This window comes from Vibrio olivae (assembly GCF_042428525.1).
GTDB lineage: Bacteria > Pseudomonadota > Gammaproteobacteria > Enterobacterales > Vibrionaceae > Vibrio > Vibrio olivae.
In genome coordinates, this window is the sequence record NZ_JBHMEP010000011.1 from 1 (window position 1) to 57,671 (window position 57,671).

51 protein-coding genes, 7 tRNA genes, 1 pseudogene and 1 riboswitch are annotated in these 57,671 nt (G+C 44.9%); of the genes and pseudogenes, 44 read left to right on the plus strand and 15 right to left on the minus strand.

What is annotated here, in order from left to right:
* The first annotated feature begins 14 nt into the window (after window positions 1–14).
* The 10 genes from ACFFUV_RS20200 (at window position 15) to thiH (ending at window position 9,055) form a co-directional block, all read left to right on the plus strand.
* Window positions 15–91 (plus strand) — tRNA-Asp (locus ACFFUV_RS20200).
* Window positions 92–147: 56 nt separating this feature from the next.
* Window positions 148–224, plus strand: a tRNA-Trp gene (locus tag ACFFUV_RS20205).
* Window positions 225–844: 620 nt separating this feature from the next.
* Entirely contained in the window at window positions 845–2,227 is a 1,383-nt protein-coding gene (locus ACFFUV_RS20210; RefSeq protein ID WP_390196635.1) for a multicopper oxidase family protein, read from the plus strand.
* A gap of 115 nt (window positions 2,228–2,342) precedes the next feature.
* On the plus strand, window positions 2,343–2,726 hold the full coding sequence (crcB, locus tag ACFFUV_RS20215) for a fluoride efflux transporter CrcB (protein ID WP_390196638.1): 384 nt from the start codon (window positions 2,343–2,345) through the stop codon (window positions 2,724–2,726).
* A 47-nt stretch (window positions 2,727–2,773) separates the two neighbouring features.
* Window positions 2,774–2,872, plus strand: a riboswitch (TPP riboswitch).
* 122 nt (window positions 2,873–2,994) lie between these two features.
* Window positions 2,995–4,944, plus strand: a complete 1,950-nt coding sequence (gene thiC, locus ACFFUV_RS20220) for a phosphomethylpyrimidine synthase ThiC (RefSeq protein WP_390196640.1) — start codon at window positions 2,995–2,997, stop codon at window positions 4,942–4,944.
* Complete coding sequence (thiE, locus tag ACFFUV_RS20225) at window positions 4,941–6,143, plus strand: thiamine phosphate synthase (RefSeq protein WP_390196642.1); 1,203 nt, start codon at window positions 4,941–4,943, stop codon at window positions 6,141–6,143. The genes thiC and thiE overlap by 4 nt, the downstream gene beginning before the upstream one ends.
* Window positions 6,137–6,946: a HesA/MoeB/ThiF family protein gene (locus tag ACFFUV_RS20230; protein WP_390196644.1), complete on the plus strand. Its 810-nt coding sequence runs from the start codon at window positions 6,137–6,139 to the stop codon at window positions 6,944–6,946. The genes thiE and ACFFUV_RS20230 overlap by 7 nt, the downstream gene beginning before the upstream one ends.
* Window positions 6,943–7,161 carry a sulfur carrier protein ThiS gene (gene thiS / locus ACFFUV_RS20235; protein WP_390196646.1) on the plus strand — a complete coding sequence of 73 codons (219 nt, stop codon included), beginning with the start codon at window positions 6,943–6,945 and terminating at the stop codon, window positions 7,159–7,161. Before ACFFUV_RS20230 ends, thiS begins: the two co-directional genes overlap by 4 nt.
* A gap of 2 nt (window positions 7,162–7,163) precedes the next feature.
* A complete protein-coding gene (locus tag ACFFUV_RS20240; RefSeq protein ID WP_390196649.1) occupies window positions 7,164–7,946 on the plus strand; it encodes a thiazole synthase in 783 nt (260 codons plus the stop codon).
* Complete coding sequence (gene thiH, locus ACFFUV_RS20245; protein ID WP_390196651.1) at window positions 7,943–9,055, plus strand: 2-iminoacetate synthase ThiH; 1,113 nt, start codon at window positions 7,943–7,945, stop codon at window positions 9,053–9,055. Before ACFFUV_RS20240 ends, thiH begins: the two co-directional genes overlap by 4 nt.
* A gap of 107 nt (window positions 9,056–9,162) precedes the next feature.
* Here the strand turns inward: thiH and ACFFUV_RS20250 are convergent, their stop codons facing one another.
* Complete coding sequence (locus ACFFUV_RS20250; protein ID WP_390196654.1) at window positions 9,163–10,953, minus strand: aminopeptidase P family protein; 1,791 nt, start codon at window positions 10,951–10,953, stop codon at window positions 9,163–9,165.
* A 105-nt stretch (window positions 10,954–11,058) separates the two neighbouring features.
* Window positions 11,059–12,000 (minus strand): LysR family transcriptional regulator, encoded by a 942-nt coding sequence (locus tag ACFFUV_RS20255; RefSeq protein ID WP_390196658.1) that lies wholly within the window; start codon window positions 11,998–12,000, stop codon window positions 11,059–11,061.
* Window positions 12,001–12,105: 105 nt separating this feature from the next.
* Between ACFFUV_RS20255 and ACFFUV_RS20260 the strand changes: the two genes are divergently transcribed.
* Both ACFFUV_RS20260 and tsrA read left to right on the plus strand, forming a co-directional pair.
* Window positions 12,106–13,299, plus strand: coding sequence for a multidrug effflux MFS transporter (locus ACFFUV_RS20260; protein WP_446697918.1), 1,194 nt, complete (start codon window positions 12,106–12,108; stop codon window positions 13,297–13,299).
* An 87-nt stretch (window positions 13,300–13,386) separates the two neighbouring features.
* Window positions 13,387–13,671, plus strand: a complete 285-nt coding sequence (gene tsrA, locus ACFFUV_RS20265) for an H-NS-like global regulator TsrA (RefSeq protein WP_390196664.1) — start codon at window positions 13,387–13,389, stop codon at window positions 13,669–13,671.
* 52 nt (window positions 13,672–13,723) lie between these two features.
* Here tsrA and asnC read toward each other — a convergent pair whose 3' ends face one another.
* A complete protein-coding gene (gene asnC / locus ACFFUV_RS20270; RefSeq protein ID WP_390196667.1) occupies window positions 13,724–14,188 on the minus strand; it encodes a transcriptional regulator AsnC in 465 nt (154 codons plus the stop codon).
* A 218-nt stretch (window positions 14,189–14,406) separates the two neighbouring features.
* Between asnC and ACFFUV_RS20275 the strand changes: the two genes are divergently transcribed.
* The gene (locus tag ACFFUV_RS20275) at window positions 14,407–15,192 is read left to right on the plus strand and encodes a class I SAM-dependent methyltransferase (RefSeq protein ID WP_390196671.1); all 786 of its coding nucleotides are present in this window, start codon (window positions 14,407–14,409) and stop codon (window positions 15,190–15,192) included.
* Window positions 15,193–15,279: 87 nt separating this feature from the next.
* The gene (locus ACFFUV_RS20280; RefSeq protein ID WP_390196674.1) at window positions 15,280–15,702 is read left to right on the plus strand and encodes a hypothetical protein; all 423 of its coding nucleotides are present in this window, start codon (window positions 15,280–15,282) and stop codon (window positions 15,700–15,702) included.
* A 60-nt stretch (window positions 15,703–15,762) separates the two neighbouring features.
* Here the strand turns inward: ACFFUV_RS20280 and ACFFUV_RS20285 are convergent, their stop codons facing one another.
* Both ACFFUV_RS20285 and ACFFUV_RS20290 read right to left on the minus strand, forming a co-directional pair.
* On the minus strand, window positions 15,763–16,641 hold the full coding sequence (locus tag ACFFUV_RS20285; protein ID WP_390196677.1) for a carboxylate/amino acid/amine transporter: 879 nt from the start codon (window positions 16,639–16,641) through the stop codon (window positions 15,763–15,765).
* A gap of 66 nt (window positions 16,642–16,707) precedes the next feature.
* On the minus strand, window positions 16,708–17,133 hold the full coding sequence (locus ACFFUV_RS20290) for a universal stress protein (RefSeq protein ID WP_390196680.1): 426 nt from the start codon (window positions 17,131–17,133) through the stop codon (window positions 16,708–16,710).
* 157 nt (window positions 17,134–17,290) lie between these two features.
* Here ACFFUV_RS20290 and ftnA point away from each other — a divergent pair, with 157 nt between their 5' ends.
* The 3 genes from ftnA to ACFFUV_RS20305 all read left to right on the plus strand — a co-directional run bounded on the left by ftnA (window position 17,291) and on the right by ACFFUV_RS20305 (window position 19,499).
* Complete coding sequence (gene ftnA / locus ACFFUV_RS20295; protein WP_390196683.1) at window positions 17,291–17,818, plus strand: non-heme ferritin; 528 nt, start codon at window positions 17,291–17,293, stop codon at window positions 17,816–17,818.
* A 72-nt stretch (window positions 17,819–17,890) separates the two neighbouring features.
* Entirely contained in the window at window positions 17,891–18,214 is a 324-nt protein-coding gene (gene uspB, locus ACFFUV_RS20300; protein WP_390196688.1) for a universal stress protein UspB, read from the plus strand.
* Between the two features lie 97 nt (window positions 18,215–18,311).
* The gene (locus ACFFUV_RS20305) at window positions 18,312–19,499 is read left to right on the plus strand and encodes a BaiN/RdsA family NAD(P)/FAD-dependent oxidoreductase (protein ID WP_390196692.1); all 1,188 of its coding nucleotides are present in this window, start codon (window positions 18,312–18,314) and stop codon (window positions 19,497–19,499) included.
* A gap of 66 nt (window positions 19,500–19,565) precedes the next feature.
* Here ACFFUV_RS20305 and ACFFUV_RS20310 read toward each other — a convergent pair whose 3' ends face one another.
* On the minus strand, window positions 19,566–20,303 hold the full coding sequence (locus ACFFUV_RS20310) for a hypothetical protein (protein ID WP_390196695.1): 738 nt from the start codon (window positions 20,301–20,303) through the stop codon (window positions 19,566–19,568).
* Window positions 20,304–20,896: 593 nt separating this feature from the next.
* Between ACFFUV_RS20310 and ACFFUV_RS20315 the strand changes: the two genes are divergently transcribed.
* From ACFFUV_RS20315 to ACFFUV_RS20330, 4 genes are all read left to right on the plus strand, one after another.
* Entirely contained in the window at window positions 20,897–23,164 is a 2,268-nt protein-coding gene (locus ACFFUV_RS20315; RefSeq protein WP_390196698.1) for a T6SS phospholipase effector Tle1-like catalytic domain-containing protein, read from the plus strand.
* Window positions 23,165–23,167: 3 nt separating this feature from the next.
* Window positions 23,168–23,971 (plus strand): DUF2931 family protein, encoded by an 804-nt coding sequence (locus tag ACFFUV_RS20320; RefSeq protein ID WP_390196700.1) that lies wholly within the window; start codon window positions 23,168–23,170, stop codon window positions 23,969–23,971.
* Window positions 23,968–24,762 (plus strand): DUF2931 family protein, encoded by a 795-nt coding sequence (locus ACFFUV_RS20325; RefSeq protein WP_390196702.1) that lies wholly within the window; start codon window positions 23,968–23,970, stop codon window positions 24,760–24,762. Before ACFFUV_RS20320 ends, ACFFUV_RS20325 begins: the two co-directional genes overlap by 4 nt.
* 254 nt (window positions 24,763–25,016) lie before the next feature.
* Window positions 25,017–25,841 carry an HDOD domain-containing protein gene (locus ACFFUV_RS20330; RefSeq protein WP_390196705.1) on the plus strand — a complete coding sequence of 275 codons (825 nt, stop codon included), beginning with the start codon at window positions 25,017–25,019 and terminating at the stop codon, window positions 25,839–25,841.
* Here ACFFUV_RS20330 and ACFFUV_RS20335 read toward each other — a convergent pair.
* Window positions 25,829–26,731, minus strand: a complete 903-nt coding sequence (locus tag ACFFUV_RS20335; protein ID WP_390196708.1) for a DMT family transporter — start codon at window positions 26,729–26,731, stop codon at window positions 25,829–25,831. The two genes, ACFFUV_RS20330 and ACFFUV_RS20335, sit on opposite strands and share 13 nt — an antisense overlap.
* A gap of 146 nt (window positions 26,732–26,877) precedes the next feature.
* Here ACFFUV_RS20335 and rmuC point away from each other — a divergent pair, with 146 nt between their 5' ends.
* From rmuC to tatC, 7 genes and pseudogenes are all read left to right on the plus strand, one after another.
* Window positions 26,878–28,410 carry a DNA recombination protein RmuC gene (rmuC, locus tag ACFFUV_RS20340; protein WP_390196711.1) on the plus strand — a complete coding sequence of 511 codons (1,533 nt, stop codon included), beginning with the start codon at window positions 26,878–26,880 and terminating at the stop codon, window positions 28,408–28,410.
* Between the two features lie 61 nt (window positions 28,411–28,471).
* Complete coding sequence (gene ubiE / locus ACFFUV_RS20345; protein ID WP_390196714.1) at window positions 28,472–29,254, plus strand: bifunctional demethylmenaquinone methyltransferase/2-methoxy-6-polyprenyl-1,4-benzoquinol methylase UbiE; 783 nt, start codon at window positions 28,472–28,474, stop codon at window positions 29,252–29,254.
* Window positions 29,255–29,263: 9 nt separating this feature from the next.
* Window positions 29,264–29,869 (plus strand): ubiquinone biosynthesis accessory factor UbiJ, encoded by a 606-nt coding sequence (locus tag ACFFUV_RS20350; RefSeq protein WP_390196716.1) that lies wholly within the window; start codon window positions 29,264–29,266, stop codon window positions 29,867–29,869.
* Entirely contained in the window at window positions 29,866–31,503 is a 1,638-nt protein-coding gene (ubiB, locus tag ACFFUV_RS20355) for a ubiquinone biosynthesis regulatory protein kinase UbiB (RefSeq protein ID WP_390196719.1), read from the plus strand. Before ACFFUV_RS20350 ends, ubiB begins: the two co-directional genes overlap by 4 nt.
* A 46-nt stretch (window positions 31,504–31,549) precedes the next feature.
* A complete protein-coding gene (gene tatA / locus ACFFUV_RS20360) occupies window positions 31,550–31,795 on the plus strand; it encodes a Sec-independent protein translocase subunit TatA (protein ID WP_390196722.1) in 246 nt (81 codons plus the stop codon).
* A gap of 2 nt (window positions 31,796–31,797) precedes the next feature.
* Window positions 31,798–32,092: pseudogene (tatB, locus tag ACFFUV_RS20365) on the plus strand (Sec-independent protein translocase protein TatB); the annotation flags it as partial.
* Between the two features lie 147 nt (window positions 32,093–32,239).
* Window positions 32,240–32,995, plus strand: a complete 756-nt coding sequence (gene tatC, locus ACFFUV_RS20370) for a twin-arginine translocase subunit TatC (RefSeq protein WP_390196725.1) — start codon at window positions 32,240–32,242, stop codon at window positions 32,993–32,995.
* Between the two features lie 58 nt (window positions 32,996–33,053).
* On the opposite strand, the gene ACFFUV_RS20375 is transcribed toward tatC, so the two are convergent.
* Window positions 33,054–33,821, minus strand: coding sequence for a TatD family hydrolase (locus ACFFUV_RS20375; protein ID WP_390196728.1), 768 nt, complete (start codon window positions 33,819–33,821; stop codon window positions 33,054–33,056).
* A 172-nt stretch (window positions 33,822–33,993) separates the two neighbouring features.
* Here ACFFUV_RS20375 and hemB point away from each other — a divergent pair, with 172 nt between their 5' ends.
* From hemB to spfP, 4 genes are all read left to right on the plus strand, one after another.
* On the plus strand, window positions 33,994–35,043 hold the full coding sequence (gene hemB, locus ACFFUV_RS20380; RefSeq protein WP_390196731.1) for a porphobilinogen synthase: 1,050 nt from the start codon (window positions 33,994–33,996) through the stop codon (window positions 35,041–35,043).
* 78 nt (window positions 35,044–35,121) lie between these two features.
* A complete protein-coding gene (locus tag ACFFUV_RS20385; RefSeq protein WP_390196858.1) occupies window positions 35,122–35,550 on the plus strand; it encodes a GNAT family N-acetyltransferase in 429 nt (142 codons plus the stop codon).
* A 633-nt stretch (window positions 35,551–36,183) separates the two neighbouring features.
* Window positions 36,184–38,976, plus strand: a complete 2,793-nt coding sequence (gene polA, locus ACFFUV_RS20390) for a DNA polymerase I (protein ID WP_390196734.1) — start codon at window positions 36,184–36,186, stop codon at window positions 38,974–38,976.
* A gap of 193 nt (window positions 38,977–39,169) precedes the next feature.
* Window positions 39,170–39,217 carry a small protein SpfP gene (gene spfP, locus ACFFUV_RS24070; protein ID WP_438356636.1) on the plus strand — a complete coding sequence of 16 codons (48 nt, stop codon included), beginning with the start codon at window positions 39,170–39,172 and terminating at the stop codon, window positions 39,215–39,217.
* A gap of 496 nt (window positions 39,218–39,713) precedes the next feature.
* Here the strand turns inward: spfP and yihA are convergent, their stop codons facing one another.
* A complete protein-coding gene (yihA, locus tag ACFFUV_RS20395) occupies window positions 39,714–40,370 on the minus strand; it encodes a ribosome biogenesis GTP-binding protein YihA/YsxC (protein WP_390196737.1) in 657 nt (218 codons plus the stop codon).
* A 150-nt stretch (window positions 40,371–40,520) separates the two neighbouring features.
* Here yihA and ACFFUV_RS20400 point away from each other — a divergent pair, with 150 nt between their 5' ends.
* The 5 genes from ACFFUV_RS20400 to hemN all read left to right on the plus strand — a co-directional run bounded on the left by ACFFUV_RS20400 (window position 40,521) and on the right by hemN (window position 45,106).
* Window positions 40,521–41,138 carry a c-type cytochrome gene (locus ACFFUV_RS20400; protein WP_390196741.1) on the plus strand — a complete coding sequence of 206 codons (618 nt, stop codon included), beginning with the start codon at window positions 40,521–40,523 and terminating at the stop codon, window positions 41,136–41,138.
* Window positions 41,139–41,853: 715 nt separating this feature from the next.
* Window positions 41,854–42,492, plus strand: coding sequence for a class I SAM-dependent methyltransferase (locus tag ACFFUV_RS20405; protein WP_390196744.1), 639 nt, complete (start codon window positions 41,854–41,856; stop codon window positions 42,490–42,492).
* Window positions 42,492–43,064, plus strand: a complete 573-nt coding sequence (gene yihI / locus ACFFUV_RS20410; protein WP_390196746.1) for a Der GTPase-activating protein YihI — start codon at window positions 42,492–42,494, stop codon at window positions 43,062–43,064. Before ACFFUV_RS20405 ends, yihI begins: the two co-directional genes overlap by 1 nt.
* Before the next feature lie 9 nt (window positions 43,065–43,073).
* Window positions 43,074–43,562 (plus strand): DUF2489 domain-containing protein, encoded by a 489-nt coding sequence (locus tag ACFFUV_RS20415; RefSeq protein WP_390196860.1) that lies wholly within the window; start codon window positions 43,074–43,076, stop codon window positions 43,560–43,562.
* Window positions 43,563–43,717: 155 nt separating this feature from the next.
* Window positions 43,718–45,106 (plus strand): oxygen-independent coproporphyrinogen III oxidase, encoded by a 1,389-nt coding sequence (hemN, locus tag ACFFUV_RS20420; protein WP_390196749.1) that lies wholly within the window; start codon window positions 43,718–43,720, stop codon window positions 45,104–45,106.
* A gap of 61 nt (window positions 45,107–45,167) precedes the next feature.
* Here the strand turns inward: hemN and ilvY are convergent, their stop codons facing one another.
* Window positions 45,168–46,061 carry an HTH-type transcriptional activator IlvY gene (gene ilvY / locus ACFFUV_RS20425; protein WP_390196752.1) on the minus strand — a complete coding sequence of 298 codons (894 nt, stop codon included), beginning with the start codon at window positions 46,059–46,061 and terminating at the stop codon, window positions 45,168–45,170.
* A gap of 138 nt (window positions 46,062–46,199) precedes the next feature.
* Here ilvY and ilvC point away from each other — a divergent pair, with 138 nt between their 5' ends.
* Window positions 46,200–47,684, plus strand: coding sequence for a ketol-acid reductoisomerase (gene ilvC / locus ACFFUV_RS20430; RefSeq protein WP_390196755.1), 1,485 nt, complete (start codon window positions 46,200–46,202; stop codon window positions 47,682–47,684).
* A 167-nt stretch (window positions 47,685–47,851) separates the two neighbouring features.
* Here the strand turns inward: ilvC and ubiK are convergent, their stop codons facing one another.
* The 4 genes from ubiK to ACFFUV_RS20450 all read right to left on the minus strand — a co-directional run bounded on the left by ubiK (window position 47,852) and on the right by ACFFUV_RS20450 (window position 53,101).
* The gene (gene ubiK, locus ACFFUV_RS20435) at window positions 47,852–48,112 is read right to left on the minus strand and encodes a ubiquinone biosynthesis accessory factor UbiK (RefSeq protein ID WP_390196758.1); all 261 of its coding nucleotides are present in this window, start codon (window positions 48,110–48,112) and stop codon (window positions 47,852–47,854) included.
* 127 nt (window positions 48,113–48,239) lie between these two features.
* A complete protein-coding gene (locus ACFFUV_RS20440) occupies window positions 48,240–51,380 on the minus strand; it encodes a multidrug efflux RND transporter permease subunit (protein ID WP_390196761.1) in 3,141 nt (1,046 codons plus the stop codon).
* 11 nt (window positions 51,381–51,391) lie between these two features.
* Window positions 51,392–52,498 (minus strand): efflux RND transporter periplasmic adaptor subunit, encoded by a 1,107-nt coding sequence (locus ACFFUV_RS20445; protein ID WP_390196764.1) that lies wholly within the window; start codon window positions 52,496–52,498, stop codon window positions 51,392–51,394.
* A gap of 21 nt (window positions 52,499–52,519) precedes the next feature.
* Window positions 52,520–53,101, minus strand: coding sequence for a TetR/AcrR family transcriptional regulator (locus ACFFUV_RS20450; RefSeq protein WP_390196767.1), 582 nt, complete (start codon window positions 53,099–53,101; stop codon window positions 52,520–52,522).
* A gap of 162 nt (window positions 53,102–53,263) precedes the next feature.
* Between ACFFUV_RS20450 and rep the strand changes: the two genes are divergently transcribed.
* Window positions 53,264–55,282: a DNA helicase Rep gene (gene rep, locus ACFFUV_RS20455; RefSeq protein WP_390196770.1), complete on the plus strand. Its 2,019-nt coding sequence runs from the start codon at window positions 53,264–53,266 to the stop codon at window positions 55,280–55,282.
* Between the two features lie 66 nt (window positions 55,283–55,348).
* Here rep and ACFFUV_RS20460 read toward each other — a convergent pair whose 3' ends face one another.
* Entirely contained in the window at window positions 55,349–55,762 is a 414-nt protein-coding gene (locus ACFFUV_RS20460; RefSeq protein ID WP_390196773.1) for a c-type cytochrome, read from the minus strand.
* 292 nt (window positions 55,763–56,054) lie between these two features.
* On the opposite strand from ACFFUV_RS20460, the gene ACFFUV_RS20465 reads away from it, so the two are divergent.
* From ACFFUV_RS20465 to ACFFUV_RS20485, 5 genes are all read left to right on the plus strand, one after another.
* Window positions 56,055–56,131, plus strand: a tRNA-Arg gene (locus tag ACFFUV_RS20465).
* 37 nt (window positions 56,132–56,168) lie between these two features.
* Window positions 56,169–56,244: transfer RNA gene (locus tag ACFFUV_RS20470), tRNA-His, on the plus strand.
* Window positions 56,245–56,300: 56 nt separating this feature from the next.
* A tRNA-Pro gene (locus tag ACFFUV_RS20475) sits at window positions 56,301–56,377 on the plus strand.
* A 44-nt stretch (window positions 56,378–56,421) separates the two neighbouring features.
* A tRNA-His gene (locus tag ACFFUV_RS20480) sits at window positions 56,422–56,497 on the plus strand.
* Between the two features lie 51 nt (window positions 56,498–56,548).
* Window positions 56,549–56,625 (plus strand) — tRNA-Pro (locus ACFFUV_RS20485).
* Window positions 56,626–57,671 lie beyond the last annotated feature (1,046 nt).

Below are 57,671 nucleotides of genomic sequence, written 5' to 3' on the forward strand. Positions count from 1 at the left end.
AGGTATACCACTGCGGAGTGGTAGTTCAGTTGGTTAGAATACCGGCCTGTCACGCCGGGGGTCGCGGGTTCGAGTCCCGTCCACTCCGCCATTTATTTCGATAACCTCGCAACGCGAGGTTTTTTCGAATTTGCATGTAGAAAATTTAGGGGTGTAGCTCCAATTGGCAGAGCAGCGGATTCCAAATCCGCGTGTTGGGAGTTCGAATCTCTCCACCCCTGCCATATTTAAGAAGCCTCAGACTAGGCGTCCTCGCCGAAAGACTGGGGCTTTTTTACGTCTGTGATTTGGGTATTTGTGTTGTAGTTATAATTGGTAGAGCAGCGGATTCCGCTAATCCCTAACACCAGCGCGTGTGGGAGTTCGAATCTCCTCCACCCCTGCCATATTAAGAAGCCTCAGACTCGGCGTCCTCGCCGAAAGACTGGGGCTTTTTTATGCCTGTGATTTGGGTATTCGTGTCGTAGTTATAATTGGCAGAACCGCGGATTCCGCTAATCCCTAAAATCAGCGCGTATTGGAAGTTTGAATCTTCCCATGCCTTCCGCAATTAAGAAGCCTCGTTCGAAACAGCGGGGCTTTTTTACATCTGTAGTTTGGCGTTTTCGTTTCTATGTATGCACTGCATAGCTGCGTATTCGATAAGCACAGGTTTGCAACTGACCCTTCCGAACCGTTGTCCTCTTTGTCTAGGTCATTGTTATTCATCTCCTACGTTGTTGGTCATTTACAGGAAGGTTTCTATACCGCAGTACGATAATTTTATTCGCCTAATGAATTGATTAAGCATTCTCCTTGCGGTTTAGTTACAATTCTTAACTCCTCCGAGCATAATGGACTTGCTATGAAACTTTCTCGTCGTCGATTTATTCAGTCATCATTTGCTTTTACTGCGTTATCTGTGCTGCCAGCTTGTAGTGTTAATCGAAGTTATGATCAACAAGGACGCCCGGTTTATGACCTTACTGCAATGCCTTCCAAAGCTGAGCTGGTACCTGGTTATCAGACATCGATTTTAGGCTTTAATGGACAAATTCCAGCACCGACGATTCGTTGTAAGCAAGGTCAGAAAGTGACGATACGTTTTACCAATTTACTTTCGGAGCCGACAACTATTCACTGGCACGGACTTCGAATTCCAATTGAAATGGATGGTGTGCCGTTTCTGAGTCAGCCCCCTATTATGCCGGGTGAAACCTTTGTCTATGAGTTTACGCCGCCGGATGCGGGTACCTTTTGGTATCACCCTCATATGAATAGTGTGGTTCAACTTGGTAAAGGCCTCGTCGGGCTAATTATTGTTGATGAAGCTTCTCCCGTTAAGTTTGAGGAAGATCATCAAGTCATGGTTAAGCATTGGCATGTTGACCCGCAGGGCGAATGGAAGGATTTGATGATCCCCCGTTTAAGTGCTCGTATGGGAACTCCAGGCGAGTGGGGGACGGTCAATGGTTCACATAACCCGAGCTATTCGTTACAAGAGAATGCGACAACGCGTGTACGCATTGCCAACGTTGATAATACATTAACTTACCCGATTCGACTCGAAGGCGTTGATGCATGGGTTATTGCTATTGATGGCAACCCAGTGAAACGTCCTTATCCGCTCTCAGAGCACAAAGTTGGTCCTGGCATGAGGGTTGATGTGGGGTTTATCGCTCCTCAAGCTGGAGAGCGTGTTTACGTGCGATATATGAAAGGTAAGTTTCCTTTCCCTCTTTGTGAGTTTCAGTGCGTAAAATCTAATTTGTCTCCAGCGAATGTGCTGCCCCGTTTGCCATTGAACCCAATACCTCAAATCGATTTGGATAACGCCCAGCAAATTGATTTTGTCTTTGAATGGCAGGGGGCGGTGACGCCCGTCGATGACACTGGAAAGGCCTCTCCAACTTTTTGGTTGATCAATAAGCGAGCCTGGAATGGGATGAGCGAAAATAGTATCCCAGCTGCTTTAGCGTCTTTGCAGCGCGGAAAGACTTATATTTTTAATTTGAAAAATGTTACTCAGTATCATCACCCTATACATCTTCATGGTCATACGTTTACCGTACTTGAATTGGATGGTGTGAAACTAGATGAACCCTTTCATACTGATACCGTTTTGCTTGGAAAGAACGGAAGTGCAAAAGCAGCCTTTGTTGCAGATAATCCAGGTCGTTGGATGTATCACTGTCATGTCATTGAACATTTAAAAACGGGGTTAATGGGATACATTGAAGTTACGTGACTCCTGTAACTTTTTAAAAATATTAAATTAATAGGGAAAAGTATCGTACTTTTCTTATAACTTATTTTTTAAAACTATCTATAAAATCCCGTCTTGGGTTATAAGGGAAATATCTATGGGACAATCGGCTATTTTGGGCTTCATTGCGCTTGGTGGAGCGCTTGGTGCTTGTTCACGCTATCTAATTTCTGAGTTTTGTATTTTTCTATTTGGACGCGGTTTTCCTTACGGAACATTAACCGTCAATGTGCTTGGTTCTTTCGTTATGGGTCTGATCATGGCTCTGTTCCAAAAAGAACTACTGGCAGTTGAACCTTGGCGTCAAATCATTGGATTGGGTTTTCTTGGCGCGTTAACCACGTTCTCTACGTTCTCTATGGATAATGTCATTTTGTTGCAACAAGGGGCGTTTTTTAAAATGGGGTTAAACGTGATTCTCAACGTAGTGCTCAGCATTTCTGCTGCTTGGGTTGGGTTTCAAATCTTGACTAAGAGCTAAATTAATACCACACCGCTTGGTTTTGTCATTTCATTTACCTATAATCGATTTACTTGTCGGAGTGCCATATGGCTGAGACCGTTTATTCGGGATCCGTTGAACCTGATCTGGTTAGTACCAGCGAAGGGAACAGGAGAAGATATTTTCGTCAGATGAAGTCGTACTGACTTTCCTATCCAATGATCGTACAACGTATTTTTCGTCGGCGATCCCTCTTGTTGCATCTTTCCGTCAAGCATTTTTATTCTTCATTAATAGGAAAAATGCTATGTCGAGTCGAAAGCAATCTAGGCTAGAAGCCAAACAGTTTATAGATACACTATCTGTCCAGTTATACCCCAATTCAAATAAAGTTTACGTCTCCGGAAACTTGACCAATGTACACGTACCGATGCGTGAAATTTGTCTGGCTGACAGTTTGGTTGGTGGAACGAAACAAGCACCAATCTATGAGCCCAATGAGCCTATTCGTGTCTATGATACTTCTGGTGTTTATACCGACCCAAGCCACCAAATCGACCTATATTCGGGCTTACCTAAGTTACGGCAAACTTGGATTGATCAGCGTTGTGATACTGAAAAGCTCGCCCACGTTAGCTCTCAATACACGCGCGAGCGTTTAGATGACCAAACGCTGGATGAGCTTCGTTATGGTCATTTGCCTGAGGTTCGTCGCGCTAAGTCCGGCCTATGTGTCACACAGCTTCATTATGCTCGCCGCGGTATTATCACACCAGAAATGGAATTCATCGCTATTCGTGAAAATATGGGCAGAGCACACTATCGTGATGAGGCTCTGAACCAGCAGCACCCAGGGCAAAGTTTTGGAGCCCACTTACCAAATGATATTACGGCTGAATTTGTCCGTGACGAAGTGGCAAAAGGGCGTGCGATTATCCCTTCAAATATTAATCACCCTGAGTCTGAACCAATGATCATTGGTCGAAATTTTTTGGTTAAAGTAAACGCCAATATTGGCAATTCTTCTGTGTCATCGTCGATTGAGGAAGAGGTCGAAAAGCTGATATGGGCTACTCGATGGGGAGCTGATACGGTGATGGATTTATCAACCGGTCGCAATATCCATGAAACCCGTGAATGGATATTGCGTAACAGCCCGGTTCCGATTGGAACCGTGCCCATGTATCAGGCGCTAGAAAAGGTTAATGGTATTGCAGAAAACTTAAATTGGAATGTGATGCGCGATACCTTAATTGAGCAAGCAGAGCAGGGTGTCGATTACTTTACGATTCATGCTGGTGTTCTATTGCGCTACGTACCTATGACCGCAAAAAGAGTGACAGGTATTGTTTCTCGAGGCGGCTCTATTATTGCGAAATGGTGTTTAGCTCATCATCAAGAGAGCTTTCTTTATACTCATTTCCGAGAGATTTGCCAGATTTGTGCTCAGTATGATGTCGCTTTGTCTTTGGGGGATGGTTTGAGACCCGGTTCAGTGGCTGATGCTAATGACGAAGCTCAATTTGCCGAACTGAGAACGCTTGGTGAGCTGACGAAAATTGCTTGGGAATATGATGTTCAGGTTATTATCGAGGGGCCGGGGCATATTCCAATGCAGATGATTAAAGAGAATATGGATCAGCAACTAGAGCACTGCCATGAAGCTCCATTCTATACGCTAGGACCATTAACAACAGATATTGCACCAGGCTATGACCACATTACCTCCGGTATTGGTGCTGCCTTAATTGGATGGTACGGGTGCGCTATGCTTTGCTACGTAACGCCCAAAGAACACTTGGGATTACCGAATAAGCAAGATGTTAAAACCGGCTTAATTACCTATAAGTTGGCTGCACATGCTGCGGATCTTGCGAAAGGTCACCCTGGAGCTCAAATACGCGATAACGCTTTATCCAAAGCTCGGTTTGAATTTCGCTGGCAAGATCAATTCAATTTATCACTCGACCCCGATACGGCACGTGAATTTCATGACGAAACGTTGCCACAAGAATCTGGCAAAGTTGCGCATTTTTGTTCGATGTGCGGACCTAAATTTTGCTCAATGAAGATTTCTCAAGAGGTCAGAGAGTACGCAAAAGATGAAGCGCAAGTCGCGGCTGATCAGTTGATTACGATAACGTTAGTCGAAGACCCATTAGAAGGTATGCGCCAAAAGTCTCAAGAGTTTTTGAATTCAGGTTCTGAGCTTTACCATCCTGTAAGTGGCTCAACCACCAAGGAGAAGGTGGAATGAACATCCTGATTCCTTATGAATGTATTGAGCTGACAGCAACGATTCAACGTCATTTATTGTTTGCTGAGCGCCATGGGTTTGCTATTGATGATGTGGTTATCGGTGTTAGTCGAAGTGGATATTTTGAGTTAACCAGTCAAGACCAATGCACTCAAACGTTGACGACAGACTGTACGTCATCTCCGCCACTGGATGGTGCCAATCTGGCGATTTATTATCAATCACTATCGACTGAAAGCGTTGACGATACGCAAACTGCTTGGGTCGGTTGTTATCAAGAGAGAAAATATTACGATATTTTTAATGTCGATGGTCTTCAAGCAAAGATTGAATCTGATACACCGATAGCGAATTATCGAGCGCACTTTTGCTGGGTCCTTTCTTTGCTCGCACTCGATTTCCCGTTACAAGACGCGCTTATTATCGCTCGAATGATGGATAATGTTTCACGTGAAACATGGCCAAGTCAGTACGCACTTTTTCCTCATGTGTTGATATCAGAACGCCACTCGTCTTTGAATCAAAGGCTGTCATTTTCACCTGTAGATGCCAATCTTATGGCGATCTACCCAGTGGTCGATAGCTGTTCATGGGTAGAAAAATGCTTAGCTTCCGGCATAAAGACCATCCAATTACGTATAAAAAATCCAAATCAACACGATCTAGAACGACAGATTATGGAGTCTATTGAGCTCGGCAAGCGGTATCGGGCTCAGGTGTTTATTAATGACTATTGGCAGCTGGCCATTAAACACCAAGCTTATGGCATTCACCTTGGTCAAGAAGATTTGGTTAATGCAGATTTAAAACAAATTGCGGAAAACGGTATCCGCTTAGGGGTATCCACTCATGGTTATTTTGAGTTGCTTAACGCACTACAGCTATCACCAAGCTATATTGCATTAGGGCATATATTTCCGACCACAACCAAACAAATGCCCTCAAAACCCCAAGGCATTTTGCGCCTGCAATTCTATCAGCAACTAGTTCAATCATTTGGTCACCTTGAGAAAAGCATACCAACGGTTGCGATTGGTGGCATCGATTTATCTAACATTAAACAAGTTTGGAAAACGAGGGTAGATAGTGTGGCCGTTGTTCGTGCCATTACTCAAGCAGATGATCCACGAAAGGCGATTGAACAGCTACATATCACTGCCAACCCTATGGCCATTAAGTCAAGAGGTGCCTTATGTTGAGTGATGAACAATTTATTCGCTATCAGCGACAAGTGTCTCTACCTGAATGGGGGGAAAGTGGGCAAGAGCAAGTGTCGAAAGGGCACGTTCTTATCATAGGTGTTGGTGGGTTAGGTAGTGCTGCCGCTCTGTATTTATGTGCTGCCGGTGTTGGGAAATTGGTGTTGGTGGATGATGATAAAGTCGAAATCAGTAACCTTCAGAGGCAAGTGAGCTATCGCGAAGTCGACCTGGAAAAGCCAAAGACTGAGGCTTTAAAAACTCAACTTCATGCGTTAAACGCTCATTGCCAAATTCGCACTGTTGGCCATCGCCTATCGGATTCTCAGTTAAACTTGGAAATCGCTTTAGCCGACGTTGTGCTCGATTGTTCAGACAATTTCGAAACTCGACACCAGATAAATCGTTTGTGTTTTGAAGCAAAACGCCCGCTAATTTTTGCCTCGGCCATTGGTTGGCAGGGGCAATTCGCAGTGTTTGATTTCTCTGAACCTGTGAGTTTGAGTGGCTGTTATAGTTGTTTGTTGCCCGAAGCTTCCGCTGGTCGCCAAGTCAATGACTCGTGCAGCGACATTGGTGTAGTTGGCCCCGTAGTCGGGACTTTAGGCAATTACCAAGCGTTGGCGACTCTTCATAAGCTGGTATTCGACCACTTTGTATTTCCTACCAATTTATTCCATGTATTTGATGGCAAGACCTTAGTTTGGCAGAGGTTGTCAATGACACGAGATAATCACTGCGCTATTTGCGGCGATAATGCGCGCTTAAGGAGCGCGCACAATACAGAGAGGATATCGCCATGACAGTTACTCCAAATCGAGTTTTTTTAAATGGCGAGACGGTGGTATTGCAGCGGTTTGGTACTCTGACCGACTTACTCGCAAAGCAGGCTATTACAACCGAATCGGGCTATGTCATCGCCGTTAATAACACCATTGTGCCAAATAACCAATGGTCAGAATTGGTTCTACAAGATGGGGACCACATATCACTTTTTCAGGCCATTGCGGGGGGCTAAAGATGTTCACTATTGCAAACCAAGAATTTCAATCGCGGTTATTTACTGGAACCGGCAAGTTCCCTAATGCTGAGATTATGCTTAGAGCCATTCAAGCCAGCGGTTCATCGATGGCGACAATGGCTTTAAAGCGGGTCGATGTTAATAACCCGAGTGATGACATACTCAAACCTCTTATCGAGGCCAACATTAAGCTTTTACCAAACACCTCTGGGGCGAAAAATGCTAAAGATGCGGTTTTCGCTGCTCAACTTGCTCGTGAAGCACTCGCTACAAATTGGGTAAAGTTGGAGATTCACCCTGATCAACGTTACTTAATGCCAGACCCAATTGAAACCTTGATAGCCGCTGAAAAACTAGTGGAACTAGGGTTCGTGGTTTTACCTTATTGCCATGCCGATCCGGTGTTGTGTAAACGTCTTGAAGATGTTGGATGTGCCGCGGTTATGCCTCTTGCTGCGCCGATAGGAAGCAACAAAGGTTTGGTGGCTCGTGAGTTTTTACGAATTATCATGGAACAGTCAAGTATACCGGTTGTGGTGGATGCAGGCTTAGGTTCGCCGTCAGATGCGGCGTTGGCCATGGAATTGGGGGCGGATGCCGTATTGGTCAATACGGCGATCGCCTCAGCTAGTCAGCCAATAGAAATGGCGAGAGCATTTTCATTAGCGGTTGAGTCTGGAAGAAGAGCCTACAACGCTGGTCTCGGCGTTCAGCAACCTTTTGCTTCTGCGAGTAGTCCATTGACCTCATTTCTTGATGAATTATCTAAGGGGGAAGTATGAGCTTTGTCGAGGTACATCAAGGTATCGAGTGGAGTAGTATTCAAAGGTCTATTTATGCCAAGAACCGTCAGGATGTTGAACGAGCGCTAGTGAAAGAGAGGTTGGATTTGGAAGACTTCAAAGCGCTTCTTTCACCAGCCGCCGAACACTATTTAGAGCCGTTAGCGCAACGAGCGTATCAGTTAACTCGGCAACGTTTTGGTTTCACTATCGGAATGTATGTGCCTCTTTACCTCTCGAATTTGTGTTCCAATGCCTGTACTTATTGCGGCTTTTCTATGGAGAATCGCCTTAAGAGGCGTACATTAACAGAGCTCGAAATTGATGCTGAAATTGAGGTTATTAAGCAAATGAAATTCGACAACGTGCTGTTGGTGACCGGTGAGCATCAAAACAAAGTAGGGATGGAGTACTTTAGACGAGTTCTACCTCGTATTAAAAAAGCATTTAATTATCTGTCGATGGAAGTTCAACCTCTGAATCAAATGGACTATCAGCAATTAAAGCAACTCGGTTTGGATGGTGTCATGGTATACCAAGAGACTTACAACCCCGACACCTATGCCGAGCATCACTTGCGTGGTAACAAAACAGACTTTAATTATCGCTTAGATACACCCGACCGCTTAGCAAAAGCGGGTATCGATAAAATAGGTATTGGCAGTTTAATTGGTCTTGAGGATTGGCGAACAGACTGTTGGTTTACTGCGGCTCATCTTGACTACCTGCAAGGGCGTTACTGGCAAAGCCGCTATTCCATATCTTTCCCAAGATTACGTCCGTGTACTGGAGGGGTCCAACCCAAGTCTCTGATGAATGATAAACAACTGGTTCAAACCATCTGTGCATTTCGATTGTTAAGCCCTGAGGTTGAGTTATCGCTATCGACTCGGGAGTCCGCTCGCTTTCGAAATAATCTTCTGCCGTTGGGAATCACATCGCTTTCCGCAGGATCAAAGACCCAACCCGGTGGTTATGCAATGGAGGATGTTGAGCTTGAACAGTTCGCAATAAGTGACGAGCGTTCACCTCGCGAAGTTGAAGCAATGCTTCGTCGCCAAGGTTTCGATCCGGTATGGCGAGATTGGCAGCCTTGTTACTCAGGATAAATACTAACGATACGCCCTGTTCTGCGTCTGAGTGTTTCACGTGAAACATTCCAAGTCATAAAAAAGGCCACTAACTCGTGGCCTTTCTATCTAATTACAAGCTACCTTTATTCGTGATGCAAGGGGCTTGTCGCTTGTTGTAACCACGTCTTATCTTGGCCTGCAACAAGAGGGCTGACATCATTCCACACTTTCTGATGGTAATCATTGAGCCACTCTAGTTCAGCGTTGGTCAGCATATCGACGTTGATATTGCGTTTATCGATAGGGCAGCGGGTTAGCGATTCAAAGCCTAATACTGAAAAATCACCTTGCGTTTCATGTTCGACAACAAGCTCTAAGTTTTCTATTCGAATACCGAATCCATCAGCTCGGTAATAACCTGGTTCATTGGATAGCACCATTCCCGGCATTAATGCGACTGTGTTTTGTCGTTTAGAGATACTCTGTGGACCTTCGTGTACATTTAGGAAATGGCCAACCCCATGGCCTGTACCATGGTCGTAATCGAAACCTTCAGCCCATAAAAACTGACGGGCTAGTGCATCTAATTGTGGCCCGGTGGTGCCTTTGGGAAATCTAGCTTTGGCTAACGCGATGTGGCCTTTTAATACCAAAGTAAATTGATTGATCATCTCCTGTGTAGGTTGGCCAATGGCTACCGTACGAGTGATATCCGTGGTGCCATCAAGATACTGACCACCTGAATCCACAAGGTATAACGAATGGTTCGGCAGTTTTCCAGGAGCAGGCTGATTTTCATGATTATAGTGGCACATTGCAGCGTTAGTACCTGCTGCTGAAATAGTATCAAAACTTAGATCCATCAAGCTGCTGTCTTGTTGGCGGAAAGCATGGAGGGTATCAGAAATGACCGCTTCATTATGGAAGCGACCAGCCGCGACTTCACCATCTAGCCAGCATAGAAATTTAGTCATCGCAGCACCATCTCGAATATGACAGGCTTTCATTCCTGACACTTCTGTGGCGTTTTTGGCGGCTTTAGGCAATTGGCATGGGTCAGGTTGGGCAATGATTTCAGCGCCAGCATTTTGCAACGTTAAACTAAACCAAGCATTGCTGTTATTGGCGTCAAGTAGGACCCGCTTATGTTCCAGCCTGTTTAAACGGCACTCTAGCTCGCTTGGCTCAAACACGCTGACGCCTGGGCCAACATGTTCAACAAAGCCTTGTGCGAGTCGTGATGATTCAATAAAGAATTCCAAAGTTGCATCGTTATGAATGATGGCATGAGAAAGCAGAACAGGGAGGCGTGAAACATCACCACCGCGAATATTCAAAATCCAAGCGATTGAATCCAATGAGGTCAATACAGCGCTATCAATACTCTCTTTCACCAGTTGGTTCGCAATAGTTTGACGTTTACTTTCACTGCTTTGGCCCACGCTCGATTCTGGCATCAATCGCATGGTAGAAATGATCGGCTGAGGGCGTTCTTGCCACAAAGTATCAACGGGGTTTTCGCTGAGAATAACCAACTGATGGGACGCTGCAAGTTTGCTTTGGGCTTGATTGAGCCAAGCGCCGCTGTGCATGCGTGGATCTATTGCCACTTTTGCTTGTTTGCCGACACACTCCTTAACCCATTCTAACACGGGCTCCGTCACCAAGTGGCGGTATTCAAATAGATCATTTGGTACTTCATTAGTGACTTGAACGGTATAACGTCCATCAACAAAAATAGCGGCTTTGTCGTGGGTAATGACAGCGGCGCCTGCAGAGCCTGTAAATCCCGTTAGCCAGTGAAGACGCTCATTATGAGCCGGGACATATTCGCCCAGAAATTCATCTTCATGGGGAATAATGATTGCATCGAGTTGTTGAACGTTCAGCCATTGGCGAACCGCTTCAACACGCTGGGCGATGATATCTTGCATCTGTGAATCCTTATTTATTCTTCATCCTTTTGGACTGATGACTGTGCCAATTTATCGCGTTTGGCGTTGGGGAATAAGCTACTCTTTTTAGTGTGAGGCTGCAAACTATCTCAAGGGTTTGGTCTTCTCTTCAATCAATGTTTTTAGCCAATTGAGAGCAGGGTCATTGGAACGTTCTCTATGCCAAAATAAGGTGTAAGCCATTGGCGGAAATTCAAAGGGAATCGGCCTCGTTACCATGCCTAATTGTTTGGCGCTTAATTCAAGAAAATGGCTGGGTGCAGTAAAAATGAAGTCTGTATGGCTACATAGACTGGCAGCACTATTGAAATCGGGAACCGTAATCGCGATATCACGTTGCTGGCCAATGTCTGCTAATCGGTAGTCTAGAAGCCAGCGATCACTACCATCACAGCGTACCTGAACATGGCGTAATGACAGGTAAGTCTCTAGGTTCCATGTTCGTGAGAGAATCGGGTGGTCAGCTCTCATCATACATTGATGGTTGTCTTGGTAGATTTCCATTTCACAGATATCACTCGGTGTCATCATGGTTAAGCGGGCATCGTTAGCATCGATGTCTTTACCGGTAATACCGAAATCGAGTTGACCAGATTGAATTTGTTTAAAGGTTTGGTCACTCCATACATGAGTGCTCAGTGTAACGTTTGGCGCTTGCTGAAAGATGTCTTCTAAAAAGTGGGGAAGAATTAAGGGATAGACACTTTCTACGGAGGCTATTTCGAACTTGTACTCGCTGCTTTTCGGGTCAAAGACCTCGGGCTCAGCTAATTGCTCAAGATGGTGTATCAGTGCATCCACTTTCGGTTGGAGAAAAAGTGCTCTTGGCGTCGGTTTGAGACCATAGGATTGGCGTACAAATAAAGGATCGTCAAATTGCAAACGTAACTTCGCAAGGGACTTACTAACCGCAGACTGACTTAAACACAAGCGCTGTGCTGTGCGAGTCACATTCCGTTCTTCTATCAGGACCTTTAAGCACACTAAGAGGTTGAGGTCCATACGCGCCAATTGTTCTATATTCATGAGAAATTCTCTATTGGAATATCACAAATGAGTACATATCATTTTTAGTAATAACTAAAGCTCGCATAAAATACTACCAACTTCAATTTGTAAATGAGATGTTTTGTGAGCCAAGTTTCAAGTTCATCGGTCCCGCGCAATCAATTTATATTGCTGATCCTCTTGGTGCTATTTAGTCCACTTGCGATCGATATTTATCTCCCAGCGCTCCCTCAGATCGCTGAAACGTTTCACGTGGAACATACACTGGCACAAGACACAATTTCACTGTTCTTGTTTGCAATGGGCGTCGGCCAATTAGTCGCGGGGCCCCTTGCAGACAAACACGGGCGTCGAACGGTTGCATTGGGAGGTATCAGCTTATACTTTTTGAGTGCTTTATTGGCATGGGGTGCTCAAAATATTGAGTGGATGCTGGTGGCTCGGCTGCTACAAGGCTTAGGTGCGTGTGCGACATCGGTAGCGGCCTTTGCAACCGTTCGCGATTCTTTTGGTCCTCAAAAGAGTGGCAAAATGATTAGCTATCTTAATGGGGCCATTTGCTTTATTCCGGCATTAGCGCCGATTCTTGGGAGTTGGCTAACTCAAGCGTTTGATTGGCGGGCAAACTTCAGCTTTATGGCACTGTATGCACTGGTGGTTGGGAGCGCGTTGTTCTGCGGTCTTAAAGAGACAAACCCTCAACCACAACAGGGTAAGCTTTTTGACGTAAGCCGCTATTGGTCGGTATTGAAGAACCCTATGTTCTTGTTCCACGCTGGACTGTGTATGTTTGCGATGGCCGTTATCTTAGCGTATGTCACATCGGCACCTATCGTGTTGATGGGCCAAATGGGTGTGAGCATGAATGGTTTTGCGCTGTGGTTTGGCATTAATGCAGTGGTTAATATTATTGCATGCCTCGCCGCGCCAAAGTTTATGGACCGGTTTGGTGTGCACAAGACTTTAGTCGTTGGCCTCGCATGTATGTTACTCGCAGGCATATTGATGATCGTGGTTTCCTCTCAATTGACACCGTTGACGTTTATGTTGCCGATTTTTATCTCATCATTGAGCTTTGCATGGATTCTTGGTGCTGCCGCCGGAAAGGCTCTGGCACCCTTTGGTGATCGAGCAGGCACTGCAGCAGCATTACTTGGGCTGTTTCAAATGAGTGGTGCAGGGCTTGTTGTGAGTCTGGTACAGCGTTTAGGACTAGAGCCAAGTATGATGATATCTTTTCATATGCTTATCTTAACACCTGCTATTCTTATACTGTTCTCATCAGTGGGACGCGCTTGGCACAAAATTGAGATTTGATTAAGTTTAAGCGCTTTGACGACTGATAAAAACGATGTATATTGACCCCTCAAATCTGTAACGCTTTTCAGTGGATACTTAACGATAATGTCGATGACAACTTACGAGATGGCTCGTGTTTTGGAGCAGTTAGAAGAGTCTCCAGAGAAGATCATGTTTGGTAAATTACTCAATGAATTGGGTAACCAAAGTGGAGAACGTATTCGCAGTGCAGCGAAAAACGTCCCTTTACACATGCTGCGTGATATTGTATTTCAATTTCAACAAGTGATTGATGCACGCAAAGATGAGCAAGTTGAGATCATGGCAAAACAGATCGCTGAACAGGGCATCTCAGTCGATGACCTTAAAGCGTATCTTGCTCAAAAATAATGAAGACTTTGCGTGAATAACGGCTCTCAGAGAAATCTGTGGGCCGTTTTTATTATGGATTTACGTTACGATTAATCGGGTTCTGCAAAGAAATCAGTGTTTCAGTGGATTGCACTTCATCGATCGCTTGAAGTTTATCAATCAAGACATATTGCAACTCTTCTATTGAGCGGCACATGAGTTTGACGAAGATATTGTAGGCTCCCGTGGTGTAATAGGCTTCAACCACCTCCTCAAGAGCGTTGAGTTTTTCTAGTGCGGAATGATAATCCCGTGCGGCATTAAGATTAATACCAATAAAACAACATACGTCGTAACCCAATTTTTTCGTGTCGACAATCACCTCTGTGCCTTGAATCACATCCGCGGCTCGCATTTTTTCAATACGAACGTGGATCGTGGCAGGGCTGACATTAAATTGCTTGGCCATTTCGGCATAGGGTTTACGCGCATCATCCATCAAGGTTTTAAGAATGGCGCGGTCTAAATCATCCAACTTGCTGCTTGGAGTTTGCATCTACTTCACCATAAAGCATGTGAGTGTCAGACATGAGCTGACGACCTAATAGCGGTAATTCACCATATCCACGCAACCTTGTCTAGTTTCTCGACGTACTCAGTGTTAGTTGACAGTTTTTACCGTGAGAGAAATGAACGATTGCAAGCGTTGAGCTAGTCACATGATGAACAAATCCAGTACACTTAGCGTCTACTCATTTTTTGGAGCATGACCTTTTGCAGCTACAGTTGATTTGTGAATCCACCGCTTATGCTGATGATTTTAAGCAGACCATTCAACGCTGGGGATTACATCATTCAGAGATATCGCCCTTTGCACTGGTTCAGACAGAGCAACGTCTAGAATTACGTAAACTTGATGAGCCTAAGTTAGGGGCTATTTATGTTGATTTGGTTAGTGGAGCGGTCGCACATCGTCGTAAATTTGGTGGTGGAAAAGGTCAGGCGATTGCGAAAGCGGTTGGATTGAATAAGGGAGTTTTGCCCACGGTATTGGATGGCACGGCGGGGCTAGGGCGTGATGCGTTTGTATTGGCCTCTCTTGGGTGTCAGGTTCAGATGTTAGAGCGTCATCCTGTGGTTGCTGCGTTATTGGATGATGGGTTAAAACGTGCGAAGCGAGACCCTGAAATTGGTGGATGGGTAACACAGCGTATGTCGCTTTTGCATGCGTCAAGCCATGATGCATTGCATCGTTTGCAAGAGGATCCCTCTTTTGTTCAACCCGACGTGGTGTATTTGGATCCGATGTACCCACACCCAGAGAACAAAAAGAAATCGGCATTAGTGAAAAAAGAGATGCGCGTATTTCAATCTTTAGTGGGCGCAGATGTTGATGCTGATGCTTTATTAGAACCTGCGTTAACCCTTGCGAGCAAAAGGGTGGTCGTCAAAAGGCCAGACTATGCGCATTGGCTCGCGGAGCAGAAACCAACAATGGCAATTGAGACCAAGAAAAACCGCTTTGATGTTTATGTGAATGCCGCCATGGGTGAGTCATAGACCATTTTAATTGTTTGATGCTTGCGTCATTCGATTCTCTGAGATATACCTAACTAAGAATCATTATTATTTGTAGTTAGGTGTTGCATGAGCAAGCGTCTATGTAAAATGAATCACCGTGAAATTCGCAGTGAGTTAGGTGACATTGAAAAGTTAGTGACCAAGCCGAATTTTATGTGTCTGTCTTGTGCTCGTAGTTCGAGTGACAAAGCATCACTGTGCAAAGCAAAGGCGCTTACTGCGTCTGAAGCGATTCCTATCACGGTACTTGAGCCAGCTAAGACAAACAATCAACCCATGCTCGTTGAAATGTCACCGAAAAAAGCTAAACAGCAGAAGAAAGCGCTAAAAAAAGCGAAAAAGCGTGACAAGAAATTACATAAGCTGCTCAAAGCGCAGCGCAAGTTAGTGAAGAAACAGCAGAAATTACACCGCCAATTGACCAAACTTGAACAGGGTGTAACGATGACCAGCTCGCCATCGGGTGAGGCCAACCTCGCGCTCCATTGATACTTCGTCATAGATAAAAAAGCCCGCTTAACGCGGGCTTTTACTTTGTTCTTAATTCGATTAAGAATGCTGGAGTTTGTTCTCCACACGATTCTTAACCCAAGTTTCATTAAACCATAACGACAACACAATAACAGCGCCACCTAACGCCAAGCGCAGTAGGTCGACATCACGGTTCCAAATTAAAATATTAACAATAAGACCTGCGGGTACCAGTGCATTATTCATTACCGCCAGGGCGCCTGCGTTGACCATCGTTGCGCCTTTATTCCAAGCAAAATAGCCCAGGCCTGATGCAACAACACCGAGATAGACCAAAATGCTCCATTGAGTGGTTGTGGTTGGCAGTTTTTCTGGATTACCGAGTAATGCAAAGGCGACCAACGCGACACATAGCCCACCTAAGTAGAAATAACCGAAGATAGAGCGCTGAGGAAGGTCTGTGGTTTCGGTTTCCATGATGTATTTATAGCCGACTTGACCGAGCGCGAAACAGATATTTGCGCCTTGGACCACTAAAAAGCCAAGCAGAAAGTTTTCATTAACGCCTGAAAATTTAATGATCGCTGCTCCCGACACCGCGATAGCTGCGGTCACTAAATACCATGCTGAAAAACGACCTTTAAGCAAGTCGTAAACCAAGGTGACGTAAATAGGAGTAAATACCGTAAACAAAAGAACTTCAGGGACGGAGAGCAGGAGAAATGACTGATAGTAAAAACAGTACATTAATCCAAGCTGTAACCCACCAACGACCATGAGTTTCATGATCAGTGATTTACTTACGCCACGGAATTTTATGAAGGGAAGAAAGACTAAACTGGCTAACGCAACACGCATTAATACCGAAAACCAAGAGTCAACTTGACCAGCAAGGTAAACGCCGATCAAGCTGAATGAAAATGCCCAAAGTAGGGTGACTGCAGATAAGTACGCCATAATAAATTAGTTAAGTATTATTGAAATTTATTGGTGTTGGCAGTCTACCCGAGTTTATCTGTGGGGTCAGTCTTTAATCGGCACGACCAGTAGATCGACAGGAGTACAATTCATTAACTGACGAGTTGAAGAGAGAATTTTGCTCCAGAAATCTTGATGATGCCCACACACCACAAGATCAACATGAAATTCCTTAATGCTATCACACAGCTCATTGCCGAGATCACCACTGGCAACCAAGGTATGCTTAATCGGATATTGAGCATACTTTGTGAGCTTTTGCAGTTGCTCTTGAGAGGTTTCCATCGACTGAGATTGTGTTTCGGCTAAGTTGATATCCACCAGCCCTGTATAAAGCTCTGCGTAGTTGACATCGATATGAATAAACGAGACGTCCGCATTCAGCGGTTTGGCAAGGCACACCGCTTTGTCGATCAGAGTTTTACTGTCTTCTGAAAGATCAATGGCAACCAATATATGTTTATAGCCCATGGTGTAATCTCCTTGTAGGTGAATACTTCAAGATTAGCATCGCACTAAAAGGAAATTTGCCGCAATGATCCCAGATCCAAATTTCGAAAACAAAGTATTAAAGTGAAAATCTGTTAGAGTAACAACAAGCACATAGCGTAATTTCAGGAGTGACAAAATGCTTGCACAAGCGATGGTCGATCAACTCAATGATCAAATTAATCTCGAATTTTTTTCATCCAATCTATACTTACAGATGAGTGCTTGGTGTGAAGATAAAGGTTTTGAAGGCGCAGCAGAGTTCCTACGGGTCCATGCAGCAGAAGAGATGGAGCACATGCAACGCTTATTCACCTATGTGAGTGAGACGGGCTCAATGCCGATTCTTGGTGCGATCGCCGCCCCTAAACATGAGTTCGAAAGTTTAGGTGAGGTGTTTCGTGAAACCTTCCAACATGAGCAAATGATTACAGAACAAATCAACAAGCTCGCTCATGTTGCGTTTACCAGCCAAGACTACTCAACGTTCAACTTCTTGCAGTGGTACGTAGCGGAGCAGCACGAGGAAGAGAAGTTGTTTAAAGGGATTTTAGACAAGCTAGAACTGGTGGGTGAAGATGGCAAAGCGCTGTTCTTTATCGACAAGGATCTAGCGATGATGGCAAAAGGCAGTTCATCGTCTGTCATGGATGCTCCAGCTGAATAACTTCAGTGAGAAATGACGCGTAGGTTGTCGGGTTTCTCTTGAGCATTGATAGCACGATGTAGGGAGGAGAAGATGATCAGTGGAGATACGATTCTATTTGCGCTATTGGTTGTGACCGCTGTAAACATGGTTCGGTACTTTACCGCTTTACGCTCGCTTATTTATATTATGCGTGAAGCCCATCCACTACTGTATCAACAGGTGGATGGTGGTGGCTTTTTTACGACCCATGGCAATGTCACCAAACAAGTGCGTTTATACCATTATTTGAAGAGTAAAGAGTACCATCACCATCATGACCCAGTATTTACGGGCAAATGTGATCGCGTGAGAGAACTCTTCGTGCTGTCGATAGCCTTGCTCTGTGTCACTTTGTTGGCCTCACTGATTTTATAACGCCGATTGGCAAGTATTCCATTTGCCGTTAAAATGCGCGTAATTTGCTAAGGATGTGCACCGCACATCCTTTTTTATTGCCTTTGGATAAGTAGTCATGAGTGAACAATTTGATGTCATTGTTATCGGTGCTGGTGCGGCTGGTTTAATGTGTGCAGCGCAAGCAGGTAAGCGAGGACGACGCGTTCTGGTGCTTGACCATGCGAAAAAACCAGGACGTAAAATTCTGATTTCTGGCGGTGGAAGATGTAATTTCACCAACTATGATGTATCGGCAAACAACTACTTATGCAGCAATCCCCATTTCGTTAAGTCTGCTCTATCACAATACACCAACTGGGACTTCATCTCCCTAGTCAGTAAATATGGTATCGAGTTCGAAGAGCGTGAACATGGGCAACTATTCTGTGTCGATAGCGCCAAAGATATCGTTAAAATGCTGCTTGATGAGTGTACGCTTACTAACATTGAATTTCGATACCAACAACAAGTCGACGCAATTGAAGCGCTGGATTCGGGGTTTGCGCTACAAGCAAACCATCACTCGTTACAATGCCAATCTTTGGTGATTGCAACCGGTGGGCTCTCGATGCCAAAACTTGGAGCGACGCCGTTCGGCTACAAAGTGGCTGAGCAATTTGGGCTCGCGGTAAAACCAACCTGCGCGGCGTTGGTGCCATTTACTTTGCATAAGCAAGATAAAGAAGATTTTGCTGAGCTATCGGGGATCGCCATTCCCAGTGAAATTACCGCCGAGGACGGCACCGTGTTTAAAGAAGCTCTGCTATTTACTCATCGCGGTTTATCGGGGCCTGCTGTCCTACAAATTTCTTCATTTTGGCGTGCTGGGCAGTCAGTGACGATTAACTTAGTTCCTGATACTGACGTTAACGAGTTACTGAGTTGCTCTCGTGAGAAACATCCAAACCAAAGCTTGAAGAATACGTTGAGTAAGGTATTACCCAAACGCCTTATCGAAGTATTGATAGAGCGTAATGAACTGCACGACAAACCGCTGAAGCAGTTTAATGAAAAGCAATTGGCAGCCATCACTGAGTATCTCGAGCAATGGAGCATTGCACCCAATGGTACAGAAGGTTATCGAACGGCCGAGGTGACGTTAGGTGGGGTTGATACCGATGCTATTTCCTCCAAAACGATGGAATGTAAATCTTTTCCAGGTCTGTACTTTATTGGCGAGGTAATGGACGTTACTGGTTGGTTAGGTGGCTATAATTTTCAGTGGTGTTGGAGTTCGGGTTATGTCGCTGGACAGTGGGTTTAACATGGTCTCTAAACAAACATCTTGTTCTAAAAATACTGACTGATTGGGTTTCTTTTTTCCGTGTGTTTAATGTCGAATATACTGTGAGCTATTCAGCGCTGCGAGCAATGCGTAGGTTGAGTTAGTACTCAGTTCTACTTCGAGTTGATACTGGGTTTGTGACTGCATCAGTTCGCTCTGGTGATGGCGATTGCCTATCCAACCTTGAGCCAGTATGGCAATAAAGACGATGTATACTAAATAGCGGGTTTGGCGTGATACACAGAGGTCGAGTCGGCTGGTGGCGTTGTATATCTCAGATGCAACCTTTGATAAAAAGTACAAAGCAATAAACGTGACCGTTAGAGTTAGACTGGCGTTTTTTAAGATCCATAGAAACGGGTGATGTGCCAAGTTTGGGTCGGTAATGAATTGCGGCACAAAGCGTACATGCGATGACGTAATAAGGCTCGGCGTCATTATCTCTAATCCGGCGATTAAGCAGCTTACACCAATAAGATAGAGGCGATACACGTTCTGTGCGTAGCAGCGAAGCTCGGTCATTTTCGATAGTAATAGCAATACTGCAGCCGGAGCAAATAAATAGCTCATGGTGTGTAAATCAATATTTAAACCATCAATGAATATCGATAAGTACCCATTAACGGAATGAGGTAGTGACGATTGGGTCAAATAAAGGAGAGTTCGCGAAAGTGCAAAAATCGTTAGGTTCAGGACAAAGAAGGTCACTAAGGTAAACAGCCGACTGAGAGATATCGGTTGGGCGAAAACCTGTCTAAATTTTGAATGAATAATAATGTGCACAATCGTCTTCCTGTTGTTGCTAGCTAAAAGCATTGGCCTCAATATTTATATCGACACATAACAGCAAAGGCTTAGCTGGTTTTCGTTCACGACATGAATTTGTTATATCGAGTGCTGGATCTTTAACTGTCCCATGCAGATAGAGTCCTTTTTTACCTAAAGATTCCCCATGATCAGAACATTATTCAATGTCACTACGATTACAGAGTGGGCTAAATTGACCCACACTTTTCGAGTAATGTTACTAATAGGTTGGATCATGACTGGCGATAGGATGCAAAACCAACGGCTTGTGGTGTACGTCTTGAGTAATTAAATTGCTCAGCGTGTTTGATAATTAGCTATCAAAGACTGAATATTGCTCCTATAAACTTAAGATTTGCTTAAGTTGCCCAAATGGGAGACGTAAATTTTGTGATGGTGAAATAGCGTTCAATAAGTTGGTATTCCATCCAATTTATTAGCGGAATTTCCAAAAAGTTGCGATAAATTATACTGTTTTCATTTTAACCAATTGAATTTAAATGGCTTACCGATTGGCTTAAAAATTGCTCATAGTCATGAATGGTCTATTTATCGATTTGATGATTACTATGAGCTATCCCTTTCCACCGAAAAACTCTATTCACTGGCTAACCAGCCCATATTCTTATGACGATGCGGTTTCTGAGTACGATGCTAATGGGCATTTACTTAACTTAACCGATCAACCAGACACGGTTTCTGATGACTTAGCGGGTTCACCGCCTGAGCGCAGCATGTTTTGGGAAGGGGAAACTCAACCTGTTGATCCCGTGAGTGGGGAACCCGTGCACTGGATAGAGGTACGTTTTGTCGATGAATACAATCAGCCGCTTAACCATCTTTTTGGGCAGTTAACCGATGCCGAAGGCAAACAATATCCGATACGTGTGTCGAGCTTACCACTGTACAAGCGCTATATCGCCGCAGGCCCGGTGACGATTAAATTTGATAATCAATCCTGGTTTGATTGCGTTGAAAACCGTAAATCCAATTTAGATGGTGATGACCCGGTACAAACTTGGCTCGATGAAAATCCACTCGGTGAGAGGGCGACACCGATAAAGCGCTTAAATGCTACAGCGGGAGATTTTGTTGATTTAGAACCGAATCAGCAACTAGCTCCGCGCCATCAAGCAGGGCAAGCGGAAGAGATCATTCTGGAAGCGGATCACAGCTATCTGGTTCGTGTGCAGGGTTTTAACTACATTAACTTACGTATTGGCGTCTTTTTTGATGGTACCGCCAATAATACTTACAGCGCACAATGGGGCAAAGCTCAGCTCGATGCTTATGCGCCGCAGTGGAGCATAAAATACCGTCAGGCATGCCAACAAGTTGCTGAGCAAAATGACAATCAACCGGTTTTACCGAAAGATTTGCCCAATGAGTGCTTTCTTCCGCCATTGCATGAAGCGTTTGTCTGGCCTTGGAATCGGCAAGCGTTTTCAGGGAGCGCTGCCAATGAACCAACCAATGTTCAGAAAATGCATGATTTATATCTTGATTATGAAGAGCAACGAGATCTGTTAACGTCTGAATTGGAATATCGACATAAAGTCTATATTACAGGAATTGGAACGGGGAATGATAAAGTGATTGCGCCAGCAGATGAGTCGGTATTTCCTGCGCAGGCTCTTGGAACTGGGGAATATGGCGTGGTTGCAAAGGTTGAAACGGCCATTCAAGAAATTGAAAATAATATCAATGAAGAAATTTCAGATAAGATAAAAAGAGCACAACTTCCTCTTTTAGATGGAATTAAAAGCATTGTTTTTGATGTGTTTGGTTTTAGTCGCGGAGCTGCCGCTGCGCGTCATTTTGTTAATATTATTAGTGATGGCAAACAGAGCCCTCTGGCGAAAAAAGTCCAATCAGCGTTAGAGGAGAACCAACTCTTACTTGCCACGGGCTTTAATTGGCAAAAGTCTTATTGGCAAGCCGAGTTTGTTGGTATTTTTGATACCGTCGCATCGGTGGTGGATATTTTGGATTTTGATTTTTCCACACAAAACCGCGATAACGGCGATGTCCGTTTATGGCTCGATCCGAACTATGTGGATACCGCCGTTCACTTGACCGCGAAGGAGACATCGGAATATCGAGAGAACTTCTCGTTAAACCGTTTAAATCTCGCACGCGGTTCTGGCGCTAATTTTATTGAACTTGCCCTGCCTGGAGCCCATTCGGATATTGGTGGTGGCTATCATGCTCGCGGCGCACAAACCGATAACGATTATCTACTGCCACTATTTGAAAATATCACCATAGCCCGTACCTCGCGCCGATTAGGTGAAGATTTAAGTTTTGAAGTGGAGGCAAGAAAAGCCTTTTTGGCGAAAAAGATGGAGCAATGCAAACAAAGAGAAGCCGCTAATTTCTGGCCACTATATGACCCTGAAAAGCACTTTACCGTGGTGACCGGTCAGCAAAACGTGGGTAAACAAATTGAAGTATTTGCTGAGCTTAAATTAATACGAGTCGTGGAAGGGGATTTATCTCGACTATATTTACGGCTTATGTTCGGGCTAGCCAAATACTATGGTGTTAGATTTTCTCCCCTATTGGAAGAGGTTTGGGAGGATGACACGAAAGATTATTTCCATGTTCAAAGATATATTGGTGATTTAGATTTTGGAAATCTTGCCCAAGAGGTATTAGATTTTGCCCAACAAGGGGTTGTTCATCCCAAATTAACCTCCCATCAATTCCATCTGGATTTAATGCGTAATAATCTGATTCATCACTCTGCCTCTAATGCAATTGGTATGGGGCCGAATCAAATAGAAGGTCGCAGTCAATATGCACGCAAATATCTACCATGCCATCCTGGAGAATAAGAAATGATACTAAAACTAGCGCGAACATTATTTATTTTAACGAGCTGGTGGTTGAGTGTTTCTAGCTTCGCTTTTAGTTCCGTTCCCGAATTACCTAAAGACTTTAAACCTTGGCGAATTGGTGTCTCAATGCCAAGTTTTTATCCGGTAAAGGTGAGCAAAGCTTATGGAGTGAATGAAAAGCAGGATTGGACGGTGTTAATGCATAACCACATGTCATACATGGGAGCGAGTCAGCTTTCCAACGTTCGTAGCGCGATACCGGATTATGATGGCTTTGGCCTACCACTCATACCTGGCTCTTCGATGTTGAGACAAATTGGACGTATGGAGCAACTACCGGATACTATTTATTTATATTGGGTTTCTCTATTTAATCAGCGTTTTTTCGTAACTCAATATCAGATTCCTGAAGAAGTAAAACAGCGAATGATGATTCCTCATCCAATTAGCTATAACGAAACCCGTTCCTGTTATGAAACTTATCTGTATTTCGGCTTAATGCCCAATGGGCAGGCGAAGATTTGGCAAGGAGGATGTGATGGTTTTACCTTTATCGAAGAGGTGCCTCCGACTCGAGAAATGCAGAAAGATACAAGTGGTCATGACGCAGAAGCCTATTATCGAAATTATCATGATAAACTTCAACAACGTGCTAGTTCTGAAGGGATTACTTTAGACCCAATTCCATGGGAGAAGGTCAATCACGTTTTCTATTACGATGAAGAAATCGCTTACCAAGCCAATCTAGAAAGGATGAGGCAAAAATCTGCAGAGATAATCAGACGCAATGCTGAAAATAAATGATGAAATGCTTTATTGGTTTAATAGGCTTAGTCATCGCAGCGAGTAGAGTGTTTGCATTTAGTTCTGTGCCTGAACTGCCCGAAGACTTTAAACCTTGGCGAATTGGTATCTCAATGCCAAGTTTTTATCCGGTAAAGGTGACCAAGGCTTATGGAGTAAATGAAGAGCAGGATTGGACGGTGTTAATGCATAACCATACGTCATACCTGGGAGCGAGTGAACTTTCCAATGTTCGCAGTGCGATACCGGATTATGATGGCTTTGGCCTACCACTCATACCTGGCTCTTCGATGTTGAACCAAATTGGAAGTATGGCACAGCTGCCGGATACTATTTATTTATATTGGGTTTCGCTATTTAATCAGCGTTTTTTCGTAACTCAATATCAGATTCCTGAAGAAGTAAAACAACGAATGATGATTCCTCATCCTATTAGCTATAACAAAACCCGTTCCTGTTATGAAACTTATCTGTATTTCGGCTTAATGCCCAATGGGCAGGCGAAGGTTTGGCAAGGAGGGTGTGATGGTTTTACCTTTATCGAAGAGGTGCCACCGACTCGGGAAATGCAGAAAGATACGGATGGTTTTGATGTTCAAGTATATGTGGAAAGTTATAAAAATATGCTCAAAGAACGAGCGAGATCTGAAGGTATTACTATCGTTCCTATTCCATGGGAGAAGGTCAACCACGTTTTCTATTACGATAAAGAAATCGCTTACCAAGCCAATCTAGAAAGGATGAGGCAAAAATCTGCAGAGATAATCAGACGCAACGCTGAAAATAAATAATAAAATGGGTATTTGGCTTTTCTCGGTAAAGACTCCTTTTGGGGGGGATTATGTTTCATGTGAAACTTCGCTGTTATTTTGACCATTTACCCATTGCTTCACCACGCGTTATTGCGGTTGTGATAGCAGAAAGTATTTTGTGATTTGTGACTCACCAATAGTGATCCAACTACGATAAAAGTCGTAGTTTTTGCGCTTATAACTCCTCTTTGTGTTCTATATTTACTCAAGGTAACGCATAAGGAGCGCGCGATATGAGCCATGAAGTGATGATTTCTCGAATCAACGAACTGCCTCGCATAGAAAGTGTGATGCAAGAGCTCTTAGAGATGGTTAATCGGGATACTATTAACTTCAGCGAGCTAGCACGAAAAATGTCGATGGACCAAGTGATCTCAGCGCGCGTGTTACGCATGGCGAATTCGGCACAATTTGGTGGAGTCAAAGGCGTTTCCAATATTAATGATGCCATTATCCGCGTCGGTGCGGGGGCGATTCGTACTCTGGTTTCTTCGTCGATTCTCGCCACGACTTTTCCTAAACTCGATACCCTCAATATTAAAGATTACTGGGCCGATACGTTTGAAATTGCCACTATCGCCAGTACGTTAGCTAAGCGTAGCCAACTGGATTTTAATGAAGTTTTTACCACAGGCGTATTGCATAACATTGGCGAACTGATGATCCATTCATTGGTCCCTGATAAAGCTCAAGAAATCATGCGCCGTGTTGAAGAGGGCGAAAGCGTCATCAAAGCGCAGCATGCTGTATTAGAGACGGATGCGCAGCAGCTTGGCGCAGTGCTCGCGGAAAGCTGGAAGTTCCCACAAGAGATGGTGGATGCGATAGCTAACGTAAATCATCCCGGCAAAGCCACTCAGTCAAAACGTATTGCTTGCGTGCTGTATCTGGCGCGAGATATTCATCATCATTGGGATTCTATGTTGGGGGAGACGCAAAAGCAGGCATACCTTGACGAGCACCCAGCAGCAAAAGCGTTGCATATCCCTAATAACATGGCTGAGGTCATTGATGAGGTCCGTGGTCAAGGTAGCGAATTAGCCTATCAGCTATTTTGAGTCTTTAAGGGACGTTTAGAAAAGCGCCACTGTTGGACGACGAGTCCCATAATAATCAAAATCAGGCCAATTAATGTGGTCCAATGAATCTCTTCACCGATAATCGTGGCTAATAAGAACAGCGAAATAAAGGGTGAGGCAAAAATTAAGTTGCTGATTTTGGCTGTGTTGGTGGTCAGTTTTAATGCTGTAAGCCAAAGTACAAAAGTTACCCCCATTTCAAACAGGCCAACGTAAGTCACCGCTAACCAACCTTTGTGGGTGATCTTCCAAGCGCTTCCTTCCCACCAACAAAGCATCGCTGCAAAGGGGAGCGCAACCAAAAAGCCCAGTAGTACGCCAATGATCGGGTCAGCCTTATTTTTAGTGTTAAGAATCCAGTATCCAGCCCACAGTAATGTGGATAACAGAGCGAGTCCAACACCGAATGGGCTATCAAATTGCATATTTAATAAGGCGCCCTTAGTCGCAATCACGATCACGCCAAAATAGCTTAGTGCGCAGGCAATCCAATCTTGGCGACGAATTTTTTGCCCCAAGAATACCGCGGCCATTAAGGTCAGGGTAATGGCCCAACTGTAATTAATGGTTTGTGCCTGAGAAGCGGGAAGAAGGTCATAAGCCTTAAATAAAATAATGTAATACGCCAATGGGTTAATCAGCCCAAGCAGGAGGTAATACCATGGGTTGGCGCTGAACGTTGATGCAATAAGATGCCCTTTACCTTGAGCTAGGCAAATAATCATAAGTACTGTTGCTGAAACGGCACTGGCGACACTCAGCATTTGTATTGGTGTAAATTCCGCTAGTGTCAATTTGAAGGCTGTGGCCACCGTTGACCAAAGTAATACAGCGGCAATACCAAAAGCCAAGGCTCGGCGCTCGTTCATTACATATCCTTATTTAAATGAAGAAGAGAAACAAGTGGGGATGGAAGCCAGTCTAGCGACTCTCTATAAAGGTAACAAACTGGACATTTATCCAGTATCGAAATACCATTTAAGTGGATGGTTTTAGTTAAGGTAACTCTCAGATTATGCAATGGATTCTTGAATATCAAAGCCTACTGATTAGTGCGGTGAGTGGATTGGTCATCGGTGGCGCCAGTATTGGTTGGTGGGTAAAGCAAAAGATGCAGTTTCAATTGCAATTGGCTGAGCAACAACTGCAATCGCAAAAGCAGCTGTTTGAAAGCCAAACGCTCTCCTTAAATAAAGAGTTATCCGCTGCACAGCAAGAGCTTGAAGAGTTGGATAGCGAGCGTGATAAAGCGGCATTTGAACTAAAGCAAGCACACGGTAAGTTAATGGCTGTGATGGAAAAACTTCGGTATTTTGACGCTGTAAAACAAGAGCGCCAGCAATATGCTGATGAAGTGAATCAACTTCGCGAAGAAAAATCGCAACTGCAAGCCGAGCGTCGAGAACAAGAAGCTCGTCATCAAGAGGAGAGTAAATCTAATCAAGACAAACTCAAGTTACTGGAACAAGCTGAAGAACGTTTGAAGCAACAATTTGAACATCTCGCCAATCAACTGTTTGAAGTCAAAACCGCTAAGGTCGACCAACAAAACCGTCAAAGTCTTGAAGGAATATTGAGTCCATTAAAAGATCAATTGGAAGGCTTTAAAAAACAAGTTAATGATAACTTCAATCAAGAAGCGAAAGAGCGTCATACTCTGGTGCATGAATTGAAGAATCTTCAGCGCCTCAATGAACAGATAACTCTAGAAGCGGTGAACTTAACTCAAGCGCTAAAAGGTGACAACAAGCAGCAAGGAAACTGGGGGGAAGTGGTTCTGGCCCGCGTGCTGGCTGAATCAGGGCTGCGTGAAGGGCATGAATATCAAACTCAGGTTAGCTTGCAAAATGACGCTGGCAAGCGCTATCAGCCTGATGTGATTGTTCATCTGCCGCAAAATAAGCAGGTCGTGATTGATTCTAAAATGGCACTGGTTGCCTACGAGCGTTATTTTAACGCTGAAACCGATACGCAGCGTGAACGGGCACTGAATGACCACCTACTCGCACTGCGTGCGCATATCAAAGGGTTAAGTAATAAAGATTACCATCAGCTGAAAGGTATTCAGAGCTTAGACTATGTGCTGATGTTTATTCCGGTTGAACCGGCTTTCCAAGTCGCTATTCAAGCTGATCCTAGTTTAGTGAAAGATGCCATGGACCAAAATATCATTTTGGTCAGTCCAACCACCTTGCTGGTGGCATTGAGAACCATTGATAACCTGTGGCGTAACGAGCGTCAGAGCCAGAATGCAAAGCACATCGCGGAACGTGCCAGCAAACTCTATGACAAATTGAGACTGTTTGTTGATGATATGGAGAATCTTGGTAGTGCGTTAGATAAAGCGAACCAAAGTTACCAAGGTGCGATGAATAAGCTCGTTACTGGGCGTGGTAACGCCATTCGTCAGGCGGAAAGCTTTAAACAGCTTGGGGTTGAAGTGAAGCGTTCTATTTCGCCCAATCTGACTGAATTAGCTGAAAATACCGCTTTAACCGAAAATGATTCTTTCGTAGAAAGACATCGTGCGGAGGATAAAGTAAACTAATCGTCCGCAGCCTAAAGATTTCTTTCAATCGTTCGTTTTGCGCTGCCAAAGAGGAATCATAATGACGGATACAAGCGTACAATCACAATCAGAACAAGACAATTCAGCCACCACGCATTTTGGCTTCTCAACGGTGGCAAAAGACGAAAAAGTAGCGAAAGTAGCGGAAGTATTTCACTCGGTTGCTGCTAAATACGACATTATGAATGACCTCATGTCTGGTGGGATTCACCGTTTATGGAAGCGCTTTACTATTGATTGTAGTGGCGCACGTCCGGGCCAGCGGGTACTGGATTTAGGCGGTGGCACCGGTGACCTTACGGCTAAGTTTTCACGTATCGTCGGTGATAACGGCCATGTTGTGTTAGCGGATATCAATAACTCAATGCTGAACGTTGGTCGTGAGAAGCTGCGTGATAGCGGCATCGTCGGCAACGTTCATTATGTTCAAGCGAATGCTGAAGAGTTGCCGTTCCCAGATGATTACTTTGATATCATCACCATCAGCTTTTGCTTGCGTAATGTCACGGATAAAGACGCAGCGCTCCGTTCAATGTTTCGAGTGCTGAAACCGGGCGGTCGTTTGTTGGTTCTTGAGTTCTCAAAACCGGTACTTGAACCATTATCTAAAATCTACGATGCGTACTCGTTCCATCTGCTTCCACGCATGGGGCAGCTGGTTGCTAATGATTCGGAAAGTTACCGCTACTTGGCGGAATCCATTCGTATGCACCCAGATCAAGAAACACTCAAAGGGATGATGGATGAAGCGGGTTTTGAAAATACCAGTTACTACAATCTCACTGGGGGCATCGTTGCTCTTCACCGCGGGTACAAATTCTAAGGAATCGTGATGCCATTTGACGCCTTAATGACCGCAGGTATTGAAACCACACTCAACACCTTAATCAAAGATAATCCGGATTTGGTCCGTCGCTTAGCTCGTCTTAAAGGCCAAGTGATTCAAGTTCATCTTAAAGAGGTGAATAAGACCATGACATTCGTATTTAGCCAGCAAGTGGATGTGTTGGCTCACTATGAAGGCAAGCCGGATTGTTATCTCTCGATTAACTTATCCGTGCTGCCAGAACTGTGTGAGCAATCCAATATCACTCATTTGATCAAACAAGATAAAGTTGTGCTTGAAGGTGATATTCAACTGGCGCAAAAATTTGCTCAATTAATGACGGACTGCAAACCCGATATCGAAGAATGGCTCTCACGTGTGACGGGCGATGTCATCGCTCATTCTCTGGTTAGTGGGGCGAAGCAACTGGCAGGGCAAGTGAAGCAATGTGCGCAAAGTCAGCGTCACCATATGGCTCAGGTAGTGACCGAAGAGTGGCAACTTGCACCATCGTCATTGGAAATTGCGCATTTTTGTGACCAAGTGGATGAGGCGAAAAGTGCAGCGGCTCGCGTTGAATCGCGCATTAACCAATTGCTGGAGAAGCTATGACCCTAGCGGAACTCAAACGTCTATATCGCATCATTAAAGTTCAGCTAGAGTATGGGTTAGATGAGTTTTTGCCCGTCGAACATCAACTCACCAAAGCGCCACTATTAGCCCGTAAATCTCTGTTTTGGATAAAAAATCGCTATCCGGATAAACCGTTAGGCGAGCGTTTACGTTTGGCTTTGCAAGAGCTGGGTCCGGTTTGGATTAAGTTTGGTCAAATGATGTCGACTCGCCGCGACCTCTTTCCTCCTCATATCGCTGATCAACTCGCTTTACTGCAAGATAAAGTCGCGCCATTTGACGGAGAATTAGCTCGACAGCAGATGGAGCAAGCTCTGGGAGACAAGCTCGAGACGTGGTTTAGTGATTTTGATAGTACGCCACTCGCATCCGCTTCAATTGCTCAGGTGCATACCGCCACGCTTAAAGACTCGGGTCGAGAAGTCGTTTTAAAGGTCATTCGTCCTGATATTCGCCCTGTGATTGATGCAGATCTAAAACTCATGTATCGCATGGCGCGTATAGTCGCTAAAACGCACCCTGAAGCACGTCGTTTAAAACCGGTTGAAGTGGTGCGTGAGTATGAGAAAACCCTGCTTGATGAGCTTGATTTACGTCGTGAGGCAGCCAATGCTATTCAATTAAGACGCAACTTTGAAGGCAGTGAGGAACTCTATGTTCCTGAAATAATTACTGACTTCAGTAATCAAACTGTCATGGTTTCTGAGCGAATATACGGTATTCAGGTATCGGACCTTGCGCAGTTAAATGCTAATGGCACCAATATGAAGTTATTGGCTGAGCGCGGCGTCAGTGTGTTTTTTACTCAAGTGTTTCGCGATAGTTTCTTTCATGCTGACATGCATCCAGGAAACGTGTTTGTAAATCCTGAACATCCAGAAAATCCTCAGTGGATTGGTTTGGACTGTGGTATCGTCGGAACCTTAAATAGTGAAGACAAACGGTATTTAGCAGAAAACTTTTTGGCGTTCTTCAACCGAGATTATCGCCGAGTTGCTGAATTACACGTTGAATCCGGTTGGGTGCCTCTTGATACCAATATCGACGAATTTGAATTTGCGATTCGTATCGTTTGTGAACCCATTTTTGCCAAACCCTTGTGTGAAATTTCCTTTGGTCATGTGCTGTTGAACTTGTTTAACACTGCGCGACGCTTCAATATGGAAGTTCAGCCACAATTGGTGTTATTGCAAAAAACATTGCTCTATGTAGAAGGGTTAGGGCGCCAGTTGTATCCGCAGCTTGATCTGTGGGAAACGGCTAAACCTTTCCTTGAGAAATGGATGATGAATCAGGTAGGTCCACAAGCGGTGATTAACGCGGTACGCGATCGAGCACCGTTTTGGGCGGAAAAATTACCGGAGCTGCCTGAACTGCTCTACGATAGTCTTAAACAAGGTAAAGCGATGAACCAGAGAATGGACGCGCTGTATCAAGGGTATCGAGACAGTAAACGCCAGCAGGCGACAGGGCGGTTTTTGTTTGGTGTTGGAGCAACGTTAATTGTGTCCGCCACGATTTTACTCACCGGTACCGAACAACAATTAGCGTATGGTGCTGCAGCCGTCGGTGCTGTATGTTGGTTACTAAGTTGGCGAGCGTATCGACGTTAGGCGATAGGTTCATAAATTGTAAAAGTAAGACCCGAGGAAAATGACAATGGGTGGTATTAGTATTTGGCAACTGGTCATCATTGCCGTAATCGTTGTGCTGTTGTTCGGCACCAAAAAGCTTCGCAACATTGGTGGCGACTTGGGTAGTGCTGTAAAAGGCTTTAAAAAAGCGATGAATGATGATTCATCTTCAGACAACAAAAAGCAGGACGCTGACTTCGAGAACAAGAATATCGAACAGCAACGCGAGCAGGCGTCGACTGAAAGTAAGAAAGACAAAGAGCAGGTATAACTGTGTTTGATATCGGTTTCTGGGAACTGGTATTGATTTCTGTGGTGGGGCTAGTGGTGCTTGGGCCAGAGCGGTTGCCGCATGCGATTCGCAGTGTTTCGCGTTTTATTGGTGCTGCGAAAAGCATGGCCAACAATGTGAAAGATGAAATATCGCATGAGCTGAAAATCCAAGAGCTGCAAGAGAATTTGCGGAAAGCTGAGAAAATGGGCATGGAAGATCTTTCTCCCGAGCTCAAAGCGTCAGTGGATGAGTTAAAGCAGGCTGCTCAGGATGTTCAACGTCCTTATGCTCAAGACAACACTCAACCCGAATCTCAAGCAGAGACCGAAGCGAGCGCTTCGAATCACGAGTCTACATCGGCAGATAAAAAAGCCGAGTAACCTTTTCGTCTAGGAGCAGTGCGTAGGTGCTGCTCCTTTGTCTTTATAGTTGAGGCTTGAAATGTCTTCGGTAGAGCAGACACAACCTTTGATTAGCCACTTGTTAGAGCTACGTAATCGCCTATTAAAAGCGATTCTTGCTGTGCTGGTGGTGTTTGTTGGATTGGTATACTTTTCCAACCATATTTACGAATTTGTCTCCAAGCCGTTGGTCGACAAATTGCCCGAAGGGGCCACCATGATTGCCACCGATGTGGCGTCTCCGTTTTTCACACCCTTAAAGCTGACCTTGATTGCCTCGGTGTTTGTTGCAGTCCCCTTTATTTTGTATCAAGTGTGGGCGTTCGTCGCGCCAGGCTTATATAAACATGAACGCCGTTTGATCATGCCGCTGATGTTTTCCAGCTCCCTATTGTTTTACTGCGGAGTCGCATTTGCGTATTACGTCGTGTTTCCTCTGGTATTTGGGTTCTTTACCACTATTTCTCTGGGTGGCGTGGAATTCGCCACCGACATTGCCAGTTACTTGGACTTTGTTTTAGCACTGTTTTTGGCGTTCGGTATTGCTTTTGAAGTGCCGGTTGCGATTATTCTTCTGTGCTGGACGGGGGCTACCGATGTGCAAAGTCTGAAAACAAAACGGCCTTACATCGTGGTGGGTGCGTTTGTGGTTGGGATGTTACTGACACCGCCAGATATGATTTCACAAACGCTACTGGCGATTCCAATGTGTGTGTTGTTTGAAATTGGGCTGTTCTTTGCGCGTTTCTATACGCGCCGCGAAGAGTCACAAGAGGATGAGCAAACACAAGACTAACGGGTGAATATCGAGATAAAAAGGTTGGCAATGGCCAACCTTTTTTGATCCAAGTGAACTAAGGCTTTAAACTAAATAAGGTTTCAGCGTTGTGGGTGGTTAGGCTGTCGACTTGTTCGACACTTAACTCTCTCAATCCTGCAATACGGCTAGCCACAAGCGCTGTGTAAGCGGGTTCATTACGTTTACCACGATGTGGTACCGGCGCCAGATACGGGCAGTCTGTTTCCAAAATGACGTAATTCATATCCAAATGTGGGATAACTTTATCCATACCACCGTTTTTGAACGTAGATACACCGCCAAGGCCTAAGTGAAAACCAAGGGCGTTGATTGCTTTCGCTTCTTCAATACTCCCACCAAAACAGTGAAAGACGCCGCGCAAAGAGCCATCTTGCTCTTGTTCGAGTAACGCTAATGTCTCTTTAATCGAATCGCGGGTATGGATCACCACGGGTAAATCTAGCTGTTTTGCCCAACGTAATTGGGTCACAAAGGCTTGTTCTTGCTGCGCGCGGAATGTTTTATCCCAGTAGAGATCAATGCCGATTTCGCCGACAGCAATGAAGGAATGCTTGTCAAACCAGCCACGAATAACCTCCAAGGTGCTATCGACATTTTCATCCACATAGCAGGGATGCAATCCCATCATCGAACGGCAAATATGAGGAAAAGCGGCTTCAGTATCCAGCATGGGTTGAATGGAATCTAAGTCGATATTTGGCAGCAGAATACGATCAATACCTTGGTCTAGAGCGCGTTGAACCACTTGCTCGCGGTCTTGATCAAATTCGCTGGCATAGATGTGAGCATGTGTATCGATCATGATGATGTCCTTTGTAAAAATACGTTGGCTATCTAAACATAAATTAGGGGTGGCTGCATCTGTTGTGGTGATGGCAATCGGACTCTTTAGACGTTTTTCAGCTTTGTCTCTGGCGTGTGCAGGTTTGAGTGATATGATTTCTTCCAACTGTCACTGAACAAAGGAGAGCAGTGTGTCTGTTTCTATTCAAGGTCAATTTCCTGCGCGCCGTATGCGCCGCGTTCGTAAGCATGATTTCAGTCGTCGTTTAGTGGCTGAGAACCAGTTGTCCGTCAGTGACTTGATTTATCCGATGTTTATTCTGATGGGGAAAAATCGCCGCGAAGAAGTTGAGTCGATGCCGGGTGTTGAGCGTTTGTCGATCGACCTGATGCTCGAAGAAGCGTTGTACCTTGCCAACTTAGGGGTTCCAGCCATTGCGCTATTCCCGGTGGTGACGCAAGAAGCTAAGAGTTTATGTGCCACCGAAGCTTATAATGCTGAGGGGTTAGTGCAGCGCGCTGTCAAAGAGCTCAAACAACATGTGCCGCAAATGGGAGTGATCACTGACGTCGCACTCGATCCTTATACCACGCATGGTCAAGACGGAATCATTGATGATGACGGTTATGTACTCAATGATGAAACGACAGAGGTGTTGATCAAACAAGCGCTTTCGCATGCTGAAGCGGGAGCCGATGTCGTTGCTCCATCGGATATGATGGATGGGCGAATTGGTAAAATCCGTCAAGCATTAGAAGAGGCAGGGTTCGTCAATACCCAAATCATGGCCTACTCCGCGAAGTACGCGTCTGCGTATTATGGACCGTTTCGAGATGCTGTCGGTTCAGCAAGTAACCTAAAAGGCGGTAATAAAAAGAACTACCAGATGGATCCGGCCAATAGCGATGAAGCGCTGCATGAAGTGGCAATGGATATTGCTGAAGGTGCTGATATGGTAATGGTTAAGCCGGGGATGCCGTATTTAGACGTGGTACGTCGCGTTAAGTCTGAATTACAAGTACCGACGTTTGCCTACCAAGTGTCAGGTGAATATGCGATGCACAAAGCAGCCTTTCAAAACGGTTGGCTTAATGAGAGAGAAGTGGTGATGGAGTCGCTATTGTGCTTTAAACGCGCGGGAGCGGATGGCATTTTGACTTATTTCACCAAACAGGTTGCCGAGTGGTTGGCGCAGGAGCAAGCACAAGCGGCGCAATACCTCGCGGATGACGAGGCGTAAGTCGATGTTATTGATGAGAGCTGGCCTAGTGCCAGCTTTTTTATTGCACAATGAAAGAGACACAACAAAATGAACACGATTCAGGTTCGTCAAGGTACATTGGAAGAAGCACTGAATATCGCGCGACAGATAAAAGAGTTTTCTCAAACCACCACACGAGAGTCTCTAAAACAGAGGTTAGAGGGTAAGTCATCGTTGATTTTAGTGGCTGAAGAAAACCAGCAACTGCTTGGATTTAAAATGGGCTATCGGCTTGATGAATCAATATTTTATAGTTGGCTTGGTGGTGTGGTTGTGAATGCACGAGGTAAAGGGATTGCACAGGCTCTATTAGATGAACAAGAGAAATGGGCACGAGATCATAATTATCAAAACATTACTGTGAAGTCTCGAAACCAGTTTCCATCGATGCTAAGACTGCTACTTAGAAATGATTATCTGATTGATAATTATGAGAAAAGAGATAATCCTCTTGCATCAAGAATTCACTTTATCAAGAAGCTATAAACCGAGCGTGATAAAAATAAATGATATTTTTTCTCATTTAGATGTTGACCTATTAAATGAGAATAATTATTATTACTACCGTCTTAGGGAATAAAGGTAATTCTTCTGACATTGCGATTTGCACTCACTCCTCGGGTGTCTAGTAATGAAAGAGGGACGACACGAATTCTTTTTGACACGACATTGCTCACATTGCTTCCAGTGTAATTTATAGCTTTTTGGTAGGGCGGACGTATTCATTAGAATCGCTCTAACCCCTTTATGCTAGGCGACATCTTAGGGTGTCGCTTTTTTTCGTCTTGTGATCAGAGACTCTCGGTTTTGAGATGGGTAAAAGGTCATCAATAGTCTTTTCCACAGTTGAGGATCGGTTTTTGATCCTGAGGTTTCTGATCGATCTAATATTTTTCCCTTTAATTTCAATTTGATAATTTGTTGCTTTTGTTGTTGCGCAACAATAAAAATCATCATAGGAAAATAATATAAACAGAGTTATCCACAGAGCGTTCACGATCATAGCGAAGCGATCCTCAATCATTCACGCAATTCAGAGACTTAAAATGGATTCATGGCAATAGTCGTGGCATCCTAGGCGCATCTTTTTAAGCACTCTCTGTTTTGGTACACAAGATTATGGCTACTATTCCCGATAATCCTCTTATTCTGATCGATGGATCTTCTTATCTATATCGTGCGTTTCATGCCTATCCCGGCACCATGAGTAATGGTGAGATTCCAACGAATGCGGTGTACGGCGTGGTGAATATGTTAAGAAGCATGATGCGCCAGTTTGCTTCTGAACGCATGGCCGTCGTCTTTGATGCGAAAGGTAAGACATTTCGTGATGAACTGTTTGCAGAATATAAAGCCAATCGTCCACCCATGCCGGATGATTTGCGCTGCCAAATTGAACCCTTGCATGAGGTGATTCGAGCGATGGGTTTACCATTGATTTGTGTTCCAGGTGTTGAAGCGGATGATGTGATTGGAACCCTTGCATCACAAGCGTCAAAAGCTGGTATGCCGGTCTTGATCAGTACTGGTGATAAAGATATGGCGCAGTTGGTGGATGAGAACGTTACCTTGATCAACACCATGACAAACGTGGTGATGGACAGAGAAGGGGTGATAGAGAAATTTGGTATCCCTCCTGAGCTGATCATCGATTATCTCGCGCTGATGGGCGATAAAGTCGACAATATTCCAGGCGTACCGGGAGTTGGTGAGAAAACCGCCACGGCGTTACTTCAAGGTATTGGTGGGCTGGATGAACTTTACCAGCGGCTTGATGATATCGCTCCCCTAGGTTTTCGTGGTTCTAAAACCATGGCGAAGAAACTTGAGGACAACCGCGACAATGCGTACCTCTCTTATGAATTGGCGACCATCAAACTTGACGTTGAATTAGAGCAAGCTCCAGAAGCTTTGACTAAGTCAGAACCGCATAAAGACCAATTGATCGAGCTATACAGCAAGTTATCTTTCAAATCGTGGCTTAATGAATTATTAGAAGGTCACAGCCCAGTCATTGAAGCGGCAGAGAAAGCGGGAATTCCTGTTGCCTCTTCCTCTTCATCAACGGTTGAGATCGACACGTCAGCGGTTACCTTTGATCATAGCCAATATGAGGTCATTACCAATAAAGAGAGCTTTGAGCGTTGGCTTGAACAGCTTAAGGCTAGTGAGGTATTTGCGTTTGACACCGAAACGGACAGCTTAAATTACATGGTGGCCAACCTTGTTGGTTTATCTTTTGCGGTTGAAGAGGGTAAAGCTGCTTATGTACCGGTAGCGCATGATTATCTAGATGCACCAGAGCAACTGGATCGCGATTGGGTTCTTGAACAGCTCAAGCCGATTTTGCAAGACGAAAACCAAGCCAAAGTAGGACAAAACCTCAAATATGATGCCAGCGTGCTTGCGCGCTATGACATCGAAATGAAAGGTATCAAGTACGATACCATGTTAGCGTCATACGTTTATAACAGCGTTGGCGGTAAACATGATATGGATAGTTTGGCGCTACGTTTCTTACAACATAGCTGCATCTCGTTTGAGCAAGTGGCAGGTAAAGGCAAAAACCAGCTGACCTTTAACCAAATCCCTCTTGAGCAAGCCGCGCCATACGCGGCAGAGGATGCAGATGTCACACTGCGTCTTCACCATCGCCTAATGGCCAGTATTGACGGTGATGAAAAACTCAAAACGATTTACGAGCAAATTGAAGTACCGTTGATTCCGGTGATTTCTAAAATTGAACGCACGGGTGTGTTGATTGATGACATGAAACTCGCCGCCCAATCACAAGAGATCGCTGCGCGACTTGATGAGCTTGAACAAAAAGCGTTTGAAATTGCTGAACAAGAATTCAACCTCAGTTCACCAAAGCAGCTGCAAACCATCTTTTTTGAAAAAATGGGCTTGCCGGTGATTAAGAAAACACCGTCAGGTACGCCATCGACCAATGAAGAAGTGTTGCAAGAGTTAGCGCTCGATTACCCATTACCAAAACTGATTTTGGAGTATCGTGGGTTAGCAAAACTGAAATCGACCTACACCGACAAACTGCCGAAAATGATTAACCCAGAAACAGGGCGTGTTCACACCTCTTATCATCAAGCTGTTACGGCAACTGGGCGTTTGTCATCAACTGATCCAAACTTACAGAATATTCCTATTCGTAACGAAGAAGGTCGTCGCATTCGTCAGGCCTTTATTGCGCCTCGCGGTTGTAAAATTATGGCGGTCGACTATTCACAAATCGAATTGCGTATCATGGCGCATCTCTCGGGTGATAAAGCCCTATTGGAAGCGTTCCAACAAGGAAAAGACATTCACGCCGCCACTGCTGCCGAGATTCTAAATATCAGTATTGACCAAGTGACCAGTGAACAGCGCCGTCGTGCTAAAGCCGTTAACTTTGGTCTGATCTATGGGATGAGTGCCTTTGGTCTCGCTAAGCAATTGGGTATTCCACGTGGTGAAGCGCAGCAATACATGGACGCCTATTTTGAGCGTTACCCGGGCGTGATGCAGTACATGGAAGATACCCGTAGTGCAGCGGCAGAACAGGGCTATGTGGAAACCATTTTTGGTCGTCGGTTGCATCTACCCGAGATCAAATCGCGAAATGGTATGCGTCGTAAAGCGGCAGAGCGGGCGGCGATCAACGCGCCAATGCAAGGTACAGCGGCTGATATCATCAAGAAAGCAATGTTGATGGTGGACGAGTGGATTACCGAGCATGGCGAAGATCGTGTAAAACTGCTTATGCAAGTACACGATGAACTGGTGTTTGAAGTACAAGAATCCGCATTGGATGAAATTGAAAGTAAAATACAACAATTGATGGAATCCGCAGCTGAGCTTGCCGTCCCTCTCGTGGCAGAAGCGGGACACGGGGATAACTGGGAACAGGCCCACTAGACAAAATTTAATCAAAATCGCCAAGAAAGTATGAGCCAGTGCACAAACACTGGCTCTTTTTTTGATTTAAAAAAGCCAGTAGGAACAAGGGTTTTATGTTGTTTAAGAAAACTTTAATGAAAAAAAACTACAAAAACAGTTTCCATTTCTGACCATTTGTTGTACATTAATTGACGTAGGGTACAGAGGTAAGATGTTCTATCTTTCAGACCTTTTGTTTCACGTTATTGGATTAGGCTGATTCAGCCGCCCCAGTCAGCTTTTGACTGGGGCGTTTTTTATTGTGCTAAATAAAAAATCCTATATAAATCATTTGCCTACTTATCATTTCTGACTTTTCCCTCATCCATGTGTTCCTCTTCACAGAAAAACCTGTTGATTGATAACGTCAATTGGAATGTAAAAACAATTCTGTAATAAAAATTCATTATCTGTGTGAATGTTTCACTAATATACTGATTTATTATCGTTTTATGATGCGGTTGTAGAGAAAAGGCGAGTGGGATCTTAGTAACAGGTTTGTCATGTCATATTTGCTTTCTGGCGCTGAGTGAACAAGGATTACTAACGCATAACAATAACAACCTCCTTACTTCTCTCCCATTCCCCATCCATCGATGGGGACTTTTATTTGAATAACCCGAACGCGCTGTCTGTTATTGCAAATAAAGCCATTAATAAGCAAAAAGCTCGCGATAGCGAGCTTTAAAGGTCGGTAATATATAGTTGAGTAATGGTTACTCTTGTTCATCCGATGCTGGAGTTTCTGAAGGCTCCTCGAGCTGTTCAAGGGCGGGAGCAAACCACCCATCCAACTTACGGCGCAGAATATCCACTCCCAGCCCTTTAAGGCTTGAGAATGCATCAACCTGAACATCGCCACCAAAGGCCATGGCTGCTTCACGAATTTTGAGCAGCTGCGCTTTACGTGCGCCACTTTTCAGTTTGTCGGCTTTAGTCAATAAGACTTGGACCGGAATACCGCTATCGACGGCCCAATAAATCAACTGTTGGTCGAGGTCTTTCATGGGATGGCGAATATCCATCAATACCACCAAACCTTTAAGACATTCGCGCTTTTGTAAATATTCACCGAGAGATTTCTGCCATTTCTTTTTCATCTCGATGGGCACTTGAGCAAAACCGTAACCCGGCAAATCGACAATATGACAGCCGTCAGTCACTTTAAATAAGTTAATCAGCTGAGTTCGACCTGGCGTTTTACTGGTTTTTGCTAAACTTCTTTGGTTAGTTAAGGTGTTTAGTGAACTTGATTTGCCAGCATTAGAACGTCCAGCAAACGCAATCTCGATGCCTTCATCTTCAGGCAAATGACGAATGTCAGGTGCACTTGTGATGAAATGGGTGTGTTGGTAATTAATTTTTGCGCTCACTGTGTTAACTCCATCTCGACTTTGTGTAGTCGATTGATTACTTCTTTGTGAAATTGTGTAAAATAACCGTGCTCGGCATAAGGTCGTCTATTGTACCATGAGTCATCCCCCTAAGGGGTACTGGAAGCTTGATAATTATAATGGAATGTCATGAATAAATTAGCGCTAATTGTGAGTGTATTAGCCAGTTTTTCAGTGTGGGCCCAAGGCAACATTGAAGCTGGTAAAGCCAAATCCCAAACGTGTGTTGCCTGCCACGGTGCAGATGGCAACAGTATTATGAACATCTATCCCAAACTTGCAGGCCAACATGCCACTTATCTTGAGAAGCAGTTACAAGATTTGAAACTGGGTATGACGACACAAGGCGAGCAAGGTCGATACGATCCCGTGATGAGTGCAATGGCGGCGCCACTGTCAAAACAAGACATGGCCGATCTTGCCGCGTATTATGCCTCGCTTCCTATATCAAAAAATAGCACACCAGAAAGTGTGGTTACGAAAGGCAAAACGCTGTATACCGCAGGTGATGCAGAGCGTGGTTTGACCGCCTGTATCGCATGCCATGGGCCACGAGGTAACGGAACCAAGCTGTCTGGGTTCCCTAAAATCTCTGGTCAGCATGCTGAGTACGTGAAGTTACAACTGGAAAAATTTCGTGAGGGTGCTCGTGGTAACGATATGAATGCCATGATGCAAGATATCGCGAAAAAACTGACTGACGATGATATTGAAACCTTATCGCAATACGTTGGTGGTTTGCACTGATCGAAAACCTTATTATTCGGTTCTCAACGCCTCGACTTTGTTCGAGGCGTTTTTATTTGTGAGCGAGTTCACGTGAGGTTTTTTCTCTGGAAGCGCAAGTGACTGATCGCTTTGTAAGAGATCGACCATTGATACAATTATTTTTACGGATAATGAAATTTAATCTGATTAATAATCAATGAGTTATTTGTTAGGTTGAATTTTAAACGAATTTTTTTTCGAACGGTGATTGTACAAGGCATCGAACGGAGTAAAGTAATTCCCATCAGCAGGACGCTGAAACGAAGGATTTTAGCCACGATGGCTACCAAGGATTAACTTAAGCTCTGCTTAAGTTTGGAAACAGCAAGTAGGATGCTTGCTGGACAAGGATGGTCGACTTGTCTGATGGTTTGGACAGTGTAAAGGATCAGGTTAAGGGTTAACCTAGATACAGGAAGTAAAACGGAAAGCCAAAATTCATCAGGATGATGGAAAACGACTTTTTGCAAGGAAAGCACCAAAAACAAAAGGAATGTTGGCGCACTTTTAGTGACCAGTTTTCGCCAAATATTGGCACCGAAAAGCGATAGTAACCCTATCGCTTTTTTTATATTTACAATTTGACGCTCGTCACACGAGCATTTTTTCCAAAACTGGCGAGAAAATACTCACTAGGTCTCCACTCTAAGGTTCATTTCTGGTATGTTGCGCATCCCATACAGAGGATCTCTCAATGCAACATTGTCCTTTATGTCATAGCCCGACGAGCTATCCGTACTTTGAAGATAAACAACGAGCATATTGGCAGTGCGATCAGTGCGAGTTGGTATTCGTTGATCCAAACCAACGCTTAGTCGCCAGCGCCGAAAAAGCGCACTATGATCTGCATGAGAATGACCCCAATGATCTTGGCTATCGCCGTTTTCTGTCACGAGTGGCAGCGCCACTCGTACAGCGATTGATGCCAAAGTCATGTGGATTAGATTTTGGCTGTGGCCCAGGTCCAACACTTTCATTGATGTTGCAGGAGCAGGGCCACGCGATGTCGTTATACGATCTCTACTATTATCCTGATCGTCAGGCGTTAGAGAGAACGTACGACTTTATAACTGCCACCGAGGTGATCGAGCATTTGTACGATCCCGCCGGAGTCTGGCAACAATGGTTAAATTTAGTTAAGCCTGGTGGCTGGATTGGTCTTATGACCAAAATGGTCATCAACGTGGATGCGTTTGCTGGATGGCACTACAAAAACGACCCAACGCACGTGGTGTTTTTTAGTCGGGCCACTTTCCAGTATCTGGCAGAGCGAGACAAGCTCGAACTTGAATTTATAGGCAATGATGTAATTTTGCTGAGGAAACCCCAGTAATGTCTAGAGAAAGCATATCAAGAACCGGTATCAATGGTGATCTCGTATTTGCGCGTAAGCACAACCGTAAGAACGATGATATCGAAGGCCGTGAGCGTAAAAAGCAGAAAAAACGGAAAGGCTTGAAAACCGGTAACCGTAATTCGGAAGCGAAACAAGCAGAGCAGCGTCATGCTTCTGCGAAGCGTGATCCACGCTTGGGAAGCAAGAAAAAGATTCCGTTGGTCGTGGAAGCGGCGAAGAAACCAAGTAAGCAGCAACGTAAGCTCAATGCTAAGCAAGAGCTAGAGATGTTGGAAAATGACGCGCAACTTAATGTGTTGCTCGATCGTTTGGACAATGGTGAAAGCCTTGGTGCTGGCTTGCAAAAATACGTTAATGAGAAGCTTGATCGTATTGAAGTATTGATGAAGCAACTTGGTCTGTTTGATGACCAAGACGATGACGAACCGCAAGATGAAGTCGAGACAGTCGCTAAACCGACGAAATCGGCCTCACGTAAAAACGTGTCGTCAGAAGATGAGTTGCTCTCTCAATTTGAAGATTTGGACCTTAACGACTTTAAAGGATAGAGCACGATGATGAATGTAACCGTATTAGCCATTATTGGCGGGATCATTATTCTCGGCTTGGCCTCATACGCAGGTTACCTTCTGTTCCAGCTAAAGAAACAAAATCAGTTGCAAGAGCAGCACAAAGCATTGGCGATTGAAAAGCGCAACGCCAATATCTTTGATAGCGTGAATACTCTGTGTCTTGCAGGGATTCAGGGGCAGTGTGATTTGTCGGAAATCAGTATTCGAGTCTATAACATCATGGATTATGTCCAAGGTGATGATCGCGTCGATTTCGATAAAGAGTTTCCTGCGACCGCTGAGTTGTTCCATTTGGTGAAAGACATGCCGCGTGGCGAAGAGCGCCAAAACATGGACAAAAAAGAGCGTATGAAACACAATTTGATGCGCCACAAAGCGGAAACCCGTTTGAATGATGCCATTATTGAAGAACTGAAACTGTTGCAAAAACGGGTTCAGCCACTTAATAATCAGATCAATATTCAGATGGTTTAACCTTCGCGATCACTCCTACTTTAGAGGGAGTGATCCGCTTATCAATTCTGAATTATTATTGATAAATCCGTTTTTTCCCCAGATCGAATAGACTCGACCTATGGCAAAATGGAATGTCTTAGTAATTTTTGCCCTCAGTCACAACGGAAAAGCTTATGTTGCAGCAAGTCGGTGTTAGTCAGCAAATCGAGTGGGATCAAGCCGTTCTGGATAAGTATAACTATTCAGGGCCGCGTTATACCTCGTATCCAACAGCGCTGGAATTTCACGAAGTGTTCACCATTTCTGATTTGGATATGGCTTGCACCCAGTATCCAGACCGGCCGCTTTCGTTGTATATCCATATTCCGTTTTGTCACAAGCTTTGCTACTACTGTGGCTGTAACAAAGTGGTGACTCGCCATTCGCATAAAGCCGATGAATACCTTGATGTGCTTGAACTCGAGATTCGCACTCGAGCTTCTTTACTTCAAGGGCGAGCCGTCCGTCAGTTGCATTTTGGGGGCGGAACGCCAACCTTTTTATCCAACACTCAAATTAGCCGCATCATGGCTATCGCTCGTGCGGAATTTGAATTTGAGCCAGATTGTGAAATTAGTATTGAAGTCGACCCACGTGAAATCACACTAGACGTTCTCGACCACCTACGCAGTGAGGGTTTTAACCGTCTGAGTATTGGGGTTCAGGATTTCAACAAAGAAGTGCAAAAGCTGGTTAATCGTGATCAAGATGAAAGCTTTATCATTGCGCTGGTGGAGAAAGCCAAACAGCTGGGCTTTCGCTCAACCAATTTGGATTTGATTTACGGGTTACCCAAACAAACCAAAGAGAGCTTTTCACAAACCTTGCAGCAGGTGCTGAAAATGCAGCCTGGGCGATTGTCGGTATTTAACTATGCGCATATGCCGCAACTTTTTGCTGCGCAACGTAAAATCAAAGAACAAGATTTACCCAGCGCCGATGAAAAAATGGCAATTTTGCAGCATACCATCGAAACCTTAACCGGGGCGGGGTATCAGTTTATCGGGATGGATCATTTTGCCTTACCGGATGACGAACTCGCAAAAGCACAACGTGAAGGCGTGCTGCATCGTAATTTCCAAGGTTATACCACGCAAGGTCAGTGCGATTTAATCGGCTTTGGGGTTTCAGCCATTTCCATGGTTGGAGATGCGTACGGCCAAAATCAAAAAGAACTCAAGCTTTACTATCAGCAAGTGAATGAGCAGCGTCACGCATTGTGGAAAGGGCTCGTCCTTGATGGCGATGATTTATTACGTCGTGAAGTCATTAAACAGCTCATCTGTAATTTCACGCTCGATAAACGCAAAATCGAGCAAGCATTTAATATCAGCTTTGACCGCTATTTCGCTGAAGATCTTGGGCTACTAAGAACTTTCGTCAACGACCAACTGGTTGAGGTGACCGATTCCCGTATTCAAGTAACCTTAAAAGGCCGATTGCTGATCCGCAATATTTGTATGTGCTTTGATAAGTATTTGCGTCAAAAGGCGCGCCAGCAACAATTTTCCCGAGTCATATAATCTTCAGAAGCCGCGATAAACGCGGCTTTTTTGTACCGTTTTGCCGTCGAAGAAGTCACGCTTAAGGTGTGATGTATTTGGTTTCTGCCACTTTCCACAAAGCCTGTATCAACGGGTTTTCGAGCTGTGATCGTTTGCAACATACACCGAGTTTAAAAGGTTCAATCGGTAACACTTTCAGACGCTGAATTTTATCGCGTACTGGGCTGTTGTTGATCACCACATCTGGCGCGATACCGACACCACAACCCAGCGCAACCATACTGATGATCGCCTCGTGGCCTGAGACTTGAGCATATAAGTTAGGCTTGCGAATTTTCATTGCTTTGAACCACGCGTTGGCGCGATCGCGTGCCGTACCATGTTGCGGCACAATAAACGGCAGGCTATTCCAATCCGGTTTATCAAGGTTGAGGGGTTCAGCAAAGCTATTGCCGGATATCGGGGCAATAACCGATAGGGGGATTTCGCTAATGGTTTCAAATGCAACTCGAGACGGCAATTGATCCGGATAAGCAGAAATAGCGATGTCAGCGTCATCAGATAAGATTCGGTCAATGGCTTTCGCCGGGTCACCGGTTGAGAGTTTAAACTCAATGAACGGATGTTGGAGACGAAATGTGGACAGCAGTTGGGGTAGGTGGCTATAGCTGGCTGTGACTGAACAGAAGATGCGAATTTCTCCTTTAAGCTCATCACTGCGCCCTTGTGCCTGGCTATGATACTGCTGCCATTCGGAGATGATCTTTAAGGCCACGGGCAGTAACTTTTTCCCTGCCTGAGTCAGTTCGACGCTGCGGTTGTCACGCAGAAATAACACTTGGCCGATATCCTGTTCTAGCTTTTGAATTTGACGACTTAATGCGGAAGGGCTGACGTGCATCGCAGAAGCGGTTTTACTGAAGTTGTTACTATCGCAAAGATGCACAAACATCTGCAGGCTTTTTATATTCATCAATCGAGTTCCGTGTTGCAATTTTTGCAATGACTAATTGTGAATATATCACTTTGAGCAATCATCTGCTTGTTTTAGTATAAATTCATTCGGCAAGCATGCCGACCTAACTGGACGAATCATTAAGGAGAGCCCACCATGGCTAACTATTTCAACACGCTAAATCTTCGTGAGAAGCTTGACCAACTTGGTCGCTGCCGTTTTATGGATCGCAGCGAATTTGCCACTGAAGCAGATTACCTCAAAGGCAAGAAAGTCGTGATTGTCGGCTGTGGTGCGCAAGGTCTTAACCAAGGCCTCAACATGCGCGATTCAGGGTTGGATGTCTCCTACGCTCTTCGCCAAGCAGCGATTGACGAGCAGCGTCAGTCGTTCAAAAACGCGAAAGATAATGGCTTTAACGTTGGCAGCTACGAAGAGCTGATTCCTCAAGCGGATTTAGTGATGAACCTGACTCCGGACAAACAGCACACTAATGTTGTTGAGACGGTCATGCCGCTAATGAAAGAAGGCGCAGCGCTGGGTTACTCTCACGGTTTCAACATTGTTGAAGAAGGCATGCAAATTCGTAAAGACATCACCGTTGTGATGGTCGCGCCTAAGTGTCCGGGTACTGAAGTTCGCGAAGAGTATAAGCGTGGCTTTGGCGTACCAACTCTGATTGCGGTTCACCCAGAGAATGATCCTCAAGGTGAAGGCTGGGATATTGCCAAAGCTTGGGCGGCTGCGACAGGGGGTCACCGTGCGGGTTGTCTAGAGTCATCGTTCGTTGCGGAAGTAAAATCGGACCTGATGGGTGAGCAAACAATTCTGTGTGGCATGCTTCAAGCGGGTTCTATCGTTTGTTACGAGAAAATGATTGCAGAAGGTGTTGATGCGGGTTATGCCGGTAAACTGATTCAGTACGGCTGGGAAACCATCACCGAAGCGCTTAAGTTTGGTGGTATCACTCACATGATGGATCGCCTATCAAACCCAGCGAAAATCAAAGCGTTTGAGCTTTCAGAAGAGCTAAAAGAATTGATGCGTCCACTGTACAACAAGCATATGGATGACATCATTGAAGGTGAATTCTCTAGCACCATGATGGCTGACTGGGCGAACGACGATGTTAACCTATTCAAATGGCGCGAAGAAACCGGTGAAACGGCATTTGAAAACTACCCTGAAAGCAACGTTGAGATTTCTGAGCAAGAGTACTTTGACAACGGCATTCTGATGATTGCCATGGTTCGTGCTGGGGTTGAGCTTGCATTTGAAGCGATGACTGCTTCTGGCATCATTGATGAGTCTGCTTACTACGAGTCATTGCATGAACTTCCACTGATTGCCAACACCGTAGCCCGTAAGCGTCTTTACGAAATGAACGTGGTGATCTCTGATACTGCGGAGTACGGTAACTACTTGTTCGCAAACGTGGCCACTCCGCTATTGCGCGAGAAGTTTATGCCTGCCGTTAGCACTGACGTGATTGGTAAAGGCCTTGGTGAAACGAGCAATCAGGTTGATAACCAACGTCTTATCGAAGTGAACGAAGCGATTCGTAACCACCCAGTTGAATACATCGGTGAAGAGCTTCGCGGTTACATGACTGACATGAAACACATCGCCGTTGGCGGTTAATTGAGAATTGCGCGCTAAGCGCGCAATCTGCCATCAATAGGGCATCGACCAGACAGACGGTCAAAAATAATAATCAAACACAACATAAACAAAAGGCTAACTCGCTGAGTTAGCCTTTTTTATTGCGCTGAAAATAGCATTGCATTGAAAAGAACAACGCTGATGGTTTATTCAGCCGCTTTATCGTCGAGCTTAGCTTCTAGCTCGGCAAGTTTTTGTTCCATCTCGGTAAGCTTTTGGCGAGTACGCAGCAGCACTTGCGTCTGTACGTCAAACTCTTCACGGCTTACGACATCAAGTTTGTTTAGTTGGCCTTGAATCACTTGACGGACTTTTTGGTCAACATCATTACCAAGATCTTTAACAGGTTGTGGCATGGATTCGTGAATCTGTTTGGCTATTTGCTCGAGTTTTTTTGGGTCAAACATAGTGGCGTAAACTCCTTTAAATTTGTCTTCATTCTATGTAATTGCGTGAAGAAAGTCGCCCCTTGTGGTCAAAAAAGCGTAGCCAAATAAAAAAGGCCCTTGCGGGCCTTTTACATCGTTTGAGTGATTAATCGTGGTGAGGGTTTAAACCACGATGGCTGGCTCTGGCTTCATCGATTCTTGCTAGCTTTTCTAAGTCTTTGTCTTCGACAAAAACAGGCAGCGGTTTATGACGCTCTGCCAAGTAACTGTAAATAACAGGTAGCACAAAGAGCGTAAAGAGCGTACCAATCGTTAGGCCTGAAACAATCACTAAGCCAATACTAAAGCGCTGCGCTGCGCCAGCACCGGTTGCGTACATCAATGGAATCAAACCCGCGATCATCGCGGCCGTCGTCATTAGGATTGGACGCAGACGTACTTTCGCCGCTTCTTTTACGGCGTCAATACGGCTCAGCTGGTTGTGCAGTTGCTCTTCTTTGGCGACCTCACAGATCAAAATACCGTGTTTGGTGATAAGACCAATCAAGGTAATCAAACCGACTTGTGAGTAGATGTTCATTGACGAGATACCAAACAGTGCTCCCCAAGCAAGCGCTATCAAAGCGCCACAAATCGCTAAGGGGACCGAAACCAAAATCACTAACGGATCACGCAGTGATTCAAACTGAATCGCCAGGACCAAAAAGATGATGGCTAAGGCCAGTGCAAAGGTGGCGTATAATGCGCTTCCTTCGGTCACGAACTGGCGTGATTCACCCATGTAATCATGCGTGTAGCCTTTTGGTAGCTTACTTACCGCGTTAGTTTCAAACCAATTGACGGCGTCACCCATCGCGGTACCTGGTGCAGGAACGGCTCCGATGGTCGCTGAGTTCAACTGATTAAAGTGTGGCAAGGCTCGAGGCTCTGCAACGACATCGATGTTGATTAGGCTGCCAAGTGGTACTGAATCACCATTTGCTGAGCGGACATAGTATTGATTCATCGATTCAGGGTTTAAGCGCCATTTCCGCTCTACCTGAGGGATGACCTCATAAGAACGGCCATTGAGGTCGATACGGTTAACGTAACCATCCGCCATCATAGTGGCGAGGGTGACGCCGATATCTTGCATCGTCACCCCGTATGCGCCGGCTTTGTCTTTGTCGATATTGATTTTCATGGTTGCCGAATCGAAGTTCAAATCCAAGTTGGAGTAGACAAACATTGGGTTTTTCGATACATCGAGCAAAATATCATTAGCCACAGTAAACAGGTTTTCGAAGTTACTTGGCGTAGTGATAACAAATTGCAGTGGCAAGCCAGAACCCGCCCCCGGTAATTCCGGCATTTGGAAAGTGGTGATGGCCATGCCTGGAATGTCTTTGACCAAGTCACCAATCCGTTTGGTTATCTCTTCTTGGCTTGCTTCACGCTGGCTCCAAGGTACTAATGAGGCGATACCAAAAGACTGGTTAGAATTTGGCACACCGGTAAATGCTTGTGCATATTTGATTTCATCTTCTTGGTTTAAGATGCGGTTTACCTCATCCATGGTATTGGCAAGGTAATCCAAGTTGGCATTGGATGAACCAGTCCCCATCATCATCACCACGCCTTTATCTTCGGCTGGAGCCAGTTCACTAGGAATGAAACTAAACAGCACGGGTAAGCTAGCAAACACGATGACCCCAAAGGCAATGATGACTGGACGACGGTTCATGACGGCATTCAGCATACGCTCGTAGCGATGCGTCATGCGATCCAAGACGTTATGAACGGATTGCTCAAATCGGCTCGGCTTTGCCGTTTGCTTGAGCATCTTTGAACACATCATCGGTGACAAAGTCAGAGCAATAATCCCGGAAACAAAGACGGAACCTGCAAGGGTTAGCGCAAATTCCTTAAACAGCGAGCCTGTGACGCCGCCCATTAACGCAATCGGAGCATACACCGCGCCCAGCGTGAGTGTCATGGAGATAACTGGAATCGCAATTTCACGAGTACCGATAATCGCAGCACGAAAGGGGGATTCACCTTCTTTAATGTGGCGGTCGACGTTTTCCAGAACCACAATGGCATCGTCCACCACCAAGCCGATGGCGAGTACCATCGCCAACAACGTCATTAAGTTCCATGAAAAGCCCATCGCTTGCATTGCCATCGCGACCCCGATCAATGATAGAGGAATGGTGATGATGGGAATCAGCACCGCACGCAGTGAACCAAGGAATAGGGTGATCACCACCAATACGATGAGTGCAGCTTCAACGATGGTTTTGATGACCTCATGAATCGATTCGTTAATGGCAACGGTTGAGTCATAGAGAACATTCATTTCCATGTTGCTTGGCATGTTGCGCTTAAGATCGGGTAGGAGCTCAAGAACATCATGGGCAATATTGATTGGGTTGGCACTGGGTGCCGCGTTTACTGCGAGTACTACGGCTTCTGCGCCGTTTGCCGTCGCACGGTAGGTATCGTGGCTTTTGGCGAGCGTCACTTTGGCGATGTCACTGAGCCTGGTCACATTACCGCTGCTTTCCGTTTTGATGACTAAGTTACGCAGTTCGTGGGCGGTGGTAACCTGAGTGTCGGCATTGCCGTTATACAGTACAAATTCACCTGTCGCTTGACCTGTCGCCGATTGGTAGTTGTTGGCGGATAACACATTCATCACGTCCGTGGCGGTCATATTGAACGCTGCCATTTTCGCCGGGTCGAGCCATACACGCAGCGCGTATTTGGTGCCGCCATAGACATCAATCGAGGAAATACCATTGACGGCGTACATCTGTGGATTGATCACTCGGTCAATGTAGTCACCAATTTGGCTTGAATTCAGTTCTTTACTGGTAAAGCCAATATACATTACCGCCGTCGTCGAGCCGGTCGACATGGTTACCGTTGGGTCTTCCGCTTCGCGGGGTAACTGAGAGCGAACCGAGTTGGTTTTTGCTAAAACATCAGCCAGAGCACCATTTGGGTCGGTATTAAGCTTCATCGTCACGGTAATCGTCGAACGACCCAGTACCGATTGTGACGTCATAAAGTCAATATTATCCGCCTGAGCAATGGCTTGCTCGAGAGGTTGAGTGATAAAGCCTTGAATTAAGTCCGCACTGGCACCGTAGTAGCTAGTGGTGACGGTAATCTCGGTGTTGGTCATCTCCGGGTATTCCCGAACTTGCATTTTAAACACCGCTTGCAAGCCAAGTAGGGCGATTAAAAAGCTAATAGAGATCGCCAACACCGGACGTTTTATGAAAACATCAGTAAAGCGCATAGTGCCTCCCGTTACAGCATCGGTGTTTCAGCAGGCGTTTCAGTCGCCTTGCTATCAACCACGTGCACTTTGACGTCATTGCTGAGACGCACTTGACCCGTAGTGACGATTTTCTCGCCGGGGTTGATTCCGTCAAGCACATGTACGATGTCTTTATTACGCTCACCCACTTTAATCACTCGTTGCTCTGCACGCATTTCTCCGTCTTTTTCATTGATGACGTAGACGCTATCACCATAGAGCGTAAAGGTAATGGCAGTTTGAGGAAGAACCACTTGGTTGTTGAGTGTCGGTAGCATAATGTTGACGCGCGCAAACATACCGCTACGCAACTGACCGTCACTATTCGGAATGTCGGCTTGAACTTGAATCAAACCACTTTGCACATTCACGGCGGGTTCGATAGCACTGATTCGACCTTCAAAGGTTTGATCTGGGTAAGAATCAACGTGGATATTGACTTGCTGGTCGATACGAATACGTGAAATTTCAGTTTGTGGAACCGTAAAACGAATACGCATAACACTGGTATCTTCTAAACGTACGATGTCGGTACCAGCCTGCAAGTACTGCCCGAGATACACATTACGAATACCAATCATACCTGCAAACGGAGCGCTGATTTCTCGGCGATCAATCGAGGCTTTGAGGCTTTCAATATCCGCAGACAGTGATAAGTAACTGGCTTCTGCATCGTCAAAATCTTCTTTGGAAATCGAGCCTTTTTTATACAAGCCTTGATAACGTTTGTATTTTGCTTCCGCTGCGGGTAAACGTGCTTCGGAGCTTTTTAGATTCGCTTTTTCTACTGACGTATCTAAAGACACCAAAGGCTGGCCTTCTTTTACTTGGGAGCCGGACTCAAACAAAATTTTATCAATCACACCACTGGTTTCATTTGCGATGGTGACCCCTTGATTCGGCTCAATAAAGCCGATCGCTTCAATCACGGGTACCCAATCGACGGCTTCAACGTCAATCGCGGTCACCGGAAAACTTTGCTCCGGCATATTGGCAAGAAACTCGGCAATTTTTTGCTTCTTAATCATATTGGCTCCAATAACGCTGCCAAATAACAGCAACGCAATCAGTAACATCACAAAAGTCCACTTTTTCATGGTGACTCTAACTCCAATTTTTTAGTGTTGAATAATGGCGTCCCAACTTGCTTCAATAATGGCGTCAATGCCATCAGGCTGGTGGGGAATAATTCCCCAGTTTTTCTTGCGAACGATGCTTAATAAAGGTTCAAATCCAAGGCAGATAAGAATTTCATTTGCCAGAGGTTTGAGAATGTTTTGTTGTTTTCCTTGATTCAGCATCTTGTGTACTTGGTGAAACAGTTTTTGTTCTCGAATTTGAATGTCTCTGCGGTCGTCGGTTGGCAGCGATTCGTATTGTACTCGATTGCTGATCACCGACTGGTTCGATTCACTCAGGTTCCAAATGTTTAGACAGATCACTTGATGTCTCTGCTTGACGGACATCGCATCGTCAATGTTGTGTTGCACTTCATTAGCGATACGCTGGGCGACATGCTGGCGCACTTGATGAATCAAATGCTCTTTATCGGTAAAGTAATGGTAAATCGTTCCTGCAGAAATGCCTGCGCGTTTAGCGACTTTGTGCATCGAGAGGCCACGAAATCCTAGTTCTGCAATCAAACTTTCAGCAGCTTCAATGATTTGTATGCGCTTTATTGGGCTTAACTGTTTAGGCATAAATTTATACTGAATGAACGTTCATTCATTTATTAAAGCAGTAATCGAATCTTTTGCAATCCAAGTGGGCAATAAAGGTGATTTTTGTCGCGATTCTATGATTGGCATCAAGACCAGAGAAGATTATCATTAGCGGCGTTAACCAAAGGATTCACCACAGTTATGAAGTTAAATCCCAGCCAAGATGAAGCGGTAAAATATGTCTCCGGTCCCTGCCTCGTATTGGCCGGGGCTGGGTCTGGTAAGACACGCGTTATCACCAATAAAATTGCTTATTTAGTTCAGCAGTGTGGATACAAAGCACGCAATATTGCTGCCGTTACCTTCACCAACAAAGCCGCACGAGAAATGAAAGAGCGGGTTGGGCAAACGCTAGGTAAAGCGGAATCGAAAGGTTTGATGGTATCGACCTTTCATACGCTTGGTCTCAACATCATTAAGCGTGAATATAAGCAGTTGGGGCTTAAAGCCGGTTTCTCATTATTTGATGACCAAGACCAAATGGCATTGCTTAAAGAGCTAACGGAGCAGCAGCTCGATGGCGATAAAGACCTGTTACGTCAGTTGCTAAGTACGATTTCCAACTGGAAAAACGACATGCTAAGCCCTGATCAAGCCAAAGCCATGGCCAAAGGGGAACAACAGCAGCTGTTCGCTTTTTGCTTTGAGATGTACCAAAAGCAAATGAAGGCCTATAACGCGCTGGATTTTGATGACTTAATCTTAATGCCGGTGATGCTTCTTAAAACCAATCAAGAGGTTCGTGAGCGTTGGCAAAACCGTATTCGTTACTTACTCGTCGATGAGTATCAAGATACCAATACCAGTCAGTATGAGTTAGTGAAGCTTCTGGTGGGGCAACGGGAACGCTTAACGGTGGTCGGTGATGACGATCAGTCTATTTATTCTTGGCGGGGTGCCAAACCACAAAACTTGGTTCTGTTAGGTCAAGACTATCCAAACTTGCGCTTAATTAAGCTTGAGCAGAACTATCGTTCCACCAGTCGTATTCTGCGCGCGGCGAATATTTTGATCGCCAATAACCCGCATGTGTATGAGAAATCGTTGTTTTCTGAGATTCCCGATGGCGAGAAGCTCAAAGTGTTACTAGCTAAAAATGAAGAACACGAAGCCGAGCGTGTGACTGGGGAATTGATTGCTCATAAATTTTTAAATCGCACTCATTATCGCGATTACGCCATTTTATACCGTGGTAACCACCAATCGCGGCTGATCGAAAAGTCACTGATGCAAAACCGGGTGCCTTATAAAATCTCCGGAGGGACTTCATTTTTCGCACGTGCTGAAATTAAAGACATCATGGGGTACTTGCGTGTTTTGGTGAATCCCGATGATGACAATGCCTTTTTGCGAATCGTGAATACACCACGCCGTGAAATTGGCCCTGTGACCTTAGAAAAGCTCGGTAGTTACGCCAATATGCGTGGTAAAAGCTTGTTTGAATCTAGCTTTGAAATAGGGCTGGAGCAGCACTTAACCGGCCGGGGGCTAGAAACTCTGCGCCGCTTTACTCACTGGTTGGTGAAAATTAGCGATCAAGCAGAGCGCGGAAATACTGTGGAAGCGGTACGTTCATTGGTGCGTGATATCCATTACGAAGATTGGCTTTACGAAACGTCTTCCAGCCCGAAAGCAGCAGAAATGCGGATGAAAAACGTCTCTGATCTCTATTCATGGATTGTTGCTGATTTAGAAGGTGACAACTATGACCAAGAAGAAAAAACCTTAAAGGAAGTGGTTCAACGACTTACCTTGCGTGACATGATGGAGCGCGGTGAAGAGGACGATGATACAGATGCTGTACAATTGATGACGTTACACGCGTCGAAAGGTCTTGAGTTTCCCTATGTGTATTTAATGGGGAGTGAAGAGGGCATTTTGCCGCATCAAACCAGCATTGACGAAGAAAATGTCGAAGAGGAACGTCGTTTGATGTACGTAGGGATCACGCGAGCGCAGCGTGAGTTGACCTTTACGATGTGTAAAGAGCGTCGCCAATTTGGTGAATTGATCAAACCAACACAAAGTCGATTTCTCGATGAGTTACCATTTGACGATGTCGAGTGGGAGATGACGAAAAAGCCCGTATCGCAAGAAGAGCGAATGGCCAAAGGGCAAGCTCACATTGCGAATTTAAAAGCGATGTTCAATAAAAAATAATCTTAAAAGGCTGACTATTTTGTTCAGCCTTTTTTGACGAACTGCCGTTATCGCGAGAGTTAGCGATTAGAGCCCTTCAATCATATGTTCGATGGCGGCAACGATTTCATCGTCTGAGCAGTCCATACACGTACCACGTGCTGGCATTGCGTTGAAGCCGTTGATAGCGTGATCTTTCATCACATCTTTACCTTGGGCAATACGCGCACTCCAATCTTCCGCTTTGCCTTTAATGGGCGCACCACTGACTCCGGAGCCATGGCAAGCGATACAGAATGTTCCATAAACAGTTGCACCATCGCGTGGACCACTGGGTTCTTCGACGACGGGCTCGCTTCCTGCGAGATACACATCACCAACCGGTTTAATGCGTTCGGCGATATCGTCGTATTGCTGCTGAGTGATGGTGGCAGCAAAAGAGGTGGTCGAAAAAGTTAGCGTGGCGATTACTAAACTCAAAATAGGTCGAGACATAGACATTAAGCTCACTTCACATTCCATAGATAAGTGTGTTCTTATCTTCATTATTAGAGTACGAATCTGATTCACAGTGGGATCAACTGTTAAATCAATGTAAATAATGGGTGATTATATCTCGTTAAGTTATAGCCATAAACAACAAGTTACTCGCTTCAAGGGTTAGGTCACACCTCCAAAGCGTCGTTTGCAGGGTTTAATTGCCCAAAAAGGCGTCAAACAATAAAAAAAAGTTGAAAAAGTACTAGACGATGCATAGCGATCTACGTATTATTCCACTCCGCCGATAGGGCATGCGCCCGTAGCTCAGCTGGATAGAGCGTTGGCCTCCGGAGCCAAAGGTCGAAGGTTCGAATCCTTTCGGGCGTGCCATTCTCTTCCGGAATAGGGTTATCGGTAAAAATCAGTGGTGGCTATAGCTCAGTTGGTAGAGCCCCGGATTGTGATTCCGGTTGTCGCGAGTTCAAGTCTCGTTAGCCACCCCATTTATTTTGGTAGCTTCGGCTTCCTGCTTTGATGAAAGATCAGGGCGAAACTAAGTCGGTGAATAGCGCAGTTTGGTAGCGCATCTGGTTTGGGACCAGAGGGTCGGGGGTTCGAATCCCTCTTCACCGACCATTATTTTGTTTATGGCTCAAGCGGTAAACACACAGAAATTGATGGTGGCTATAGCTCAGTTGGTAGAGCCCCGGATTGTGATTCCGGTTGTCGCGAGTTCAAGTCTCGTTAGCCACCCCATTTATTTTGGTAACTTCGGTTCCCAGCTTTGATTACAAAGCAAAATCAAGTCGGTGAATAGCGCAGTTTGGTAGCGCATCTGGTTTGGGACCAGAGGGTCGGGGGTTCGAATCCCTCTTCACCGACCATTCTACGAAAGCCTCGTCAGTCAATGACGGGGCTTTTTTTATGCTTATCGTTTAGGAACAGGTCTAAGGTGAGTGATAGCTTTGGGTCGTGGTCTGGAAGCCCAGCCGCGTCAAATCCCTCTTCACCGACCATTATACGAAAGCCTCGTCAATCAATGACGAGGCTTTTTTATGCTTATCGTTTAGGAACAGGTCTAAGGTGAGTGATAGCTTTGGGTCGTGGCTGGAAGCCCAGCCGCGTCAAATCCCCTTTCACCGACCATTCTGCGAAAGCCTCAGATTGCTGCCCTTAACTTACAATGCAAATGCCGTTTTTTGGAAGAAGTGGTTTTTATCTATGTCTATCTTTTTCGATTTTTCGTGCTAGATAAAATAAAAATGCGCTTATTATTCATTGCCTTACCATGGAGACACTCGCCTGTTGATTATAATTTGTTTTATAAATCAGGAGGTTGAAAGTTTATGCTACTAAAGATTGTATACAATGTTGGGATTGTCGTTCACATAAATGCTGCAATTAAATGATAACTTATGCTGATAATGTGATTTTGGATTCACTCTTTATTGCTATGTAAGGTAAGCCATCAAGGCAGCGTAACGGGATGAAATAAACAAACTACGAATAGTGTATTTGTTCTAATTTTTAAATTATTTAGAGTAAAAACCTAATGTAATGGTTTTTCTATGGTTTTAAATTTTAGTTGGTAGCGGTTTTATCTTGGTTTTGTATTGATAATGTTAATGAGCGTTTTATGTCAGGAAATGGGGTTTTATTCTGTCTTTAAATTGAAACACAACAGGGGGTTTGGTTATAGATGCCTGATATCCCGATATTGTGTGTCGTATTATAAAATAGGCCCAATGATGTTTTATGCATGCATGATGCATGTCGCTTTGTATAAGCTGCTTTATAATCGCGTGATCTCGACTTTTTATACTCTGTTTGTTGCTTTTCCGTGAAATATTTGCCAAATTGAACAGCTTGTAGATTACCAGAATTTTATGCTGGTACGAATGGATTCAACTTTCAGACAGGGCTAAAGTGC

Excerpts from the sequence above, each read along its gene's own strand:
- ACFFUV_RS20230 (WP_390196644.1), top strand. The coding sequence starts at position 6,137 with ATGTTGAGTGATGAACAATTTATTCGCTATCAGCGACAAGTGTCTCTA.
- ACFFUV_RS20445 (WP_390196764.1), bottom strand. The coding sequence starts at position 52,498 with ATGAAAAAGTGGACTTTTGTGATGTTACTGATTGCGTTGCTGTTATTT.
- crcB (WP_390196638.1), top strand. The coding sequence starts at position 2,343 with ATGGGACAATCGGCTATTTTGGGCTTCATTGCGCTTGGTGGAGCGCTT.
- rmuC (WP_390196711.1), top strand. The coding sequence starts at position 26,878 with ATGCAATGGATTCTTGAATATCAAAGCCTACTGATTAGTGCGGTGAGT.
- yihI (WP_390196746.1), top strand. The coding sequence starts at position 42,492 with ATGTCTAGAGAAAGCATATCAAGAACCGGTATCAATGGTGATCTCGTA.
- ACFFUV_RS20415 (WP_390196860.1), top strand. The coding sequence starts at position 43,074 with ATGAATGTAACCGTATTAGCCATTATTGGCGGGATCATTATTCTCGGC.
- uspB (WP_390196688.1), top strand. The coding sequence starts at position 17,891 with ATGATCAGTGGAGATACGATTCTATTTGCGCTATTGGTTGTGACCGCT.
- ilvY (WP_390196752.1), bottom strand. The coding sequence starts at position 46,061 with ATGAATATAAAAAGCCTGCAGATGTTTGTGCATCTTTGCGATAGTAAC.
- thiC (WP_390196640.1), top strand. The coding sequence starts at position 2,995 with ATGTCGAGTCGAAAGCAATCTAGGCTAGAAGCCAAACAGTTTATAGAT.
- ACFFUV_RS20325 (WP_390196702.1), top strand. The coding sequence starts at position 23,968 with ATGATGAAATGCTTTATTGGTTTAATAGGCTTAGTCATCGCAGCGAGT.
- ACFFUV_RS20255 (WP_390196658.1), bottom strand. The coding sequence starts at position 12,000 with ATGAATATAGAACAATTGGCGCGTATGGACCTCAACCTCTTAGTGTGC.
- thiE (WP_390196642.1), top strand. The coding sequence starts at position 4,941 with ATGAACATCCTGATTCCTTATGAATGTATTGAGCTGACAGCAACGATT.
- asnC (WP_390196667.1), bottom strand. The coding sequence starts at position 14,188 with ATGCAAACTCCAAGCAGCAAGTTGGATGATTTAGACCGCGCCATTCTT.
- ubiK (WP_390196758.1), bottom strand. The coding sequence starts at position 48,112 with ATGTTTGACCCAAAAAAACTCGAGCAAATAGCCAAACAGATTCACGAA.
- ACFFUV_RS20290 (WP_390196680.1), bottom strand. The coding sequence starts at position 17,133 with ATGGGCTATAAACATATATTGGTTGCCATTGATCTTTCAGAAGACAGT.
- ACFFUV_RS20400 (WP_390196741.1), top strand. The coding sequence starts at position 40,521 with ATGAATAAATTAGCGCTAATTGTGAGTGTATTAGCCAGTTTTTCAGTG.
- ACFFUV_RS20250 (WP_390196654.1), bottom strand. The coding sequence starts at position 10,953 with ATGCAAGATATCATCGCCCAGCGTGTTGAAGCGGTTCGCCAATGGCTG.
- hemN (WP_390196749.1), top strand. The coding sequence starts at position 43,718 with ATGTTGCAGCAAGTCGGTGTTAGTCAGCAAATCGAGTGGGATCAAGCC.
- tatC (WP_390196725.1), top strand. The coding sequence starts at position 32,240 with ATGTCTTCGGTAGAGCAGACACAACCTTTGATTAGCCACTTGTTAGAG.
- ACFFUV_RS20320 (WP_390196700.1), top strand. The coding sequence starts at position 23,168 with ATGATACTAAAACTAGCGCGAACATTATTTATTTTAACGAGCTGGTGG.
- ACFFUV_RS20440 (WP_390196761.1), bottom strand. The coding sequence starts at position 51,380 with ATGCGCTTTACTGATGTTTTCATAAAACGTCCGGTGTTGGCGATCTCT.
- ACFFUV_RS20460 (WP_390196773.1), bottom strand. The coding sequence starts at position 55,762 with ATGTCTATGTCTCGACCTATTTTGAGTTTAGTAATCGCCACGCTAACT.
- rep (WP_390196770.1), top strand. The coding sequence starts at position 53,264 with ATGAAGTTAAATCCCAGCCAAGATGAAGCGGTAAAATATGTCTCCGGT.
- ACFFUV_RS20350 (WP_390196716.1), top strand. The coding sequence starts at position 29,264 with ATGCCATTTGACGCCTTAATGACCGCAGGTATTGAAACCACACTCAAC.
- polA (WP_390196734.1), top strand. The coding sequence starts at position 36,184 with ATGGCTACTATTCCCGATAATCCTCTTATTCTGATCGATGGATCTTCT.
- thiS (WP_390196646.1), top strand. The coding sequence starts at position 6,943 with ATGACAGTTACTCCAAATCGAGTTTTTTTAAATGGCGAGACGGTGGTA.
- ACFFUV_RS20375 (WP_390196728.1), bottom strand. The coding sequence starts at position 33,821 with ATGATCGATACACATGCTCACATCTATGCCAGCGAATTTGATCAAGAC.
- ACFFUV_RS20315 (WP_390196698.1), top strand. The coding sequence starts at position 20,897 with ATGAGCTATCCCTTTCCACCGAAAAACTCTATTCACTGGCTAACCAGC.
- ACFFUV_RS20405 (WP_390196744.1), top strand. The coding sequence starts at position 41,854 with ATGCAACATTGTCCTTTATGTCATAGCCCGACGAGCTATCCGTACTTT.
- ftnA (WP_390196683.1), top strand. The coding sequence starts at position 17,291 with ATGCTTGCACAAGCGATGGTCGATCAACTCAATGATCAAATTAATCTC.
- ACFFUV_RS20240 (WP_390196649.1), top strand. The coding sequence starts at position 7,164 with ATGTTCACTATTGCAAACCAAGAATTTCAATCGCGGTTATTTACTGGA.
- thiH (WP_390196651.1), top strand. The coding sequence starts at position 7,943 with ATGAGCTTTGTCGAGGTACATCAAGGTATCGAGTGGAGTAGTATTCAA.
- ACFFUV_RS20305 (WP_390196692.1), top strand. The coding sequence starts at position 18,312 with ATGAGTGAACAATTTGATGTCATTGTTATCGGTGCTGGTGCGGCTGGT.
- ACFFUV_RS20450 (WP_390196767.1), bottom strand. The coding sequence starts at position 53,101 with ATGCCTAAACAGTTAAGCCCAATAAAGCGCATACAAATCATTGAAGCT.
- ilvC (WP_390196755.1), top strand. The coding sequence starts at position 46,200 with ATGGCTAACTATTTCAACACGCTAAATCTTCGTGAGAAGCTTGACCAA.
- tsrA (WP_390196664.1), top strand. The coding sequence starts at position 13,387 with ATGTCGATGACAACTTACGAGATGGCTCGTGTTTTGGAGCAGTTAGAA.
- ACFFUV_RS20330 (WP_390196705.1), top strand. The coding sequence starts at position 25,017 with ATGAGCCATGAAGTGATGATTTCTCGAATCAACGAACTGCCTCGCATA.
- ACFFUV_RS20280 (WP_390196674.1), top strand. The coding sequence starts at position 15,280 with ATGAGCAAGCGTCTATGTAAAATGAATCACCGTGAAATTCGCAGTGAG.
- ubiB (WP_390196719.1), top strand. The coding sequence starts at position 29,866 with ATGACCCTAGCGGAACTCAAACGTCTATATCGCATCATTAAAGTTCAG.
- ACFFUV_RS20335 (WP_390196708.1), bottom strand. The coding sequence starts at position 26,731 with ATGAACGAGCGCCGAGCCTTGGCTTTTGGTATTGCCGCTGTATTACTT.
- ubiE (WP_390196714.1), top strand. The coding sequence starts at position 28,472 with ATGACGGATACAAGCGTACAATCACAATCAGAACAAGACAATTCAGCC.
- ACFFUV_RS20210 (WP_390196635.1), top strand. The coding sequence starts at position 845 with ATGAAACTTTCTCGTCGTCGATTTATTCAGTCATCATTTGCTTTTACT.
- ACFFUV_RS20285 (WP_390196677.1), bottom strand. The coding sequence starts at position 16,641 with ATGGCGTACTTATCTGCAGTCACCCTACTTTGGGCATTTTCATTCAGC.
- tatA (WP_390196722.1), top strand. The coding sequence starts at position 31,550 with ATGGGTGGTATTAGTATTTGGCAACTGGTCATCATTGCCGTAATCGTT.